General features: G+C 71.3%; 59 protein-coding genes, 1 tRNA gene and 1 pseudogene (2 of these 61 running past the window's edge). 24 read left to right on the top strand and 37 right to left on the bottom strand.

Annotation, left to right across the window (positions count from 1 at the left end; all coding sequences use genetic code 11):
- Positions 1-23 carry the 5' end (the start) of a hypothetical protein gene (locus tag ACZ6TI_RS09785; RefSeq protein ID WP_465344596.1) on the bottom strand. 151 nt of this gene lie to the left of the window's left edge, so the window shows 23 of its 174 coding nt (coding positions 1-23); it begins with the start codon at positions 21-23; its stop codon lies beyond the left edge, outside the window.
- Positions 24-281: 258 nt separating this feature from the next.
- Between ACZ6TI_RS09785 and ACZ6TI_RS09780 the strand changes: the two genes are divergently transcribed.
- On the top strand, positions 282-677 hold the full coding sequence (locus ACZ6TI_RS09780; RefSeq protein ID WP_465344595.1) for a hypothetical protein: 396 nt from the start codon (positions 282-284) through the stop codon (positions 675-677).
- Here ACZ6TI_RS09780 and ACZ6TI_RS09775 read toward each other — a convergent pair.
- From ACZ6TI_RS09775 to ACZ6TI_RS09765, 3 genes are read right to left on the bottom strand one after another with little or no spacing between them, the layout of a single operon-like run.
- Positions 674-1,480: a sulfurtransferase gene (locus tag ACZ6TI_RS09775; RefSeq protein ID WP_465344594.1), complete on the bottom strand. Its 807-nt coding sequence runs from the start codon at positions 1,478-1,480 to the stop codon at positions 674-676. The two genes, ACZ6TI_RS09780 and ACZ6TI_RS09775, sit on opposite strands and share 4 nt — an antisense overlap.
- Positions 1,481-1,492: 12 nt before the next feature.
- A complete protein-coding gene (locus ACZ6TI_RS09770; RefSeq protein WP_465344593.1) occupies positions 1,493-1,789 on the bottom strand; it encodes a hypothetical protein in 297 nt (98 codons plus the stop codon).
- A 30-nt stretch (positions 1,790-1,819) separates the two neighbouring features.
- A complete protein-coding gene (locus ACZ6TI_RS09765) occupies positions 1,820-2,314 on the bottom strand; it encodes a YajQ family cyclic di-GMP-binding protein (protein WP_465344592.1) in 495 nt (164 codons plus the stop codon).
- A gap of 141 nt (positions 2,315-2,455) precedes the next feature.
- On the opposite strand from ACZ6TI_RS09765, the gene ACZ6TI_RS09760 reads away from it, so the two are divergent.
- Positions 2,456-2,539, top strand: a tRNA-Tyr gene (locus tag ACZ6TI_RS09760).
- A gap of 63 nt (positions 2,540-2,602) precedes the next feature.
- Here the strand turns inward: ACZ6TI_RS09760 and ACZ6TI_RS09755 are convergent.
- Positions 2,603-2,731: a hypothetical protein gene (locus tag ACZ6TI_RS09755; protein WP_465344591.1), complete on the bottom strand. Its 129-nt coding sequence runs from the start codon at positions 2,729-2,731 to the stop codon at positions 2,603-2,605.
- On the opposite strand from ACZ6TI_RS09755, the gene ACZ6TI_RS09750 reads away from it, so the two are divergent.
- The 4 genes from ACZ6TI_RS09750 to ACZ6TI_RS09735 all read left to right on the top strand — a co-directional run bounded on the left by ACZ6TI_RS09750 (position 2,730) and on the right by ACZ6TI_RS09735 (position 4,698).
- Positions 2,730-2,861, top strand: a complete 132-nt coding sequence (locus tag ACZ6TI_RS09750) for a hypothetical protein (protein WP_465344590.1) — start codon at positions 2,730-2,732, stop codon at positions 2,859-2,861. The genes ACZ6TI_RS09755 and ACZ6TI_RS09750 overlap by 2 nt on opposite strands.
- Before the next feature lie 35 nt (positions 2,862-2,896).
- Positions 2,897-3,028, top strand: coding sequence for a hypothetical protein (locus ACZ6TI_RS09745; RefSeq protein ID WP_465344589.1), 132 nt, complete (start codon positions 2,897-2,899; stop codon positions 3,026-3,028).
- 71 nt (positions 3,029-3,099) lie between these two features.
- The gene (locus tag ACZ6TI_RS09740; RefSeq protein ID WP_465344588.1) at positions 3,100-3,681 is read left to right on the top strand and encodes a dihydrofolate reductase family protein; all 582 of its coding nucleotides are present in this window, start codon (positions 3,100-3,102) and stop codon (positions 3,679-3,681) included.
- A 78-nt stretch (positions 3,682-3,759) separates the two neighbouring features.
- Positions 3,760-4,698: a glutamate ABC transporter substrate-binding protein gene (locus tag ACZ6TI_RS09735; RefSeq protein ID WP_465344587.1), complete on the top strand. Its 939-nt coding sequence runs from the start codon at positions 3,760-3,762 to the stop codon at positions 4,696-4,698.
- 3 nt (positions 4,699-4,701) lie between these two features.
- Here ACZ6TI_RS09735 and ACZ6TI_RS09730 read toward each other — a convergent pair whose 3' ends face one another.
- Entirely contained in the window at positions 4,702-5,205 is a 504-nt protein-coding gene (locus ACZ6TI_RS09730) for a hypothetical protein (RefSeq protein WP_465344586.1), read from the bottom strand.
- A gap of 289 nt (positions 5,206-5,494) precedes the next feature.
- On the opposite strand from ACZ6TI_RS09730, the gene ACZ6TI_RS09725 reads away from it, so the two are divergent.
- The 3 genes and pseudogenes from ACZ6TI_RS09725 (at position 5,495) to ACZ6TI_RS09715 (ending at position 6,597) form a co-directional block, all read left to right on the top strand.
- Positions 5,495-5,965, top strand: a complete 471-nt coding sequence (locus ACZ6TI_RS09725; RefSeq protein ID WP_465344585.1) for a helix-turn-helix domain-containing protein — start codon at positions 5,495-5,497, stop codon at positions 5,963-5,965.
- Positions 5,966-6,005: 40 nt separating this feature from the next.
- Positions 6,006-6,296 (top strand): annotated as a pseudogene (locus tag ACZ6TI_RS09720) (PIN domain-containing protein); the annotation flags it as partial.
- A gap of 49 nt (positions 6,297-6,345) precedes the next feature.
- Complete coding sequence (locus ACZ6TI_RS09715; RefSeq protein WP_465344584.1) at positions 6,346-6,597, top strand: VapC50 family PIN domain-containing toxin; 252 nt, start codon at positions 6,346-6,348, stop codon at positions 6,595-6,597.
- Between the two features lie 24 nt (positions 6,598-6,621).
- Here the strand turns inward: ACZ6TI_RS09715 and ACZ6TI_RS09710 are convergent, their stop codons facing one another.
- Positions 6,622-7,521, bottom strand: coding sequence for an RNA polymerase subunit sigma-70 (locus tag ACZ6TI_RS09710; RefSeq protein WP_465344583.1), 900 nt, complete (start codon positions 7,519-7,521; stop codon positions 6,622-6,624).
- Positions 7,522-7,562: 41 nt separating this feature from the next.
- On the opposite strand from ACZ6TI_RS09710, the gene ACZ6TI_RS09705 reads away from it, so the two are divergent.
- Positions 7,563-8,186 (top strand): maleylpyruvate isomerase family mycothiol-dependent enzyme, encoded by a 624-nt coding sequence (locus tag ACZ6TI_RS09705; protein WP_465344582.1) that lies wholly within the window; start codon positions 7,563-7,565, stop codon positions 8,184-8,186.
- Here ACZ6TI_RS09705 and ACZ6TI_RS09700 read toward each other — a convergent pair.
- Complete coding sequence (locus tag ACZ6TI_RS09700; protein ID WP_465344581.1) at positions 8,147-9,073, bottom strand: LysR family transcriptional regulator; 927 nt, start codon at positions 9,071-9,073, stop codon at positions 8,147-8,149. The genes ACZ6TI_RS09705 and ACZ6TI_RS09700 overlap by 40 nt on opposite strands.
- Before the next feature lie 83 nt (positions 9,074-9,156).
- Here ACZ6TI_RS09700 and ACZ6TI_RS09695 point away from each other — a divergent pair, with 83 nt between their 5' ends.
- A complete protein-coding gene (locus ACZ6TI_RS09695) occupies positions 9,157-10,401 on the top strand; it encodes an aspartate aminotransferase family protein (RefSeq protein ID WP_465344580.1) in 1,245 nt (414 codons plus the stop codon).
- Between the two features lie 23 nt (positions 10,402-10,424).
- On the top strand, positions 10,425-11,045 hold the full coding sequence (locus tag ACZ6TI_RS09690) for an SRPBCC family protein (RefSeq protein ID WP_465344579.1): 621 nt from the start codon (positions 10,425-10,427) through the stop codon (positions 11,043-11,045).
- Here the strand turns inward: ACZ6TI_RS09690 and ACZ6TI_RS09685 are convergent.
- Genes ACZ6TI_RS09685 through ACZ6TI_RS09670 form a run of 4 tightly spaced genes read right to left on the bottom strand, consistent with a single transcriptional unit; the run spans position 11,029 to position 13,992 of the window.
- On the bottom strand, positions 11,029-11,643 hold the full coding sequence (locus ACZ6TI_RS09685) for an MOSC domain-containing protein (protein ID WP_465344578.1): 615 nt from the start codon (positions 11,641-11,643) through the stop codon (positions 11,029-11,031). The two genes, ACZ6TI_RS09690 and ACZ6TI_RS09685, sit on opposite strands and share 17 nt — an antisense overlap.
- Entirely contained in the window at positions 11,640-12,464 is an 825-nt protein-coding gene (locus tag ACZ6TI_RS09680; protein ID WP_465344577.1) for a GNAT family N-acetyltransferase, read from the bottom strand. Before ACZ6TI_RS09680 ends, ACZ6TI_RS09685 begins: the two co-directional genes overlap by 4 nt.
- Positions 12,465-12,504: 40 nt before the next feature.
- Positions 12,505-13,497: an LLM class flavin-dependent oxidoreductase gene (locus ACZ6TI_RS09675; RefSeq protein WP_465344576.1), complete on the bottom strand. Its 993-nt coding sequence runs from the start codon at positions 13,495-13,497 to the stop codon at positions 12,505-12,507.
- A 24-nt stretch (positions 13,498-13,521) separates the two neighbouring features.
- The gene (locus tag ACZ6TI_RS09670) at positions 13,522-13,992 is read right to left on the bottom strand and encodes a DUF1707 SHOCT-like domain-containing protein (RefSeq protein WP_465344575.1); all 471 of its coding nucleotides are present in this window, start codon (positions 13,990-13,992) and stop codon (positions 13,522-13,524) included.
- Positions 13,993-14,040: 48 nt separating this feature from the next.
- Between ACZ6TI_RS09670 and ACZ6TI_RS09665 the strand changes: the two genes are divergently transcribed.
- Complete coding sequence (locus ACZ6TI_RS09665) at positions 14,041-14,673, top strand: class I SAM-dependent methyltransferase (RefSeq protein ID WP_465344574.1); 633 nt, start codon at positions 14,041-14,043, stop codon at positions 14,671-14,673.
- On the opposite strand, the gene ACZ6TI_RS09660 is transcribed toward ACZ6TI_RS09665, so the two are convergent.
- From ACZ6TI_RS09660 to ACZ6TI_RS09630, 7 genes are all read right to left on the bottom strand, one after another.
- A complete protein-coding gene (locus ACZ6TI_RS09660; protein ID WP_465344573.1) occupies positions 14,670-15,920 on the bottom strand; it encodes an MFS transporter in 1,251 nt (416 codons plus the stop codon). The two genes, ACZ6TI_RS09665 and ACZ6TI_RS09660, sit on opposite strands and share 4 nt — an antisense overlap.
- Before the next feature lie 97 nt (positions 15,921-16,017).
- On the bottom strand, positions 16,018-16,887 hold the full coding sequence (gene htpX / locus ACZ6TI_RS09655; protein WP_465344572.1) for a zinc metalloprotease HtpX: 870 nt from the start codon (positions 16,885-16,887) through the stop codon (positions 16,018-16,020).
- Positions 16,888-16,991: 104 nt separating this feature from the next.
- Positions 16,992-18,071, bottom strand: a complete 1,080-nt coding sequence (locus tag ACZ6TI_RS09650) for a trypsin-like serine peptidase (RefSeq protein ID WP_465344571.1) — start codon at positions 18,069-18,071, stop codon at positions 16,992-16,994.
- Positions 18,068-21,454: an AAA family ATPase gene (locus ACZ6TI_RS09645; RefSeq protein ID WP_465344570.1), complete on the bottom strand. Its 3,387-nt coding sequence runs from the start codon at positions 21,452-21,454 to the stop codon at positions 18,068-18,070. The genes ACZ6TI_RS09650 and ACZ6TI_RS09645 overlap by 4 nt, the downstream gene beginning before the upstream one ends.
- Positions 21,451-22,533: a hypothetical protein gene (locus ACZ6TI_RS09640; RefSeq protein ID WP_465344569.1), complete on the bottom strand. Its 1,083-nt coding sequence runs from the start codon at positions 22,531-22,533 to the stop codon at positions 21,451-21,453. The genes ACZ6TI_RS09645 and ACZ6TI_RS09640 overlap by 4 nt, the downstream gene beginning before the upstream one ends.
- A gap of 2 nt (positions 22,534-22,535) precedes the next feature.
- Entirely contained in the window at positions 22,536-23,735 is a 1,200-nt protein-coding gene (locus ACZ6TI_RS09635) for a trypsin-like peptidase domain-containing protein (RefSeq protein ID WP_465344568.1), read from the bottom strand.
- On the bottom strand, positions 23,732-25,354 hold the full coding sequence (locus ACZ6TI_RS09630) for a S8 family peptidase (protein WP_465344567.1): 1,623 nt from the start codon (positions 25,352-25,354) through the stop codon (positions 23,732-23,734). The genes ACZ6TI_RS09635 and ACZ6TI_RS09630 overlap by 4 nt, the downstream gene beginning before the upstream one ends.
- 224 nt (positions 25,355-25,578) lie before the next feature.
- Between ACZ6TI_RS09630 and ACZ6TI_RS09625 the strand changes: the two genes are divergently transcribed.
- Positions 25,579-26,202, top strand: coding sequence for a hypothetical protein (locus ACZ6TI_RS09625; protein WP_465344566.1), 624 nt, complete (start codon positions 25,579-25,581; stop codon positions 26,200-26,202).
- Positions 26,199-26,669, top strand: coding sequence for a hypothetical protein (locus ACZ6TI_RS09620; RefSeq protein ID WP_465344565.1), 471 nt, complete (start codon positions 26,199-26,201; stop codon positions 26,667-26,669). Before ACZ6TI_RS09625 ends, ACZ6TI_RS09620 begins: the two co-directional genes overlap by 4 nt.
- Before the next feature lie 21 nt (positions 26,670-26,690).
- Here the strand turns inward: ACZ6TI_RS09620 and ACZ6TI_RS09615 are convergent, their stop codons facing one another.
- The 9 genes from ACZ6TI_RS09615 to ACZ6TI_RS09575 form a co-directional block, all read right to left on the bottom strand.
- Positions 26,691-26,798 (bottom strand): VOC family protein, encoded by a 108-nt coding sequence (locus ACZ6TI_RS09615; RefSeq protein ID WP_465344564.1) that lies wholly within the window; start codon positions 26,796-26,798, stop codon positions 26,691-26,693.
- A 33-nt stretch (positions 26,799-26,831) separates the two neighbouring features.
- Complete coding sequence (locus tag ACZ6TI_RS09610) at positions 26,832-27,113, bottom strand: hypothetical protein (protein WP_465344563.1); 282 nt, start codon at positions 27,111-27,113, stop codon at positions 26,832-26,834.
- A gap of 212 nt (positions 27,114-27,325) precedes the next feature.
- Positions 27,326-27,478 carry a hypothetical protein gene (locus ACZ6TI_RS09605; protein ID WP_465344562.1) on the bottom strand — a complete coding sequence of 51 codons (153 nt, stop codon included), beginning with the start codon at positions 27,476-27,478 and terminating at the stop codon, positions 27,326-27,328.
- A complete protein-coding gene (locus tag ACZ6TI_RS09600) occupies positions 27,475-28,860 on the bottom strand; it encodes an NADH-quinone oxidoreductase subunit N (RefSeq protein ID WP_465344561.1) in 1,386 nt (461 codons plus the stop codon). The genes ACZ6TI_RS09605 and ACZ6TI_RS09600 overlap by 4 nt, the downstream gene beginning before the upstream one ends.
- Entirely contained in the window at positions 28,857-30,359 is a 1,503-nt protein-coding gene (locus tag ACZ6TI_RS09595) for a complex I subunit 4 family protein (RefSeq protein WP_465344560.1), read from the bottom strand. The genes ACZ6TI_RS09600 and ACZ6TI_RS09595 overlap by 4 nt, the downstream gene beginning before the upstream one ends.
- Complete coding sequence (locus ACZ6TI_RS09590) at positions 30,356-32,257, bottom strand: NADH-quinone oxidoreductase subunit 5 family protein (RefSeq protein ID WP_465344559.1); 1,902 nt, start codon at positions 32,255-32,257, stop codon at positions 30,356-30,358. The genes ACZ6TI_RS09595 and ACZ6TI_RS09590 overlap by 4 nt, the downstream gene beginning before the upstream one ends.
- Positions 32,254-32,574 (bottom strand): NADH-quinone oxidoreductase subunit NuoK, encoded by a 321-nt coding sequence (nuoK, locus tag ACZ6TI_RS09585; RefSeq protein ID WP_465344558.1) that lies wholly within the window; start codon positions 32,572-32,574, stop codon positions 32,254-32,256. The genes ACZ6TI_RS09590 and nuoK overlap by 4 nt, the downstream gene beginning before the upstream one ends.
- Positions 32,575-33,099 (bottom strand): NADH-quinone oxidoreductase subunit J family protein, encoded by a 525-nt coding sequence (locus ACZ6TI_RS09580; RefSeq protein WP_465344557.1) that lies wholly within the window; start codon positions 33,097-33,099, stop codon positions 32,575-32,577. It lies immediately after the preceding gene.
- On the bottom strand, positions 33,096-33,620 hold the full coding sequence (locus ACZ6TI_RS09575; protein WP_465344556.1) for a NuoI/complex I 23 kDa subunit family protein: 525 nt from the start codon (positions 33,618-33,620) through the stop codon (positions 33,096-33,098). Before ACZ6TI_RS09575 ends, ACZ6TI_RS09580 begins: the two co-directional genes overlap by 4 nt.
- A 90-nt stretch (positions 33,621-33,710) precedes the next feature.
- Here ACZ6TI_RS09575 and ACZ6TI_RS09570 point away from each other — a divergent pair, with 90 nt between their 5' ends.
- Positions 33,711-34,568: a transglutaminase-like domain-containing protein gene (locus ACZ6TI_RS09570; RefSeq protein WP_465344555.1), complete on the top strand. Its 858-nt coding sequence runs from the start codon at positions 33,711-33,713 to the stop codon at positions 34,566-34,568.
- Here the strand turns inward: ACZ6TI_RS09570 and ACZ6TI_RS09565 are convergent.
- Genes ACZ6TI_RS09565 through ACZ6TI_RS09555 form a run of 3 tightly spaced genes read right to left on the bottom strand, consistent with a single transcriptional unit; the run spans position 34,552 to position 38,002 of the window.
- Positions 34,552-35,511, bottom strand: a complete 960-nt coding sequence (locus tag ACZ6TI_RS09565) for a complex I subunit 1/NuoH family protein (RefSeq protein WP_465344554.1) — start codon at positions 35,509-35,511, stop codon at positions 34,552-34,554. The genes ACZ6TI_RS09570 and ACZ6TI_RS09565 overlap by 17 nt on opposite strands.
- Entirely contained in the window at positions 35,511-36,146 is a 636-nt protein-coding gene (locus ACZ6TI_RS09560; RefSeq protein ID WP_465344553.1) for an NADH-quinone oxidoreductase subunit C, read from the bottom strand. Before ACZ6TI_RS09560 ends, ACZ6TI_RS09565 begins: the two co-directional genes overlap by 1 nt.
- 56 nt (positions 36,147-36,202) lie before the next feature.
- A complete protein-coding gene (locus ACZ6TI_RS09555; protein ID WP_465344552.1) occupies positions 36,203-38,002 on the bottom strand; it encodes an FG-GAP-like repeat-containing protein in 1,800 nt (599 codons plus the stop codon).
- 119 nt (positions 38,003-38,121) lie between these two features.
- Between ACZ6TI_RS09555 and ACZ6TI_RS09550 the strand changes: the two genes are divergently transcribed.
- Positions 38,122-38,613 carry an RNA polymerase sigma factor gene (locus tag ACZ6TI_RS09550; RefSeq protein ID WP_465344551.1) on the top strand — a complete coding sequence of 164 codons (492 nt, stop codon included), beginning with the start codon at positions 38,122-38,124 and terminating at the stop codon, positions 38,611-38,613.
- Positions 38,610-39,197, top strand: a complete 588-nt coding sequence (locus ACZ6TI_RS09545; protein WP_465344550.1) for a hypothetical protein — start codon at positions 38,610-38,612, stop codon at positions 39,195-39,197. Before ACZ6TI_RS09550 ends, ACZ6TI_RS09545 begins: the two co-directional genes overlap by 4 nt.
- A 4-nt stretch (positions 39,198-39,201) precedes the next feature.
- Here the strand turns inward: ACZ6TI_RS09545 and ACZ6TI_RS09540 are convergent, their stop codons facing one another.
- From ACZ6TI_RS09540 to ACZ6TI_RS09530, 3 genes are read right to left on the bottom strand one after another with little or no spacing between them, the layout of a single operon-like run.
- Entirely contained in the window at positions 39,202-40,509 is a 1,308-nt protein-coding gene (locus ACZ6TI_RS09540; RefSeq protein ID WP_465344549.1) for a DUF2252 domain-containing protein, read from the bottom strand.
- A gap of 10 nt (positions 40,510-40,519) precedes the next feature.
- Complete coding sequence (locus ACZ6TI_RS09535; RefSeq protein WP_465344548.1) at positions 40,520-41,071, bottom strand: NADH-quinone oxidoreductase subunit B; 552 nt, start codon at positions 41,069-41,071, stop codon at positions 40,520-40,522.
- A gap of 16 nt (positions 41,072-41,087) precedes the next feature.
- On the bottom strand, positions 41,088-42,521 hold the full coding sequence (locus ACZ6TI_RS09530; protein WP_465344547.1) for a pyridoxal phosphate-dependent decarboxylase family protein: 1,434 nt from the start codon (positions 42,519-42,521) through the stop codon (positions 41,088-41,090).
- Between the two features lie 240 nt (positions 42,522-42,761).
- Here ACZ6TI_RS09530 and ACZ6TI_RS09525 point away from each other — a divergent pair, with 240 nt between their 5' ends.
- Both ACZ6TI_RS09525 and ACZ6TI_RS09520 read left to right on the top strand, forming a co-directional pair.
- Positions 42,762-43,847, top strand: a complete 1,086-nt coding sequence (locus ACZ6TI_RS09525) for a sugar phosphate isomerase/epimerase family protein (protein WP_465344546.1) — start codon at positions 42,762-42,764, stop codon at positions 43,845-43,847.
- Between the two features lie 121 nt (positions 43,848-43,968).
- Entirely contained in the window at positions 43,969-47,169 is a 3,201-nt protein-coding gene (locus ACZ6TI_RS09520; protein WP_465344545.1) for a ThuA domain-containing protein, read from the top strand.
- 303 nt (positions 47,170-47,472) lie between these two features.
- On the opposite strand, the gene ACZ6TI_RS09515 is transcribed toward ACZ6TI_RS09520, so the two are convergent.
- A complete protein-coding gene (locus ACZ6TI_RS09515; RefSeq protein WP_465344544.1) occupies positions 47,473-48,822 on the bottom strand; it encodes an MFS transporter in 1,350 nt (449 codons plus the stop codon).
- Positions 48,823-48,871: 49 nt separating this feature from the next.
- On the opposite strand from ACZ6TI_RS09515, the gene ACZ6TI_RS09510 reads away from it, so the two are divergent.
- Both ACZ6TI_RS09510 and ACZ6TI_RS09505 read left to right on the top strand, forming a co-directional pair.
- Entirely contained in the window at positions 48,872-50,290 is a 1,419-nt protein-coding gene (locus ACZ6TI_RS09510) for a gamma-glutamyltransferase (RefSeq protein WP_465344543.1), read from the top strand.
- Positions 50,291-50,349: 59 nt separating this feature from the next.
- Positions 50,350-50,844: a nuclear transport factor 2 family protein gene (locus ACZ6TI_RS09505; protein ID WP_465344542.1), complete on the top strand. Its 495-nt coding sequence runs from the start codon at positions 50,350-50,352 to the stop codon at positions 50,842-50,844.
- Between the two features lie 3 nt (positions 50,845-50,847).
- On the opposite strand, the gene ACZ6TI_RS09500 is transcribed toward ACZ6TI_RS09505, so the two are convergent.
- Positions 50,848-51,447 (bottom strand): mycothiol-dependent nitroreductase Rv2466c family protein, encoded by a 600-nt coding sequence (locus ACZ6TI_RS09500; RefSeq protein ID WP_465344541.1) that lies wholly within the window; start codon positions 51,445-51,447, stop codon positions 50,848-50,850.
- A 48-nt stretch (positions 51,448-51,495) separates the two neighbouring features.
- Positions 51,496-51,807 carry an MGMT family protein gene (locus tag ACZ6TI_RS09495; RefSeq protein WP_465344540.1) on the bottom strand — a complete coding sequence of 104 codons (312 nt, stop codon included), beginning with the start codon at positions 51,805-51,807 and terminating at the stop codon, positions 51,496-51,498.
- Between the two features lie 54 nt (positions 51,808-51,861).
- On the opposite strand from ACZ6TI_RS09495, the gene proB reads away from it, so the two are divergent.
- Positions 51,862-53,019, top strand: a complete 1,158-nt coding sequence (gene proB, locus ACZ6TI_RS09490) for a glutamate 5-kinase (RefSeq protein WP_465344539.1) — start codon at positions 51,862-51,864, stop codon at positions 53,017-53,019.
- A gap of 17 nt (positions 53,020-53,036) precedes the next feature.
- A protein-coding gene (locus ACZ6TI_RS09485; RefSeq protein ID WP_465344538.1) for a glutamate-5-semialdehyde dehydrogenase crosses the window boundary here: on the top strand, positions 53,037-53,500 show its beginning. It continues 778 nt past the right edge of the window; the window shows 464 of its 1,242 coding nt (coding positions 1-464); its start codon is at positions 53,037-53,039; its stop codon lies off the right edge, out of view.

Raw genomic sequence — 53,500 nt, 5'->3', positions numbered from 1 at the left:
CGGCTCAGCTTCCTTGCGGGCATCTATGGCTCCTGTGCAAAAAGGTGCATCCGTTGGGGGGTGTGATGATGGTGCCACACGGGCTGTGCGTCGGGCAGCGTGCATCGGCGGGTCGGGGCCGCACATACCGAAATCCTGGCTGAACGGTTGAGTAGCCCCCGGAACTGCGAGGGGCAAACTTGAGAGCTTTACGCCCGATTCAGCGGCATATGCGAGCCAGTCTCAATACTGCATCGTCAAGAGATCTTGACGTCAGGCTGGCTTGACGAAAGGCAACTTTCATGGACTCCCCCGATGAGCTCGAACGCCGGCACACACTCTCCACGGCCACAACGCGTTACGACGAGCTGAGGATGCGGGAGGCGCTCGCCGCGATGGACGCGGACGGCCGGACCGAGCCGCTCAGCCGCGACGAGTCGCTCGAGCTGCTGGCGCTCAGCGAGGTGGTCATCCGCAAGGCCGGCTATGGACGGCAGGCGATGGTGCGGACCGCACGCGGGGCTGGAGCGTCCTGGACCCAGATCGGCGCGGCGCTGGGCAGCAGCAAGCAGGCCGCCTGGGAAGCGCACAACCGATGGATCGAGGAGCAGGCCCGGCAGCATGCGCGGTCCGGGTTCGAGGGCCTCGACCCGGGCGCGGAAGCGGATGCCCGCGGCCTGGCCGGCCGGCCCGACTAGGCCTTCGCGGCCGGCCGGTCGGTGTTGCTGTAGGCCGACCAGGAACCGGGGAAGAGCCGCCCGGCGCCCAGCCCGGCGTGCTCCATCGCGAGCAGATTGTGACAAGCAGTGACGCCGGAACCACAGTAAGAGATCACGTCGGCGGCATCGGTCACGCCGGCCGCCTCGAACCTGGCGCGCAGCTCAGATGGCGGCAGAAATCTGCCCACCGCGTCGACATTGTCGCGGCACGGGACATTGCGGGCGCCGGGGATGTGGCCGGCCCGCGGGTCGATCGGCTCGGACTCCCCCCGGAAGCGCTCGGCCTGCCGGGCGTCCAGCACCAGGAACGCGCCGCCGTCGGCATCGTCGATCGACGCCAGGCGGTCCGCCGGCCACGGCCGCGCGGTGAAGACCGCCGGTGGGCGCGCAGGCGGTTCGGTCTCCAGCTCTCCCCGGTACGCCGACAGCCCGCCGTCCAGCAGCGCCGCCTCGTGGCCGGTGGCACGGAGCATCCAGACCAGCCGGGCGGCCATCACGCCGCCACCGTCGTCGTACCCGATGACCAGGTCTTGATCTCCGATGCCGAGCGCGGACATGCGGGCAGCGAAAGCGGCCGGATCCGGCAGGGGGTGGCGACCCTCGGTGGGCGGGAGGTCGTGCCGGGCGAGGTCGTCGTCGACGTCCACGAAGATCGCGCCGGGGAGATGACCGCCGGCGTAGGCGTCACGTCCGCGGCGGCCGTCCAGGTAATGGCGCACATCGGCGAAAACGACGTGGTCCGCCGCCTGCGCGGTCGCGAGATCGACGACCGGATCGATCATTGCGGGACCTCTTCACTTGGGAGCTTCATGCTTTCGGGGTCGGTAGCGCGCGACCGCCCAGCCGGCCAGCGCCACCGCCAGCACCGCGGCCACGATGTTGGCGGCGCTGCCCGGGAGCTTCGTGCCGGCCACCAGCAGGATCAGCCCCAGGCCGAAAAGCAGGTGGTAGAGCCCGGCGTCGCGGGTGGTGCGGAAGGCGCGGCCGGTGCTGGCCGGGGCGCGGCCGGTGACCAGCATCTTCGCTCCGAACAGGGCGAGAGCCAGACCGATCGCGCCGCCGATGACCAGTGTCCACGTACCCGTATCCATGTGTTGATTTTGCGGCTTCTGCCGCCCGGCTCACCGGTAGTTGACGAACTGCAGGGCGACGCCGAAATCCTCCTGCTTGAGCAGGGCGATGACGGCCTGCAGGTCATCGCGCTTCTTGCCGGTCACCCGCAGCTGGTCGCCCTGGATCTGCGCCTGCACGCCCTTGGGGCCCTCGTCGCGGATCTTCTTGCTGATCGCCTTGGCCTTGTCGGTCTCGATGCCCTCGTTGACCGTGCAGTCGATCTTGTAGGTCTTGCCCGACTGGCGCGGCTCACCGGCCTCCAGCGACTTGAGCGAGATGTTGCGCTTGATCAGCTTCTCCTTGAAGACGTCGAGGGCGGCACCGGCCCGCTCCTCGGTCTCCGAGGTGATCGTGATGCCGGCCTCTCCGGAGCGGGCCAGGGTGGTGCCGGTGCCCCGGAAGTCGAACCGGGTGCCGAGCTCCTTTTCCGCCTGGTGGAACGCGTTGTCGACCTCCTGCCGGTCGACCTTGCTCACGATGTCGAACGACGGGCTGGCTGCCATGATCAAACTCCGTGTCTCGATGTCCGTTGCGGGCCGGTTACGGCTCCCCGACATGCCGACCGTACCCGGTTGTGGACCGGCCTCGGCAGACGGCTATTCTGTTCTCCGCTGCCACTGAGGGAGACCCCGGTGGCGTGGCGAGGCGGGTTGCCCGAGCGGCCAATGGGAGCGGACTGTAAATCCGTCGCGAAAGCTTCGAAGGTTCGAATCCTTCACCCGCCACCACTCAGCGCAAAGAGGCCCCTCACCTGCCGGTCGGCAGCGAGGGGCCTTCTTTCATGCGCGGCCCTACCAGGGCAGTTCGCCGGACTCGTCGCTCAGGGTGCCGGTCGGGCCGTCGGGGCCGAGCGTGGCCAGGCGGACGACGGTCCGGGCGCTCTCCGCCGGTGGCCTTCCGATGCCATAGGCGGCGGTCATGTCGGTGGCGGTGGCGCCGGGCTGCCTCTCCGTGCGGGGCGGCCTGGCCTGCTCACCGGAAAATGCCGGCATCACCGAGATCCTGGCCGCCGGCCGGGCCGCCACCGAGGCCGCGCTTCGGAGCGGCTGACCCGCGCGGCGCGAGAGGGAGACCTCCCGGCCGGCGTGGACGCCCGGGCGCTGGCGCGCTTCGTGATGGCGCTCAGCGAGGGCCACGCCGTGCACGCTGCGGCCGGCGCACGCCGCGAAGACCTGCAGGCCTCGGTCGACATCGCCCTGCGGGCCGTTTCCACCTGACGTGTCGAATCCCGATGGGGGCGTTCGTAGAGAGAGTAAGAGGCACCCACGACGACACCGAGGAGCACGACATGACCGCGACCTACACCTTCGACGTCTTCTCCAGCCTGGACGGCTTCGGCACGGCCGGCGGGGACTGGACCGGCTACTGGGGCAAGCAAGGCCCCGAGTTGCTCGGGCACCGGCTCGCCCTATATGACGCGGAGCAGCGGATGGTCTTCGGGGCGAACACCTATCGGGCGTTCACCGGAATGCTGGCCGAGAGCACCGAGGAGTCCGAAGTGCGGGACCCCTGGGTCACCAAGATGTGGCACCTGCCGGCCACGGTGGTGTCGACCACCCTGACGGAACCCCTCGACTGGCCCAACGCGACCGTGGCGAACGGTGACGCCGTCGACGTCGTCGCCCGGCTCAAGGAGGAGTCCGACGTGCCGCTGCGATCGCACGGCAGCCTGTCCCTGAACCGGGCGCTGATGGGCGCCGGCCTCGTCGACTTCGTGCAGGTGACACTCTTCCCGGTGATCACCGGGGAGAACGGGCACGACCCGATCTTCCAGGGTGCGGCCGACTTCGACCTCGAGCTCGTCGGGCAACGGACGCTGGACGCGAACATCCAGGAGCTCATTTACCGACCCACGCTGCACGGCAAGTGAACTTCGGCTGAACGGCGGTCCTGGATCTGGCGGAGTGACCCGAAATGGCGGTAGTGGTGCTTCCCTACCGTCCGGGGCATGTTCCGTCGGGTCGTACCGATCCTTGGCCTTCTGCTGGTCGGCGGCTGCACCGCAGCGCCGCCGGCGGCTCCGCCCGCCGCACCGACCATGCCGGTCGCGACGTCCGCCCCGCCGCCGGCGCTCGACGACTGTGACCGCCGCGCCAGCTTCCGTCCGCCGGCCGAGCTGCCGCCGGCCGGGCGGATGCCCGCCGGGTCGGCGATGGCCCGGATCGCCAAGAGGGGGCGGCTGGTCGTCGGGGTCAGCCAGACCACCTACCTGTTCGGGCACCGCGACCCAGCCACCGGCCGGCTGGTCGGCCTGGACATCGACATCGCCCGGGAGATCTCCGCGGCGATCTTCGGACGGCGTGACCGGGTCCAGTTCCGGGCCATCTCGTCCGAGCAACGCATCCCGGTGATCACCACGGACGCGGTCGACATGGTCGTCCGGGCGACGTCGATGACCTGCGCGCGGTGGACCGAGGTGGCCTTCTCGTCGCAGTACTACCAGGCCGAGCAGCGGCTGCTGGTGCGGCTGGACGCCGAGATCCGCGGCATCGAGGACCTGCGAGGGAAGAAGGTGTGCGCGGCCTCGGGAAGCACCGATCTGGCGGTGGTCGAGGCGGCGGCGTCACGGCCGGTGCCGGTCGCGGCGGTGGAGGTGCTCGACTGCCTGGTGAAGTTGCAGCTCGGTCAGGTCGACGCGATCTCGAACGACGACGCGCTGCTGCTCGGCCTGGTGGCACAGGACCCGCACACCAAGATCGTCGGGGGTTCGCTGGACGAGGAGGCGTACGGGATCATGATGCCGCGGGACCGGATCGATCTCGTCCGGTTCGTGAACGGCGTGCTGGCCCGGATGCGGGCCGACGGGAGCCTGGCGCAGCTGTATTGGAAGTGGCTCGGGCCCTATGGCAAGCCACCCCCGGTGCCGGCTGCTCGCTATCGCGACTGAGGGTCAGAGTTTGAGGGTCACGCCGGCGGCCTTGCAGGCGGCGGTCAGCTCGTTGCCGGCCTTCTCGAAGTCCGGGTTCGCGGCGGCCTCGACCGGATCCGCGGCGCTCGCCGCCGAGGCGGCGCCGTCGGCCAGCTTCTTGGCCGCGGTGGCCACCTTGCTCTCGCCCGCGTCGGCGGCCGCCTTGGTCAGGGTGCCACCGAAGTCGGTCAGGGCCTGCTTGACCTCGGCCTCCGACGGGGTGCCCTGGCCGGAGCTCATCGCGGAGATGAACTTCTCCGCCATCGCCGCGCCCGCCTTGTTCGCGGCGTCGCAGACGTCGCGGTCGGCACCCTTGCCGGCCGGCGCCGGAGCGGCGGGCTCGGTGGTCGCGGGCGGCGCCGACGAGGGCGCGGTAGCCGGCGGCGTCGACCCCGCGGTGGTGGCGGCGTCTTCGCCACCACACGCGGAAAGGGTCAGCAGCAAGGCACCGGCAAGAACGGCAGCGGAGATACGGAGGGATTTCACGAGCGCGCACGCTAGCCGATTTCAGTCGTCACCGTCGTCCCGGGTGTCCCGAGACTCCATCTCCTCGTGGGTCACGGCGGTCCCCATCCGCTCGCCTGGCGCCGACAGCGCTTTCACGCCACCCCGCCGTCTCCCGGGACATCGGGGTCGAGCAGGTGGTGATGCTCCGCTGCGCTGCGAACGCGCTGTGCATCTGAAGCAAACGAACGGGCTTGCACTTGCTGCGTTTAGGGGCGATGCTGGGTTGGTCGAAGTCAGCCTGCTTTGGAAGCGGCGAAGGAGTCACCACATGAGTCCCACCGCAGCGATGCCCGCGACCGCGGTCGCCGCGCCGGAGGGCGCCGAGCGGCAGCGGGTGGTCGCAATCGAGGACTTCCTCGGGCGCCACCCGATGGATGGGAGCGCGGGCACCGCGCGGCTGGTCTCCTCCGACGGTGAAGAGATCGAGGTGCCGGCGCAGCTCTTCGACGTGCTGCGGAGGATCGCCGCGAGCCTGGCCCACGGTGACGGCGTGATGATCAGCACGATGACGCGCGAGCTGTCCACCACCGAGGCGGCCCGCACCCTGGGCATGTCTCGGCCGACTCTGGTGCGGCTGCTGGAGACCGGACGGCTTCCGTCACGCAAGGTGGGCACCCATCGGCGGATCCTCAGCGCCGACGTACTCGCGTTCCGCCGCCGGCAGATGGCGGAGCGGCGAAAGGCATACGAAGATCTCATGCTCTCCTCCGACGGCCTCGAACTGACCGAGGAGGACTGACGCGCGCGTTTCTGTCGGAGGTCGTCGCTAGTGTTTCGCCGTGATCCCGGTGGCCCCGCTGGTTTTCGTCGATGCCAACGTCCTGTTCTCGCGCACCCTGCGCGACTGGATTGCACTGCTGGCGCTGCACAGCGATGGCACGGCATACGACCTGCGTTGGAGTGAGGATGTGCTGGCCGAGTGGATGTATCGGCTGCGACGCGCCAACCCGGGTCATACCGACCACGCCATCGGCGGTCGGCGTCGAGAGCTGGAGGCGGCCTTCCCGGACGCCACAGTGGATGGCTATGACCCCGGGTCTGTTCCGGAGTTGGCCGACCCGCACGACCGGCACGTGCTGGCCGCCGCCGTTCACGCACGGGTCGACATGCTGGTGACCGATGACCGCAGAGCGCGGTTCGACGAAGCCCGCCGGCGATCTGCTGGACGTCTGCACGGCCGACGAGTTCTTGATGTGGGTGACGCGCACCCACCCCGGTCTCGTCCGGCCCGTGCTGAGGCGACAACTCGACTACTACAACCGCAACGTCATAGTCACCAAGGGCCGGAGCGCCGCGGAATTGATCGCCTCCCTTCGCAAGGCGGGCGCGCCGACTTTTGCGCAGCACCTGGAGGGCGAAGTCAGTTCGTGAAGGGTGAGAGCTGAGCCGCGGCGTTCAGGGGTGACCGGCGGCACCTGCGCCGGAGGTCTCCTCGCCGGCGAAGAGCGGGAGCAGGGCCGGGGCGTTCAGGAAGGTGGTCAGGCCGGCGATTCGGTGGTCCTGGAGGTCCAGGATGATCAGGGCGAAGGGCTTGTCGTCGCGCAGCTGCCAGAACGCCGGGGAGCCGTTCGCCTCGGCCGGCGTCAAGCGGGCGCCCTTGCAGGCGTCCGTGGCGAAGGCCGCCCCGATGTCGTCCCGGCCGCGCAGCCACCACACGAACGGCGGCATCGTCATCGTCGCGTCCTCGTGCAGCAGCGCCACCAGGCCGGGCACGTCGTGGGCTTCGAAGGCCTTGCAATAGCGCTCCAGCAGCTCCGGATCCGCGGCAGCGGGTGAGGAGGTGGGCGGCGTCTTCAGGGTCGCGCGGGCTCGTTGCAGCGCGCTCGTCACCGACGCCATCGACGTCTCCAGCAGGTCGGCGACCTCGTCGGCGTGCCAGCACAGGACGTCGCGCAGGATGAGCACGGCGCGCTGCTTCGGTGGGAGATGTTGCAGGGCGGCGACGAACGCCAGGCGGATCGACTCGCGCAGGACCACCGAATCCTCCGGCAGGGCGCGCTGGTCGGCGATCGGCTGGATCCAGCGCTCGGGCGGCGCCGGCTCGCCCAGGGCTTCGCCCGGACTTGCCGCGGGGCTCAGATCCACGGCCAGGGCGCGGCGTTGCGCGCCGCGGAGCATGTCCAGGCAGATGTTGGTGGCGATCCGATAGAGCCAGGTACGCAGGGAAGCCCGCCGTTCGTCATAGGAGGATCGCAAAGCCCTGACGAACGTCTCCTGCACCGCGTCCTCAGCCTCGAAGCCCGAACCCAGCATGCGATAGCAGTAGCCGGTCAGCTCCACCCGGAACTCTTCCATCCGCACAGATTAGTTTCGCCCGCCCGGCTCGTAGGTAGTGCATGAGCGACGCAGAGATCAGGGCCGCGGTGGCGGCGGAACGACGTGACCTGGCGGAAGTGCTCGGCGGGTTGCGGCCGGAGCAGTGGGACGCGCCGACGCTGTGTGCGGGCTGGCGGGTGCGCGAGGTGGTCGCGCACACCACCATGCCGTTCCGGACGTCCCTGCCGCGCACGATGGTCGAGCTGCTCAGGGCGCGCGGCGACGTCAACCGGATGGCCGACCGGTGCGCCCGCCGGGACGCCGCGCGGATCGACGCCGCCGGGCTGCTCGCCTCGCTGCGGGACAACGCCGAGCATCCGTGGACTCCGCCGGGCGGCGGGCCGGGCGGGGCACTCTCGCACGACGTCATCCACGGGCTGGACATCACCGTCGGGCTCGGCCTGGACCGGCTGGTGCCCGTCGAGCGGGTGGCGATGGTGTTCGACGGGATGCGGCCGCACAACATCAAGTTCTTCGGCACCGACCTGACCGGCGTGCGGTTGACGGCCACCGACCTGGACTGGCAGCACGGCGACGGGAAGCCGGTGGAGGGCCGGGCCCAGGATCTGCTGCTGGTGATCTGCGGCCGTCGCCTCCCGCTCGGTCACCTCACCGGCCCGGAGGCCGGCCGGTTCAGCCGGTGAAGGCGAGGGTGGCGAAGCTCGTCGAGGACCGCGGTCACCGCGGTCTGGTCGCTCAGGCGGCTGCGGACGCCCGCCACGATGCGGCGCGGGACGGACGGGCGCAGCGTGCGGGTCACCACGTCGAAGCGGTCGTCCACCGCAAGGCCGGGCAGCAGCGCCACCGACAGGCCGGCCTCCACGTGCTGCAACGTGATCAAGTAGTTGTTGAAACGGCACACCACCCGCGGCTCGAAGCCGGCCTCCCGACACAGCCGGGTCGCCAGCCCGGACATGTAGGAGCCGGTCTCGTCGAAGGTCCAGCGCTGATCCGCGCAGGTGGCCAGGTCGATCGTCTCGCCGCCGGCCAGCGGATGCGCCGCGGGCAGCACCAGCTCGATCGCGTCCGCGCCGATCGGCATCAGGTCGACGGCCGGGTCGAGCTCGGCGCCGGCGAAGTCGGTGGTCGTGACGATCACGTCGACATCGCCACGGCGCAGCGCCTGCATGCTCTCGTGCGGCTCGAGTTCAAAGATCACAACCTGCAGATCCGGGTACGCCCGGGAGAGCCGCGAAGCCGCCGGAACAGCGAGCGAATGCACCGCGCTCTGGAACACCGCCAGTGTCACCGTGCCGGCCGGCTCCTCCCCGAGCCCGCGCAGTTCCGCTTCGGCGGCATCCATCGAAGCCAGGATCTCGCGGGCACGCCTGGCCAGGATCACCCCGGCGGCGGTCAGCCGGACCCGCCGCCCGGTGCGCTCGAGAAGCCGGCTGCGGGTCTCCCGTTCCAGGACGCTGAGCTGCTGGGAGACCGCGGACGGGCTGAGGTTGCCGCGGGCCGCGACCGCCCGGACGGTGCCGTGGGCCTCCAGCTCGGCGAGCAGGCGCAGCCGCCACGGGTTCAGGGTCATGACCGGACTGTACGGCTGGGCTTAACAGCTGCGACAGATTTGTGAGATGGACGTGACGCTCCGGGCGTACCAGAGTCGGGGTTGTGAATGGCTTTTGGGAAGACGCGGAACGGCACCTGGTCCGATATTCGGGGGCGGGCGGATTCACCCCGGAGATCATCACGCGGGCGGAGGGCAGCTATCTCTGGACGGAGAGCGGGCGGCGGCTTCTGGACTTCACGTCCGGGCAGATGAGCGGCATCCTCGGGCACAGCCATCCGGAGGTGGTGGCCGCCGTGCAGCGGCAGGTGGCGACGCTGGATCACCTGTTCAGCGGCATGCTCAGCCGGCCGGTGGTGGACCTGGCGCGACGGCTGGCGGGGTCGGTGCCCGCGCCGCTGGAGAAGGTGCTGCTGCTGACCACCGGCGCGGAGTCGAACGAGGCGGCGATCCGGATGGCCAAGCTGGTCACCGGCCGGCACGAGATCGTGTCGTTCGCGCGTTCCTGGCACGGCATGACGCAGGCCGCGGCGAGCGCCACCTACAGCGCCGGGCGCAAGGGCTATGGACCGGCGACGCCGGGCAACTTCGCGATCCCGGTGCCGGTCGGGGAGATCGACTGGCAGCGGCAGCTGAACATGGCGTTCGAGCTGGTCGACGCACAGTCGGTGGGCAGCCTGGCGGCCTGCATCGTGGAGCCGATCCTCAGCTCGGGCGGCGTGATCGACCTGCCACCGGGCTATCTGGGCGCGCTGCGGGACAAGTGCCACGAGCGCGGCATGCTGCTGATCCTGGACGAGGCACAGACCGGTCTGTGCCGCACCGGCCAGTGGTACGCGTTCGAGCGCGACGGCGTGGTCCCGGACATCCTGACCCTCTCCAAGACGCTCGGCGCCGGCCTGCCGCTGGCCGCGGTGCTGACCTCCGCCGAGATCGAGGCGGCGGCGCACGAGCGGGGCTTCCTCTTCTATACGACGCACGTCTCCGACCCGCTGGTCGCGGCGGTCGGCAACACGGTGCTGGACGTGTTGGAACGCGAGAAGCTCGACTTGCGCGCGGCCGAATCGGGCGCCTTCCTGCAGGACGGGCTGCGCGCGCTGGCCGGCAAGCACGATGTGATCGCCGACGTCCGCGGCCGCGGCCTGCTGGTCGGCCTGGAGCTGATCTCCGACGAGATCGGCGCCGCGGTCACCCGCCGCTGCCTGGAGCTGGGCCTGCACATGAACGTGGTCCAGCTGCCCGGCATGGTCAGCGTCTTCCGCATCGCCCCGCCGCTGACCGCCACCCGGGAGGAGCTCTCCGAGGGCCTGGAGATCCTGGACCAGAGTATTAGCTCTAGCGAATATTAGCGTCCGCTTGTAGAGTGTGCCGCGTGAAGGATCTCATCTCAGAACTCGCGGAAACCCATCGTGCGGTGGCTCGGGACTCCTCCGATCTCGGGGAGATCGTGCGGGTCACCATGACGCGCACCTATGCCACCGGGCCGGCCGACCTGTGGGAGGCGCTGACCGATCCCGAGCGGATCGCAAGGTGGTTCATGCCGATCAGCGGGCAGCTCAAGGAGGGCGGCAGCTATCAGCTCGAGGGGAACGCGGGTGGCGACATCCTCGAGTGCTCGCCGCCGGTGCGGCTGCGGACCACGTTCGGCGGGGAGACCAGCATCGTGCGGCTCACGCTGGAGCCGCGCGGCGCGGACCGCACCGAGCTGACGCTCGAGCACACCGTGCCGGTGGCGATGGCGGGCAGCGTGGCGGGGGCACTCTTCGTCGGGCCCGGCTGGGACGGCGCGTTTCTCGGACTGGGCCTCCACGTGGCCGGCGAAGCGGTCGGCGACCCGCGCGAGGCGGCCAACCTGCCGGAGACCATCGCCTTTTCGCGGGCCTCGATCGACCGGTGGACCGACGTGGTGCGGGCCGCGGGCGCCACCGCCGAGCAGACCGAGGGCGGGCGGCAGATGGCGCTGGCGCAGTTCGACCCTACGAACGCTGCGTGATCAGGTCTTCGGCCTCGGTCTGCTCGAACATGTAGGCGTGGAAGGCCTCGGCGATGGTCACTCCGTGGGCGGGCGCGTCGGTCACCACGATCGGGTCGCCCGCCCGCACCACGCCCGGCGTCACCACGCGCAGGTAGGCGCCGGTGCGGTTGGCCTGGGTGAAGCGCTTGACCCAGCGCGGCTCGTCCATGCGGGCCTGGAACGTGGCGCACGGGATGCGGCCGAAGGTCGGCGACAGCACCAGCTCGTCGCCGATGTGCCAGAGCTCGCCGAGCACCGCGCCGTTGACGTCCACACCGCTGGTGGTCAGGTTTTCCCCGAACATGCCGCCGGGCAGCGGGCGCCCGAGCTGCTGCTCCCACCAGTCGTAGTCCTCCCGGGCATAGGCATAGACCGCCTGGTCGTCGCCGCCGTGGTGGGCCACGTCGAAGATCTGGTCGCCGACCAGGCCGCTGTGCAGGCCGGTGGTCTTGGGGCCGGGCGCGCGCACCTCGACCGGATGATCGACCGGCCGCTTGACGATGCCGGTGATGCCGACGTGTTTCGCCGTGCTGCGGGTCGGCACCGCGATGTTGACAGTCAGGACCACACCACTCATGACACGAACTCCAGCACACTTCGGTCTTCGACGGGGCGGTAGCCCAGCCGCTGGTAGAGCGCATTGCTGGTGGCGTTGGCCCGATCGGTGAACAGCACCACGTCGTCGGCGCCGGCCCGCAACGCCGCCCGGGTCACCGCGACCGTGGCCGCTCCCCCGAAACCGCGCCCGCGCTCGGCCGGCGGGGTGTAGACCGCGATCACCCGCACCATGCCCGCCTCGGGGCGGGTCATCCCGGCCAGCGAGACCGGCCGGCCATCGACCTCCCAGAGCGTCAGCCCGCCATAGGACAGCTTGTCGTCGACCATCTCGGAGGAGTCGCGCCGCTCGCCGATCTCGACGTGGAACGCGTCCAGCCAGTCGATCAGGAGATCGCGGTCGGCCGCGCCCGCCACCCGCGCCGCACCCGGCGGCGGCGTCGGCGGGGTCAGCTCGGCGAGGCGGTAGAGCCGGGTCTGCATGCCGGGCCGGGTGGGCCGGCCCCAGGCGGCGGCGAACTCCTCGGCGTCCGCGACCAATCCGTTGACCGCGGGCAACGCGTGGCCCGCCAGTCGCTCGGCCAGCGCCGGCACGGCGCCCTCGGGCAGCGCGGTGAGCAGCAACGGATGCGGCGGCGTGCGCAGGAAGGCGCCGCGAACCTTGCCGTCGGCGGCCGCCCACCAGCCGAAGATCGGGTCCTCCGGGCCGAAGTGGTGCACGCCCCGGATCCGCAGGGTCTCCGCGAGCGTCAGCGGAATGGTGTTCTCCACCGGGCTGGACCGGAGGAACTCACCCGCCTGATCGATGAAGTCGCGAACGTCACCGGAGATGTGCCAGCTCATGCCGTCAGCCTCGTCGCCGCCGGCCCGAAAAGCACGTGATTTACCAGGCCTTCATCAACCGGGTCAGGGAGTCCTGCCGGGTGGCCGGGTCGAAGACCGTGCCGGCCAGCATCAGCTCGTCGGCGCCGGTGCGCTCGACCAGCTCGTCGAGCCCGGCCACCACCTCCTCGGCGGTGCCCGCGTATTGCGTGCCGGGCAGCTGATCGAGCACCGCACGGTCCACTTCGGACAATTCACGGGTGGCGGCGGCCTCGGGCGACACGATCGGGCCGAGCCGGCCGGTGCGCAGGCTGAGCGCCATGACGCGGCTCGGGCCGGCCTGGAACTGCGCCTCCTCGGTGGTCTCCGCGACGATCACCGAGGCGCTGACCATGGCGTGCGGCTCGGCCAGCCGCGGCGACGGCCGGAAACCCTCGCGATAGAGCCGCAGGGCGGTGTCCACATCGGAGGTCATCGCGAAGTGATATGCGTAACAGAACGGCAGGCCTAGCGCCGCGGCCACCTGCGCGCCATAGGTGCTCGACCCCAACATCCAAACCTCGGGGTACGACGTGGGCGCCGGCGTGGCCCGCAGGCGCAGGTCCTCGCCCTCGCCGCCGAGCAGCGCCAGCACGGTCTGCAGGTGCTCGGGGAACTGCTCGACCGTCAGGTAGGGCGAGACGCCGCGCAGGGCCGCCGCGGTGGCCTGGTCGGTGCCCGGTGCGCGGCCGATGCCCAGGTCGACCCGGCCCGGGAAGAGCGCCTCCAGCAGCGCGAACTGCTCGGACACCACGAACGGCATGTGGTTGGGCAGCATCACGCCGCCCGAGCCGACCCGGATGCGCCGGGTCTGCGCGGCGACGGCGGCGATCAGGGTGGGCGGCGAGGTGGACGCCACCGCGGGCATGTTGTGGTGCTCGGCGACCCAGAAGCGGGCGTACCCCAGATCGTCTGCGGTCTTGGCGATCTCGACCGTGCCGTGCAGGGCGTCGGTGCTGGTGTGCCCCTCGCGAACGGTGGCCAGATCAAGGACGGACAGTGGCACGCGTGGCATCGTTCGAACGTACACCCGCCCTGGTCAGCGCCGCCGGTTGCGCCTTGCGGCCTGGACGCCGACGGTGGTCGCGGCGAGCGCGGCGCCGGGCAGCGCCAGCCAGATCGGCCAGAAATAGAGATCACCGTCAGCGGTCGCCGCGACGATCATCCAGGTCACGATGTTGATCGCCAGCACCGAGCCGTAGATGGTCCAGAGCACGATCAGCGCCATCGGCAGCTTGCGGGCCTCGCGGCGGGCGTCGGCCAGGCGGCGGGCCTCGAGGTCGGCGGCGCTCATGCCGGGCATCGGGATGTCGAAGACCAGCGGCTGCAGATCCGCATAGGTCGCCGCCGAATAGGCCAGTTTCACCCGGTCGTCGTACTCGTGCAGGGACAGCCGGCCCTCGTCGAGGGCGGATTTGAGCCGCTCGGCGATGACGTGCCGGTCGGCGTCCGACGCGCGCATCCGCGCCGGATCCTTCTGGCCCCCGGACTTGGCGACTTCCTTGGCCATCGGACACTCCCCTTTGCACGCCCCGCATTGCGGGATCAGGCTATACCGATGACGCCCCGTTACGAGGACCTGCTGCCCGACCTGCGCGCTGCCTACGACGGCGCCGCCGCGGAGCGCGACGGCATGGAGAAGGACCAGTTCAAGCTCGACGAGCGGGACGCGTTTCTGGGCCGGCTGCGGGTCGCCGGCGCGCGGTCGCTGCTGGAGATCGGCGCCGGCACCGGGCAGGACAGCGTGTTCTTCCAGGACGAGGGCCTGGCGGTGACCGCGGTCGACCTGTCCGCCGAGATGGTCGCGCGGTGCCGGGCCAAGGGGGTCGACGCGCATGTGCGGGACGTGATGCGGCTGGGCTTCGAGGCGGAGTCGTTCGACGCGGTGTGGACGCTGAACTGCCTGCTGCACGTGCCGAATGACGATCTGCCCGAGGTCCTGCTGCGGATCCGGGAGGTGTTGCGGCCGGGCGGGCTGATGTTCGTCGGCGTCTATGGCGGGGAGTCGGACGAGTTCATCCACGAACGCGACCACCACGAGCCGAAACGCTTCTTCTCGTCGCGCGGCGACCGGCAGCTCGTCGACTTCGCCGCCGCGGCCTTCGAGGTGCTCGACTTCCACGCCGTCGAGGCGGGCAGCATCCGTTTCCAGGCGCTGACCCTCGTCAAGCCCTTCAGGCCCTGGCCCTAGCCGGCCAGGGCCTCGCGGAGGCGGATGCCCGCCTGCTCGTCGGCCCGGGCGATCGGGCCGCGCGGCCAGCCCGCGACTACCGCGCCCAGGCCCAGCACGGCGCCGGCCGTCACGAACGCCCACGGCAACCCGCCCGGCCGGTCGACGATCCAGCCGGCCACCGCGCCGCCGAGCGCGCTGCCGCCGACCGACACGGTGACCACCCAGGTGAACGCCTCGTTGAGCTGCGCGGTCGGCGCGATGCGGCCGACCAGGCCGTTCTCCACGGTGAGCGCGGGCGCGATGGTGGTGCCGGCGAAGATCAGGCACACGCCCAGCGCGAGCGGCGTGGGCACCAGCGACAGCAGCGCGAAGGTCACGCCGACCAGCGCCAGCAGCCCGGCGAACTGCCGCGGCAGGGCCATCGCCGGTCGCCGGGTGCCGAACCAGACCCCGCCGATCGCGCTGCCCAGCCCCCAGATGCCGAGCAGCACACCGGCCATGCTGTCGCCGCCGCCGTGCTGTTCGGCATAGGCCGGCACGATCACGCCGGCCGCACCGAACGCGATGCCCAGCGCGAGCACGCAGGCCATCAGCGCGGGGAAGCCGGCGACGCGCAGCGGCCCGAGCCCCCGCGCGGCCTCGCCGGACTCGCGATGCGGCCGGCGCATCACCGGCAGCCGCGAGACCCAGAGCGTGCCGACCAGCGTGGTGACGGCGGCCGCGATCAACGCGGACTCCGGACCGCCGGTGATCACGATCAGGGCCGCCACCAGCATCGGCCCGATCACGAACACGAGCTCGAACAACGACGTCTCGGCGGCCAGCGCGGCCTGCCGCAACGCGTGCTGCTCGCCGCGGAAGTCGGTCATGTCGGTCCAGGCGCGGCGGATGGCGGCGGTGGACGGCGGGAAGGTGCCGCCGGCGAACGCGGACGCGGCGATGATCCAGGGCAGCGCGGCCTCGCCGCCGCGGCAGGCGATCAGCAGAGCGGCCAGCGCCACCGGGTGCAGGATCGCGGTGAGCAACAGCACCGGCCCCGACCCGATGCGGTCGGCGATGCGCCCGGCGAACGGGCTCAACACGGCGCCGGCCAGGGCGAAGACGCCACCGGCGAGACCGGCCGCGGCATAACGCCCGGTGGCCTCCTGCACCAGCAGGAGCAGGGCGAGCGGGGTCATGCCGATGCCCAGCCGGGCGACGATCCCGACGATCAGCAGGACGCGGGCTCCCGGCATTCGCCAGACGTCCACATACTGGCGCAGCACCGGAATCCCCTCCCCTGGTAACGACCCGACAACGCCCCTGACCGTAACGGCCAGGGGCGTCGTAACACATCAGAAATATGGGGTGGTGTAGCCGGAATCACCTTGTCCCGGTGATCGCCGCCAGCTGGTGCAGGCGCTGGATGCGCTCGGCCATCGGCGGGTGCGTCGAGAAGAGCGAGGCGATGCCGCCGCCGCGCAGCGGGTTGGCGATCATCAGGTGCGCCGCGCTGGTCAGCTGCCCCTGCGCGGGCAACGGCAGCTGCTGCGCGCCGTAGTGGATCTTCTGCAACGCGCTGGCCAGGGCCAGCGGGTCGCCGGTCAGGGTGGCGCCGGACGCGTCCGCCTGGAACTCGCGGTTCCGGCTGATCGCGAGCTGGATGATGCTCGCGGCCAGCGGGCCGAGGATCAGCATGAGCAGCAGCGACGCCGGGTTCGGGCCGTCCTCGTCGTCACCGCCGCCGAGCGGCAGGAAGATCGCCAGCTGGGCGATCATCGTCACGATGCCGGCCAGCGCCGCCGCCACGCTCGAGATCAGGATGTCCCGGTTGTAGACGTGCGACAGCTCGTGCCCGATCACGCCGCGCAGCTCGCGGTGGTCGAGGATCCGGGTGATCCCGACGGTCACCGCGACCGCGGCGTTGCGCGGATTGCGGCCGGTCGCGAACGCGTTCGGCTGCATCGAGGGCGAGACGTAGAGGCGCGGCATCGGCTGGCCGGCGTCGGTCGCCAGCTCCCGCACGATCTGATAAAGCGCCGGGAACTCGGCCTCGCTGACCGGCTGCGCGCGCATCGCCCGCAGCGCCAGCTTGTCGGAGAAGAAATAGCTGCCGGCGTTGATCGCCAGCGAGAGGAAGACGGCGAAGACCAGGCCGCCGCTGCCGCCGAGCCAGTAGCCCAGGCCCAGGATCATCGCGGTGAGCAGACCCAGCAGAGCGGCCGTCTTGAGGCCGTTGTGATGGCTGTGCACATGAACTCCTTCGGATGTGGGCCGGTGGGCCCGCACCTCTAGAGAACATCGCTCACCAGTGAATTCATCCGGAAGTAGTTGTGAGTTGGCTGTACGTAGTCGATCTATCCGATGGCGATGCCGGCCGCGGCGATGCCGGCCACGACCCGGGGGATCCGGATGCCCTCGTTCTTGCGGATCGGGGGTTTGCCGGCCACGGTCTGCGGGTGCCCGCCGCGGTGGTGCAGGGCGATGAGCGCGCCGGCCGCGTCCACCACCGGAGAACCGGACGAGCCCACCGCCGTGTCCGTCAGGTAGTGCACCACCCGGTCGTCCACGTGCGAAACCTGATTGCGGACGAAGCCGATCCGTTTGCGGGCGCCGTACGGGTGCTGGATCACGTAGGCCGCGCTGTTCAGCTCCGGCGTGGTGGCGGCGGACAGGGACAGCACCGGCCAGTCGTCCTTCAGCGGGTCGAGGGTGCGCAGCAGCAGCCAGTCGTCCGCGAGGTCGCCGGCCACCAGCGCGGCGTCGCAGCGCACCGGGGTGCCGGCCAGCAGGGCGCCCCGCTCGTCCTCGTCGAAGCCGAACTCGGCGTTGACGGTGGTCGCGACGGCGCCGTCGTCGCGCCGGTGCAGCACGTGCCAGTTGGTCAGCAACAGGTCCGGCGCGACCCGGAACGCGGTGCCGAACTGCTCGCCGGAACCGCCGAAGCCGACGGTCAGCTTGCACACTCCGGGCGCGAGGGCGACCAGACGCCGCAACGTGCCGATCAGGCCGGGCAGGCGGCCCGCGGCCAGGGTCAGGTCGTCGCCGAACAGCATCGCCTCGGGTTCGCTGACCGTGTCGTCGTCCCGCAGGAAGGTGGCGGTGCCGTCGGCGGATCGTGGCTCGGCGGAGACGGTGATCCGGCGGTCGGCGAGGAGGTCTTCGAGGAAGGCTCGGGCCGGGTGGTCGCTCGCCAGCATGGCCAGCGCTTCCTGCACGAGTTGACGCAGGCGGCGGGCAGTGGAGGCCTGCTGCAGGATGTCCTTCCAGAGGAACAGGACGGGCTGCTGGTGCACGATCAGGTTGGTGTTGATGTGCGCGCGGGCGGCCACCAGCAGGGCGCCCTGGACGGTGGGCTGGAGGTCGACGAGAGTGTCGTGGAGTTGCTGGGCGGCGTCCTCGTGGAACGGGTAGGACGGCGCGTCGAAGATGCTCATGGGCGTTCGTCCTTGAGGGTTTCCGGGATGCCCAGCTCGATGCGGGTCAACAGGTGCAGCGGCTCGGGCGGCGTCAGGTAGTGGAAGAGGTCGGTGAGCACGTCGCGCCCCTTCTTCGTGCGACGACCCAGCCGGCGCTCCTCGCGAGCCATGGTCGACGTCTGCCGGACCGTCGGCGGCAGATAGGAGGCCAGCCCGGCCATCTGGGTCATGTCCTTGAGCGTGCGTCCACTGGGGAGGCTCAACGGCTGCCCGTGGAAGACGCAGAGGGCGCGCGCGGCGCTCAGCACCAGCGAACCCTCGCCCGCCCGGGTCGCCGTGTCGAGGTCCGCGAGGAACGAGTCCCGGACCGCGAGCGACCAGCGCCAGGTCGCGCGGACCGCCAGGTCGAAGCCGAGTTCGATGTCCGGCGACGAGCCGCCGGCCAGCACGTCCTCGGGCCGCAGCCCCACCTCCCGCGCGGTCCAGGCCGGGCGGGTCTGCGCGCCGATGGTCAGCCGCGGATCGTCGGTGCGGGTCCGATAGAGCCGCTCGTCCAGCAGCCGCGTCAGGAAGTCGGCGCGCTCCGCGGTGACGGGCACCGTGTGGCGCAACGATTCCAGGCTGTGGCCGACCTCGCCCTCGAGCGCGACGGAGAGCGACGGCAGCAGCACGTCGCCCGGCAACAACACCCGGCGCAGGGCGTCGCCGAGCCCGCCGTACCGGGCGGCGATCAACGCCTCGGTCAGCAGTTCCTCGTCGTCCAGGTCGACGGTCAGCCGGATCCGCGCCGCCCGCACCGCCAGGGCCGCGTCCGGCGGGTCCCCCTTCTGCTGCCACCCGGACGGGCTGTCCAGAGGGGACAGCAGCTCCTCGGCGGTGCGCGGGTCGCCGTCCTGCGCGGCGAGCCAGGCCGCCAGCACGCGCCCGGACCGGCGCCGCGGCCGGCCGATGATCGCGCGGGCGCCGACCACGTCCCCGTGCAGCTGCCAGCGCAGCCACGCGTCGTACTCGAGCAGCGGGCTGTCCGGTGACCGCTCGATCCGGGACGCCAGCAGGGCCGCGGCCGCCGGCAGGTTGTCGCGTTTCACGAGATGGCGCACCTCGGCGTACATCTCGGGCTCCCAGACCTCGGCCACCACCGCGGTGTCGCCGGTGCGATCGCGCAACCACGCACGGGCCCGCGGGTGTTGCTCCGGAATCTCCTCCTCCGCCTGCAGCAGCAGGCTTGCGCAGCTGTTCTCCCAGGCCGCCTCCGCGCCGGTGACGTCGCCGAGTCGCAGCAGGTGATAGACGTGCTCGGCGGCTTCGACCGGAGTCGGGGCGCCGTGCGAGGAATACCAGGCGACCGCGCGGGTGTCGATCTCGCGGACCCGATCGGGGTCCTCCCGCTCCAGCAGGCGCAGCGTCGCCGTGCGCACCTCCGGGCGCATCCGCAGCGAGACCTCCGCGACCGGCATCGCGTCCGGGGCCTTTCCCTCGGCCACCGTCAGCTCGCGCGCCAGCTGTTCCAGCACGGTCTCCGGGCTGCGCCGGGCCGGCATGCGATCGCCGAGCACCTCGGCCAGCATCGGCGCGGTCAGCCGCCGCAACACCAGCGCGTCGTGCGCCAGCGGCCGCAGCGAAAGGTCCACCACGCGGTCGAGAATGCGCTGGTAGAGGTAGCCCTCGACGAGTTGGTGCGGAATGTCCGCGACGTCGCCGCCGGCGTCGATCAGGCGGGCCGCGAGCTTGAGGATGAGCGGCACGCCGTCCGCGGTCGCCAGCACGGCGGTGAGGGTCGCCGGGTCGGTCACGCCCTGGTCGCGCAGCCAGGCCTCGGCCGCCGGCGGTGCCAGGCCGGGCAGCGTGAGCCGCTCGGCCAGGTGCCCGCCGAGGGCCAATCCGGGTACGTCCGCCCGCCCGCTCACCACCACATGCAACGCCGGGCGGGCGCCGAGCAGCTGGGTCAGCACCGTCCAGATCTCCTCGTGGCGCGGCGCGTGCTGGGCGATCTCGAAGCCGTCCAGCACCAGCAGCGGCGTCCGATCGCGCAGCGCCTCCAGCAGCGCGGCCAGCCCCTGCGCGGTCGGCGGCACCGGACCGGCCGCCGCGTCGAGTTGCACGGTGAGCTGTTCGGCGAGCGCGCTCAGCACCGAGTCCGCGTCGTCCGGCGCCAGGTCGGCCCGGTCGAAGTCGAGCCAGAGCAGCACCGTGCGGGGCGGCAGGCCGCGGGCGAACTCGGCGATGAGCGCCGACTTGCCGACCCCGCCGACACCGGTGATCAGCAGCGGGCCCGAGCCGGGATCGGCGTGCCAGCGGCGCATCCGGGTCAATTCGGACGCCCGCCCCCAGAGCCGCGGGCCGATCATCGCGTGCAACCGGCTGCGGACGCGGCGGCCGGCCAGCTCGCGGTGCACGTCGGCCGGGCTGGGCAGGTCCGGCACCGCGCCGGCGAACCAGCCGACCGCCTGCAGCCAGAACGGCAGCTCCTCCTCGTCGACCGCGGCCAGGTCGAACGGCGGCCCGGCCACGATCCGGTCGATGGCGCGCTGCCCGGGGTGGCGATCCACGCCGTTCGGCACCGATGCGGCCGGCGGCAGCGGCGCGGCCGCTTTGATCAGGTTGCGGCGCTCGTCGGGCAGCATCGACCAGGTCGTCGCGTCGGGGTCGCTGACCAGCGGGCGCAGCGTTTCGCGTTCCCGCCCGGAGCAGCCTCTCGGGTCGAAGTTCCAGCGCAGGGCGAAGCGCAGCAGCGACTCCCCGGCCAGCGGATCGGACGGCTGCGACTCGACCGGGCCGAGCTCCGCGAGCCGGTGCGGCACCGCGATCTCCGGCCAGAACGGGGTGCCGTGCAACTCGTCCAGCAGGGTGGCGATCGGGACCGCCTCGTTGTAGCCGTCCGGGTTGCTTCGCACGTGCATGCCGACGAGCTTCATGGTGTCGGCGCTGACCACCGGGGCGCCGCCGGAGCCGACGTCGGTGCCCGCGTCGTGCCGCAGCAGCGGGGACTCGCCGGCCTCGAGCACCTGGCCGAGGCTGAGCTCGGCGCGGTGCTGACCGCGGGGGTGGTGCAGCACGAGCAGTTGCCGGCCGGGCGTCGGGGCACTGAGGTCAAGCGCGAGCGGGTCCACCGGCAGGTCGCCGGCCAGCCGCAGCAGTGCCGGGCGCAGCGTTTGATCGGACGCCGGCGTGTAGACCACCTCGGCGGGTGCGGTGGCGGCGCCGTCGGCCGCCCCGCAGGCGATGCGCTGTGGCTCGGTGCCGGTGCTCAGGGCGTACCCGGGAATGACCACCAGGCCGGGCGCGATCACCCAGCCGGTGCAGAAGCTCGCGCCGAGGTCGACCCAGACCAGCGATCGCTCCAGCGATTGCAGCCCGGCGATGAAATCGCCGAGCGGATAGGTTCCGGCCCGCAGGATCATGGGGTTCCTCCGGCCAGCGTGCGGAGCCGGGACATCAGGGCCTGTTGGATCGACCGCAGCCGTTCCTCCGCGGGCACGTCCGCGGCGGCCGCGATCACCTGCTCGGCCCAGCTCTTCACGGTCTCGGCCGGCGCGTCCTCGTTGCGATCGGACAGCCGCTCGCGCAACACCTTGACGACCGCGTCGGTGTCGACCTTGTCGCGGTCCGGCCGGTCCTCGCGCCACAGATCGGTGTCCCAGCGGGTCGGCACCTTCCCGTCCGGATAGTGGATCAGCATCAGCCGGAACCACCTGTTCATCGCCGGGTCCACCAGCTGCATCGCGAACGTGTCGAAGAACGCGCGGATCGGCGCGTCCATCAGGGGCGTGACGCCGTCCTCGCCCGGCCCCAGGTCGTCCACCGCGATCCACAGCGCCTTCTCCCGGCGGATCGCGGCCGCGCCCAGCGCGTTCGAGGCCTTGCGGTACCAGGCGTCCGGGGTGGAGTCCACCTTGGGAATCAGGTCCTTGGCGTCGAGCAGGCCGAAGAGCTTGTCCAGCACCTCCTCCACGGTGCCGACCGTGCCCTGCACCAGATAGGTCACCTCGGCACCCTGATCGCGGGCGACCTGCTCGAACAGGTGCCGGCTCCACGACTTTCCCGATCGCGGGCCGCCGCGGACCAGCAGCACCTTGGCCGACTCGAACTCGTCGGGACGGTCGGTCAGCAGGGTGATCTCGCGGCGCAGATCCTCGCGGTCGACGACCACCCGGCCGCCGTGGATGTGCCGCTCGACGGCCGGGCGCACCGCGAGCAGCGCCTTCGCCGCCTCCTGCACCGCCGGCAGCGAGTCCTGCGTCGTCAACTGCTCGAGGAACTTCGTCAGCGCACCGGCCCGGGCCACCATGTCGACGCCCTGCCGCCAGATCTCCAGAATGGTCAGGTTGTTCAGGTTCAGCGGGACCACGACGGCCATGGCGTTGCGGATCAGCAGGTCGATCTGCCCGGTCTGGCCGACGTCGCGGACCAGCACGTCGAAAAGGACCTTCGCCTCGTTGCGGTGGAAGGGGAAGGGGCACGGGCCGGCGAACGGAAACACGGTCAGCCCCGCACCGGAACGCCGATGGCACGCAACTGGTCGGCGGACGGCGCGACGGCGTGCGCCACGTTGTAGTCGGCGGTGGCGCCGGCGAAGTGCAGGCCGAACCCGCCCGGACCGTCGTCCAGCCAGCTCAGCACCGGCGAGCCGGAGTTGCCGCCGAGCGTGGTGGCGTCGTGGCCGAAGACCCACCGGCGCGGGTCCGAGTCGAACGTGCCGAGTGGACGGTGGGTGACGCCCGGAGCCAGCCGCTTCACGCCGTAGCGGTTGCCGAACAGGGTGGTGTTCACCCAGTTCCAGTCGACGCCCTCGTGCAGGCCGCCGGGATAGGCCGGCGGGGCCGGGAAGCCGATCACACAGAACGAGCCGAGGTTGCCGTCCGGCCCGGTGGGATCGGCGATCACCGGGATGGGCTTGATCGGCTGCGGGTCGCTCTCGGCGGTGCGCTCGATCCGGAGTACGGCGGCGTCCAGGCGCTCGTACCGGGAGCCGCCGCCGATCCCGGACCCGGTCGCCTCGACCACCCGATAACGGTTGGTGCGCGAGCGGCCGGACTCGCCGGCGAAGTCGATGAACACCGAGTCGAGGATCTTGAAGCCGTGCTCGGTCGGCTCGATCCGGTGCGGCAGCCGCTTCCAGATGCCGTCGATCACGTGCTGGTTGGTGAGCACCAGCCCGGCGTCCGCGTCCACCAGCCAGCCGGTGCCGAAGAAGCTGCGTGACGTCGCGCCGGTCGGTTCGATGCGCCCGATCGCGCTGATCGGGTCGCGCAACCGGTCCTGCGTGGTGCCCAGCGGGCCGGCCCAGTCACCGGCCAGCGGATGGTTCGCGTCCACCACGCCGTCGCGGATCAGCAGCGTGGGCCGGCTCCCGTCGGTGCGCACCACCGCCTCCAGCGCCAGCATGTCGTCCGCGCCGAGCGGCGCCCGCGGATCCTCGTCCAGCCGCCGCACCACCCGGTTGGTCGTGGTCAGCAGCAGGTCCAGGGCGCGCCGATAGTCACGCGGGTCGCCGATCTCGTCCGGCGGCCGTTCGTCCAGCCCGCCGGCCAGTGCCTGCTCGACCCGGGCGGTCACGTCGCCGGCGCCGGGCGTTGCCGTCGCGGCCTCCTCGTCGCTCACCGACTCCGGCGCCACGCCGCGTCGCTCGGCCAGCGATCGGGCCGCGACCAGCACCCGCAGTCGTTCCGCACGATCCGTCATGACTCCCCCACCTCCGGACCGAGGTCCTGGTCCAGGCCGAGCGCGTCGCGCAGGGCCGGGTTACGCACCGCGTTCGCCAGCGGCAGGCTGACCGTCGGCGCCTCCGGCTTCTCCGGCCGCGGCTCGACCACCGGCGTCCGGTTCATCAGCAGGGAGGTGGCCAGTTCCGCGCCGTAGCGCCGCCAGTCGATCGCGTCGTCGCTCGCGGCCCGCGCCCCGGCCACCTCGGCGACCAGCGAGGCCACCGAGACCGCGGCGGATTCCTGCGGGTCGGCGGGCGGCGGCACGGATTCGACGTCGCGACCCAGGTCGAGGTCGGCGGCCAGCAGCGCGGCCGCGTCCACGATGCCCGGACCCAGCTCCTGCGGAAACCAGGTGGCCGGCCGGCGCGAGGTGGCCTGCAGCAGCCGGCGGAACATCACCTGCACCGTCTCGCCCCGGGCCCGGGCCGCGCCGATCAGGTTGGCCCGGCCGTGGTGAGCCAGCCAGAGCGCGGCCACCCCGGCGGTCAGCGCCACCGCGAAGCTGGTGCCCTGCCCCTGCCCGGCGCCGCTGGGCACGCCCGCGCGCAGCACGTTCTGCGCGGGCGCCGCGATGTCCACCGCCGAGCCGCGGCACGAGCCCTTCCACATGCCGTCGCCGGAGTTGCTGCCGCCGACCGCCACGCACTCGTCGTAGCGAGCCGGCCAGACCACGGTACGCACGCAGTTCCCGGCCGCCGCCAGCACGATCACGTCCGCCGCCACGGCCCGGCGCAACGCCCGGTGCAGCGCGAACGACGGCACCCCGCCGAGGCTCATGGTGATCACGTGGGCGCCGTGCTGGACCGCCCAGTCGATGGCCTCGGCCACCGAGCCCTGGGTGATCCGGATGACGCTCTCGATGGCCCGGATCGGCATGTGCTGTGCCCGCGGGGCCGATCCGACGACGGTCGGCAGCTCCGGCGAGATCAGCACGCTCGCCGTGCCGGTGCCGTGCCCCTCGTTGCCGCCGGCCCTCGGGTCGGTCGGGTCGGCTCTGCCGGTGAGCGTGTTGAAGCCGCCGGCCCGGATCACGCCGGCCAGCTCGGCGTGCTCGGTCACGCCGGTGTCCGGCTGCGCCACGATGACGCCGGCGCCGTGGCTGGGCCGTCCGTGCGCCACCGAGAACTGCCACGCCTGCGGGACGCGCATCTTGTCGAGCGCCCACCGCGGGTCGCCGTCGAGGTTGGGCTCGTGCGCCGCCCAGCAGCCGGGCGGGAAGTCCGAGCCGCTCTCCTCGACCGGCCCGTCCGCCGGTTCGTCCCGCTCCCAGAAGAACGGGGTGGGCAGGTCGGGCTCGACGGTGGGCAGCGCGAGCTCGTCGGCGAGCAGATAGCCCGCGGCGAAGGCGTCGGCCGGCTCGACGTGCTCCAGCGTGCGTCCGGGCAGCGTGACCACCAGCACGTCCGGATCGAGGACGGACAGCGGGGTGACCTCCGGTTCGAGGCCGGCGAGCGCCACGATGACCTCTGCCGCGACCACGACGGGGTCCTGTCCGGGGGCGGTCTCCAGCAGATAGCGGGCCGGCAGCTCGCCGGCGAGACGCGGTCTGGTCGCGGCGAGGACAGCCGCTGAGCCGGCCGGAGTCGTGGGATCCATGGTCGTTCCCTTCGCTGGGTGACCGGGAGTATCCACCTGACTGCGCAGCGAGTGGCGTCGGCTTTCTTACCGACGCCGCGGAAATGACGGATCGAGGGACCGCGCTGCCGGATCTACGTCATTGCCCCGCCCGAAGGGGTGAGTGAAGCTGAACGAGGAGGGCGGGAGGCGGTGCTATGGGAAACCCCGGCGGGTGGGAGTGGAGAAAGCAGTCCGCCCAGGCCGTGGCGCATGGCCTGATCAAGGCTTATTCGCCGGACGAGGCCGAGCTGCTCGCCCGCCATGTTTCCGCCGGCCTCGCTGACGACATCGATTTCCGCGGCAGCCGCCGCGACATCTGGACTCGCCTGCTCGACGCTGCCGCTCGCGCCGATGTGGATATCGCACTCCTTGAAAGCGTGCTCGGGGACGACGGCAAGGCGGCGTGCCACCAGGCGATCCTGGACTGGATGGAGGAGGAGGCAGTGCCGCCGCGGCGGCACCTGCGGGCCGTGCCGGATCCGACGGCCGCGTCCGACGCCGAATTCCCGCCCGAGCTGGTCGCGGCGGTCCAGCGCCTGAACCACGAGGTTGCGTGTCTCGGCCCCGACCCAACGCCGGTCGAGCTGGCCATCGCCCGGCCGCTCATCCGCGAACCACTCGACGACCTCGGCTGGCAGTTGGAGGTGTGGCGGCGGGACATCCCGGCCGCCGAGCTCGGCTATGACGAACGGGTGGCGACGATGCGGCTGAACCGGCGCATGGCCGAAGCACAGGCCCGCGCGGCGGAAGCACTCGCGGACGCCACGGCGGGCCGGCTGGCCGACGCCGCCGAGCAACTGGCCGCGTTGGTCCGGCGGCCCCGGTGACCGAGCTCTACAAGGCGGTCGTGGCGGCCGAGTCCGCACTGAGCGGAAGCCGGAGTGTGGTCAACGCGCTCGGCGGCGCGAGCCCGGCAGAGATCGCTGCCGACGTCAGCACGGCCGCCCCACCCCTGCAGGCCACGCTGCGCAAACTCGCTACCGAGGTGGACGCACGGCTCAACCGGGGACCCTCGCGCGATCTCGTCCCGGCACTGCAGCTCACTCGGACGGCCGTGGACGACGCCATCAGCGTCACCGTCGACCTGGTCTGGACGATGGGCACGATGACCAAGGGCGGAATCAGCCTGGCCGAGCAGCGCAAGGCGATCAAGTCGGTCGTGCCCGCCGCGCTGAAGTCCTACCGCGGGGTGCGGGCCGCCCTCACCAAGCTCAAACCACTGGTCGCGCCGCCGCGTGCAGCGCGCCGCCACCGCGGCGAGATCCGGGCCGACCTGCGCCGGGAAACCGGCTGAGAGGAGCCCGGGCAATGGTCGTCAGTGCAGGCAGAACTCGTTGCCCTCCGGGTCGCGCATGACGTGGGTGAGGGTCCCCGGTCGCTCTGGGTGTCGATCAACTGGGCGCCGACTGCGACCCCTCGCCATCGAGGTCAGGGCCACTCTGGGCTACAAATGGGGTTACTCAGGACCTTTGCTTTCGCTGCCGACGGCCTCGGTCACGCAGTCTCGGCGTCGCAGCCTGCGTAGTATCCATCGACGCCACATGAGGCGGCGGAATCCGAAGCGGTAGAGGACCGCGCGTTCCATGCGGGAGATGATCCGATTGATGCCACGGGGGCCGAAGTCGCCGAGGTTCATCCCGGCGCTCGTCTCGATGGGTGCTTCCTGCCAGGCCGCGCCGCAGGCCGGTCCGACCAGTGTGCTGATTTCGCGAAGACAGCCGTCGAAGACTTCGCTCATAGCCCGGTTTTCTGCGGCGATCCAGGCGTGGGATTCTGCGAGTTGTTCTTGCAGGGTATGTCCGCGGTCGGCTAGGGCGGTGAGGGTGGCGGGGTCGTCGCTGGCACTGCGGCGGATGCGGTATGGGTATTCGGCCCAGGCGACGAGGCTTCGCCCGCAGCCGGTGACCCGAAGCCGCCCTGATGGGCCGGCGCCGGGAGACCGGCTGCGGGCTACCGACGCAGCGCGGAACCCAGGGTGACCGCGCCGAAGAGCAGGGCGGCGAAGCCGGCCAGCAGGGTGTCCTGGTCGGCGAGGAAGTCCAGCATGGCCAGCGTCATGCCCAGCGCGAAGAACGTGCCACCGAGGATCAGCCGGAACGTCACGTCAGCGCCGTGAAGAGCAGTTGTGGCGCGAAGCCCAGGGTGACCGCCACCGCGGAGGCGACGATCAGCGTGGTGGCGGTGGGCCACGGCACCGGGAGCTTGGGCAGGCGCAGGTCGGCCACCGCGATTCCGGGGGCGTCCGCATAGAGGATCGCCGCGGTGCGGACGTAATAGGCCAGGGCGATCACCGCGTTCAGGGCCACCACGCCGGCCAGCCAGGTCCAGCCGGTGTCGATCAGGGTGTCCACAATGGTGATCTTGGCGAAGAGGCCGGCCAGGCCCGGTGGCAGGCCCGCCAGGCCGGCCAGGGCCAACACCAGGGCGGCCGCCGGCCATGGGGAACGCTTGGCCACGCCGCGATAGGACGAGATCTCGCCGCCGTCGGCGTCCGGTGGGAGCAGGGCCACGATCACCGCGAACGCGACGAACTCCAGGGCCACGAAGAACGCCGCATATGCCAGCGCGGCCGGCACGCCCGCGGCGCCGGCCGCCAGGGGAGCCAGGATGTAGCCCGCCTGCGCCACCGACGACCAGGCCAGCAGCCGGATCATCCGGGTCTGCCGCAGCGCCACCAGGTTGCCGACGGTCATGGTCAGCACGGACAGCGTGGCGAGCAGCGCGCCGGTGTCCAGGCGGGTGACCACCGCCGCCAGGGCGACCACGCCGCCGAGCTTCGACGCGGTCGACAGGTATGCCGCGATCGGGATCGGGGCGCCGTCATAGGTCGCGGGCGCCCAGGCGTGCAGCGGGACCGCGGCCACCTTGAAGGCGAAGCCGACGACGATCAGGGACGCGCCCACGCCGGCCAGCGGGGTGTCGCCGGACCCCAGGGCGGCCAGGTGCAGCGCGCCGGTGGCCGCGAACAGCAGCGCCGCGCCGAGCAGCGCGATCGCCGTCGAGATGACACTGACCAGGAAGAACGTCACCGCCGACGCGGCCGCCGTCGCGGTGCGCTTGAGTCCGACCAGGACATACAGCGGGAGGGTCAGGGTCTCCAGGCCGACGATCAGGGTGAGCAGGTCGCCGGCGTACCCGATCACCACGCCGCCGGTCATCGAGCACATCAGCAGGAAGCAGTATTCGCCCGGCGGCGCCGACGTGCGGGTGGACACGGCCAGCACGCCGAGGGTGAGCGCGGCGAAGACGACCGCCACCACGACCGCGGACGGCGCCGGGATCCACGAGCAGTCGGCGCCGACGCAGAACGTGGGCGACGACGAGCCGAACAGCGCGCACACCAGGGTGATCACGGCGCCGGCCGCGGCGGTACCGAAAATCGCGAAGCGCCGACCCACCGTGAGGTCGGCGATCAGGACGAGCACCGCGGCGCCGGCGGCCGCATAGAGCGGCAGCAGGCTGGCGTGATCGACGGCCTGGGTCATCGCAGGGCCTCCGTGAGCGCGCCGATCGGATCCGGTGTCTGGGTCAGCACCAGCGCCGGGACCAGGCCGATCACCAGGGCCAGCAGGATCAGCGGCGACCAGGCGATCCACTCGACCCGGGCGACCCGCGGCTCGGCGATCTCCAGCGCGGCCGGGCCGTGGGTGACGACGCGGAGCAGACGCAGGAAGTAGGCCGCGGTGAGCGCGCCACCGATCGCGGCCAGCACGGCCAGGGTGATCCACAGTGGCCCGCCACGTTCGACGGCGGCGACCACCGCGAACGCCTCACCCCAGAATCCCGCGAGGCCGGGCAGTCCCAGCGAGGCGATCGCCGCGAAGCCGAGCAGACCGGCCAGGCGCGGTGCGGTCTCGCGCAGGCCGCCGAGTTCGCTGAGCAGGCCGGTGTGCGCTCGGTCCTTGATCGCGCCGGCCAGGAAGAACAGCAGGCCGGTGATGACGCCGTGCGCGATGTTGCCGATCAGCGCGGCCTGCACGCCGGTGATCGTCAGCGTGGCGATGCCGAGCAGCACGAAGCCCATGTGGCCGACGCTGGAATAGGCGATCAGCCGCTTCAGCTCGGTCTGCCGCAGACAGATCAGCGAACCCGCGATGATCGCCGCCACCGCCAGCACGGCCAGCACCGGCGCGGCCCACGCGGCGCCCAGCGGCGCCACCCCGACACCGACCCGGATCAGGCCGTAGGTGCCCATCTTCAGCAGCACCCCGGCGAGCATCACGCTGCCGACCGTCGGCGCCTCGGTGTGCGCGTCGGGCAGCCAGGTGTGCAGCGGCCAGAGTGGCGCCTTCACCGCGAACGCCACCGCGAACAGGGTGAACGCCAGGTATTGCGTGTTGCGGGACAGGCCGAGGCCGCCGGCCAGGGCGAACAGGTCCGCGGTGCCGGCCGCCACCACGACGGTGAACACGCCGAGCAGCAGCAGCACCGAGCCGAAGAGCGTGTAGAGCACGAACTTGCGCGCCGCCCGCCGCCGGTCGGGTCCACCCCAGCCGGCGATGATCGCGTACATCGGCAGCAGCACGACCTCGAAGAACACGAAGAACAGGACCAGGTCGAGCGCGAGGAAGGTGCCGAGGATGCCGGCTTCCAAGATCAAGAGCAGAGCGATCAGGGTACGCCCGGAGCCCTTGACCAGCGTGTAGATGCAGCACAGCAGCGTGAGCAGCGCGGTGAGCACGATCAGCGGATAGGAGATGCCGTCCACGCCGAGGTGGAAGCGGATGTCCAGAGCCGGCACCCAGGGCAGGTCCACCTGGCCCCAGGGCACCACCGGCACCGGCGGCGGCGGACCGGCGTCCACCGGCATGTAGTAGAAGAATCGCGGCTCCCGGTCGGCGATGATGCCCACCACCACGGCCAGCACGAGCGTGGCTGCGGCAAGCACGGCGCCGCCGATCCGGCTCAACCGGCCGGGCACCACCGCGACCAGCGCCGCACCCAGCGCGGGCACCGCGATCAGGGCGATCAGCAGGGCACTCACGAGGCGCCTCCGACGATCGCGGCGAGCAGGCCGAGCAGCAGCGCGCCGGTGAAGACGGCGACGGCGGCCCGCGGCAGGGCGGTCTTGTGAGCGGCGGCCAGCAGTGTGCCGACGCCGGTCGCGGCGGTGCCGGTGCCCTCCACGGTCGCGTCCACCACCCGCTCGTCGATCGTCTTGAACGCTCCGGCCAGCGCCCGGATCGGCCGCACCACCAGAACGTTCTGTGCCGCGTCGAGGTGGAAGCCGTCGGCCAGCAACGGCTGCGCCCGGCCCAGCGCGGCCACCGGGTCGACGCCCGGCACCGCCTGCCACAGCCACCAGGCCGCACCGATGCCGGTGACCAGCAGCACCAGCGGCAGCACCACGGCGACGTCCAGGTGCGGGTTCTCGAGCTCCAGCGCCTCACGGAAGCCCGGGGCGAACGCGGCCAGGCCGGCCAGCGCCGCCGGGACGGTCAGCACCAGCACCGGCCAGCGCATCAGCCGCGGCGGGTCGTGCGGGGTGCCGGGGCGGTCGTATCGGGCGTCGTCGAAGCCGACCTCCCAGTCCGGACCGTCCGGGCCGTATTCGCGGGACGGGCCGAAGAACGCGCGCAGCAGCAGGCGGGTCGAGTACCAGGCGGTGATCAGCACGCCGAGCAGCGCGGCCACCCAGACGATCCACCCGGTCCAGACCGGCGCCGCCTCCCCGCCCTCGGTGGCGTGCGCGGCCGCGACCAGCACGTTCTCCTTCGACCAGAAACCGGCCAGCGGCGGCACCCCGGCCAGCGCGCCGAGCCCGATCACAAAGGACCAGAAGGTCACCGGCATGGTCCGGCGCAGGCCGCCCATCCGGGACAGATAGTTGGTGCCGACCGCGTGGATCACCGCGCCCGCCGCGAGGAACAGCAGCGCCTTGAACGCGGCGTGGGTGAGCAGGTGGAACAGTGCCGCGGCGGGCGAGCCGACGGCCAGCGCCCCGGTCATGTAGCCGATCTGGGACACCGTCGACCAGGCCAGCACGCGCTTGAGGTCGTCCTGAGCCATCGCGGAGAGCGCGCCGAGCAGCAGCGTGATCGCGGCCATCACACCGAGCGTGGCCAGCGCCACCGGCGACTGCTCGAAGAGCGGATAGAGCCGGAACACCACATAGACCCCGGCGGCGACCATGGTGGCGGCGTGGATCAGCGCGGAGATCGGGGTCGGGCCGGCCATCGCGTCCGGCAGCCAGGTGTGCAGCGGGAACTGCGCGCTCTTGCCGGCCACCCCGGCCAGGATGAGCAGCAGCGCGGCGGTCAGCGTGCCGGCGCTGTGGTCGTGGTCGAGCACCTCGTCGATCCGGAAACTGCCCGCGCTCACCCCGAGCACCGCGATGCCGAGCAGGAAGCCGACGTCGCCGACCCGGGTGACCAGGAACGCCTTGACCGCGGCGGCGGGCGCCTCGGGCAGCCGCCGGTCGTGGCCGATCAGCAGGTAGGAGCAGATGCCCATCACCTCCCACCCGACCAGCAGCAGGATCAGGTCGCCGGAGGTCACCACGAGCAGCATCGCGCCGGTGAAGAGCGAGACCTGGGCGGCGTAGGGCGCGTACCGGTCGTCGTCGTGCAGATAGGCGACCGAGTAGATCTGCACGGCGAGCGCGACGACGGTGACCGCGAGGCAGACGTAGAAGGCGGCCGGTCCGGCGGAGAAGCCCAGCGTCACGTCCAGGTCGCCGAAGCTCACCCAGTCGAGGTGCGCCTCGGAGACATCGTCCGAGATGATCAACCAGAACACCGTGATGGCCAGCGCCAGTGCCGCGCCGGCGATCCCGAGAGCCGCCGCGCCCCTTCTCCCGCCAGGACGCAGCAAAAGGCCGATCAACCCCAAGACGATGGGTACGCCGGGCAGCGCCGTCCCGAAGATCGCCGTGATGATCACCGGGCGACCTGCCCGGTCTCGTCCAGTTCGATCTCGTCCACCGCGACCGCCCGCCGCAACCGATAGAACTGCAGCACGATGGCCAGCCCGACACCCACCTCGGCGGCGGCCAGCACGATCACGAAGAGCGCGAACACCGCCCCGCCGTGCTCTTTCTCCGGCAGCGTGACGTCGGCGGTCACGAAGATCACATTGACCGCGTTGAGCATCAGCTCGACGGCCATCAGCACCAGGATCGCGTTGCGCCGGCGCAGCACGCCATAGACGCCGAGGCCGAAGAGCAGGGCGGCGATCACGTAGGGGATGACGGCGTGCATCTACGCCCTCCCCTTGATGTCGCGGTGGCTTTCCTTGATGTCCGGGCGGGACAGCACGATCGCCCCGATCAGCGCGGACAGCAGCAGGATCGAGATCACCTCGAAGGGCAGCACCCAGGCGCCGAAGATCTGCGCGCCCATCCGCTCGGCGGTGGCCGCCTCGGGCAGCGGGAAGATCGCCCAGCGGAACGCGTCCACCAGCAGCGCGGCCAGGCCCAGCCCGACCCCACCGCCGACCAGCAGGGCCGGCCAGACCGGTCGGTCCAGGTCGTCCGAGGCGCCGATCGGCGCGCGGGTCAGCATCACCGCGAAGAGCAGCAGCACGACCACCGCGCCCACATAGACCAGCACCTGCACCCAGGCCACCAGCTCGGCGCCGAGCACCAGATAGAGCCCGGCGATCGCACCCAGGCTGATCACCAGGTAGAGCCCGGCGCGCACGATGTGCCGCGAGGTGACGACGAGCGCGCCGGAGCCGACCGCCACGACGCCCAGCGCGAGCAGAAGAGCGTCGGCGACCGTCACTTCGCGGCCTTCTTGGCCGCGTTCGCCTCTTCCTTCGAGGGCTCACCGAGCACGTCGTGGGCGGGCGGCGGCGGGACGGTCGGCATCCAGGCGGCCAGCCGGCTCTTGTCGTGCAGCAGGTCGAGGACGTCGGTCTCGGCGTACTCGAACTCGGGCGTCCAGTGCAGCGCGTCGAACGGGCAGACCTCGATGCAGATGCCGCAGTACATGCACAGCGAGAAGTCGATGTCGAAGCGGCCCAGCACGTTGCGCTGGCGCGGCCGGGCGGCGCCCGGGACGACGACCTCTTCCTTGTGCGAGTCGATGTAGATGCACCAGTCCGGACACTCGCGGGCGCACAGCATGCAGACCGTGCAGTTCTCCTCGAGCAGCGCGATCACGCCGCGCGAACGCGGCGGAAGCTCCGGCTCGACGTCCGGATATTGCTGCGTGGTGCTGCGCGACACCATCGTGCGCAGGGTGACGGCAAGCCCGTTGATCAGGCCCGCACCCGGCGTGCTCCGCTCCCCGTCCTCACTCACAAGAGCACATCCTGCCCCTTCGGCCGATCTCAGGCGAGCACACCCCCCGAGGTTGACCCTGACACCGTGTCAGGCTGTTGAGTGGAGCGCATGACGAACTACTCCAAGCCCGGGGTGATGACCGATCCGGGCAAGCACAAGGCACTGTTCGACGGGATGCCGGGGGACGCGGCCGGGATCGCCCGGGTGGTGCAGGGGCTGATGGTCCACGAGTTCTGGGCGGACGCCTATGGGCTCTCGCTCAGCGACGAAGACAAGGCCACGGTGCATCTGCGCCGCGTCGAGGACATGCTCGACGCGATCGTGCGCAAGGACGACCGGCCGTTGGACGTGGCCCGGGAGCCGGCCGGCCGGATCGCCACCAACTGTCGCGGGTTCACGGTGCTCGCGGTGGCTCTGCTGCGGCACGCGGGGGTGCCGGCGCGGGCGCGGTGCGGGTTCGGCACCTACTTCGATCCGGGAAAGTACGGGGACCACTGGGTCGTGGAGTTCGACGACGGCGGGCGCTGGCGGATGCTCGACGCGCAGATCGACGGTCTGCAGCGGGACGCCCTGAAGATCGATTTCGACCTGACCGACATGCCGCCGGGCGCGTTCGTGATCGCCGGCGACGGGTGGCAGCGCTACCGAGGCGGCGAGGACCCGGACCTCTACGGTCTGACCGGGGTCGATCAGGGCTGGTGGTGGATCGCCGGCAACGTGATGCGGGACGCGGCCGCCCTGGACGACGTCGAGCTGCTCCCCTGGGACGTCTGGGGCGCCATGCCGGAGCCCACGGACGAGGCCGAGCCGGCACACCCGCTCTTCGACCGGCTCTCCGCCCTGACGCTGGCCCCGGACACCGCCGAGGTGCGGACGATGATGCACGAGGACGAGCGGGTGCGGGTGCCGGACAAGGTCTTCAACTTCCTGCGCAAGCGGCTCGAGCCGATCAGGTCAGCACCTTGACCACCGCGGTCAGCACCAGCTGACCCAGCGCGACCGGCACGAGGACCAACCAGCAGAGCCGTTGCAGCTGGTCCTCGCGCAGGCGCGGGTTGCTCATCCGCACCCACATGATCACGAAGGTCACCGCGAACGTCTTGGCCAGCGTCCACAGCCAGCCGAGGTGCTCGGCGAACGGGCCGTGCCAGCCGCCGAGGAACAGGATCGCGGTGAGCGCGGCGATCACCACGATGCCCACGTACTCCGCCAGCAGGAAGAATGCGAAGCGCATGCCGGTGTACTCGGTCATGTAGCCGAAGACCAGCTCGGACTCGGCGATCGGCATGTCGAACGGTGGGCGGCGGATCTCGGCGAGGCCGGAGATGAAGAAGACCACCGCGGCCGGCGCCTGCCAGATCAGCCACCACGGCGACCACGCCGCCACGATGCCGGGCAGGCTGAGCGTGCCCGCCGCCATCGCGACGCTGGCCGCGGCGAGCACCAGCGGCAGCTCGTACCCCAGCAGTTGCGCCGCGCCGCGCAGGCCGCCGAGCAGGCTGTACTTGTTCGCCGACGCCCACGCCGACATCAGCACCGCGACCACGCCGACGCCGAGCACGGCGAGCACGAAGAACAGGCCGATGTCCAAGGCCTGGACGACCAGGCCGCCGGGTCCGAGCGGCAGGGCCAGGAAGACCAGCAGGTAGGGGAACAGCGCCACGATCGGGGCCAGCCGGAACACGTGCCGGTCCGCGGCGCGCGGCGTGATGTCCTCCTTCTGCAGGAACTTCACGCCATCGGCCACCAGCTGAGCCCAGCCGTGGAAGCCGCCCGCATACATCGGACCCAGGCGGGCCTGCATGTGCGCCATCACCTTGTGCTCGGCCTGGCCCACCACCAGCGGCAGGATCAGGAATGCGGCCAGCACGGCGGCCACCCGGATGAGCAGGTCGAGCCAGAGCGGCATCAGGACTCCTCGTCCTGCGGGGCGGCGGGCTTGGTGGCCTTCGGACCCCACTCGCTCGGATCGGGCACGCCGGGCGGGCGCATCGGGGCGCGCTTGGCCGGCCCGCCGCCCTCGCTCTCGCCCGGCTCCTTGGCGCCCGGCCACGGCTTGGCCACCCGGGAGGCGAGCACGAACTCCTTGCGCAGCGGGTTGCCCTCGAAGCCCGGCGGCAGCAGCAGCGGGCGCAGGTCGGGGTGCCGGGCAAAGCCGATGCCGAACATCTCGTGCGTCTCGCGCTCGTGCCAGGCCGCACCCGGATAGAGGTCGGTCAGCGTCTCCACCACCGGCTCCTCGCGGGGCACCCGGGCCCGCAGCAGCACCCCGTGCCGGCGCCGGCTGGACCACAGGTGGCAGATCACCGAGAAGCCCTCGTCGAGCTCGTCGACGGCGGACAGCCAGTCGAAGAAGTCGCAGCCCAGCACACCCGGGTCGAGCGCCGCGCCGGCGGCCGCCCACCAGCGGGCGACCGGCACGTCGACCACCGCACGCTCGTGGCCGGGTCCGCCGCCGGAGACCCCGGCGGTCACGTCGCCGGCCTCCGGCGCTTCGGCGATCAGCAGGGCGACCAGCCGCTCGCCGACCTCTTCAGGCGTCATGCAGGCATCCTAGATCCGGGCCCGCGGAGGTCACCCCCCGCAGGCCCGGATCTAGGTCAGAAGATCCGGAAGTAGCTGCCCGTGGTCCAACCCGTGCCCACCTGCCGGACCGGGTCGGGGAACAGCGTGTTCTGCCCTGAGGTGTCGCCGGTCGAGCGCCGCAGCAGCAACCGGCCGTCCGAGTGGTTGGCCACGATGTCGGTCCGGCCGTCGCCGTCCTGGTCGCCGACCAGGAACCGCGGGTACGCCGCGGTCGTGTAGCCCGGGTTGAAGGTCAGCCCGCCGCCGACGAACGGCCCGGTGGGGTTGTGCGTGTTGGGGAACGTGCGCATCATGCCGGTGCTGTAGACGGCCGTGATGTCGCCGAACTCGTCGCCGTCGAAGTCACCGGTGAGGATGCGCGGGACGTTCGTGGTGGTCCAGCCGCTGCCGACCTGGATCGGCGGGGTGTTCCACAACGTGCCCGCCCCGCTCAGGTCGCCGGACGAGCGGTAGAGCATGAGCCGGCCGTCGGTGTGCTGGGCGATCAGGTCGCTGTCCAGGTCGCCGTCGATGTCCATCGTGAACAGCCGCGGGTAGTTGGCCGCGGTCAGCCCGATGGTGAGGTGCGGCGAGCCGGCGCCGACGAACAACTGACTGTCGCCGATCACGCCGCTGGACGGCCAGGCCCGGATGCCGCCGTCGGTGTAGACCGCCGCGATGTCGGTGCGCCCGTCGCCGTTGAAGTCACCGGTGAGGATGCGCGGCACCCGCTGCGTGGTCCAGCCCGCGCCGACGATGAACACCGGCTGCGGGAACAGCGAGCCCTCGAACGACATGTTGCCGGTCGACGCCCACATGAGCAGGTCGCCGTCGTCCCTCTGCCGGGCGATGTCGGTCTTGTTGTCGCCGTTGAAGTCGCCGAGCACGATGCGCGGCACACCGGCCGACGTCCAGCCACGGCCCTGGACGAACCACGCCGGGTACGCCGGGACCGCCCCGGTGGTGTCGCCCGAGCCCGCCCAGGCACGCAGGTCGCCGGCCGGGTTGTTGCCGAACAGATCGGCGATGCAGTCGCCGGTGAAGTCCGGCCACGCCCCGCCGAGGCCGGACCCGGTCACCACGCCGCCGGGCGCGTTGCAGCGCGGCTTGCTGATCCCGGCGATCCAGCCGGCCAGATCGTCGACGCGGGCCTCGACCGACTCGGCGCCGGTGCCCTCGGCGTCGAGGCAGCCCAGCTGACCCGAGGACTGGTGCAGGCCGACGAGCGTGACGGCATCGCCGGTGACGCGCAGGGCGGGACCGCCCGCGTCGCCCTGGCAGACGGCCGCCGTCTCGCCGTCACCCGGCGCGGCGGTCAGCGTCGCGGCGTCCACCGCACCGACCGTGACGGTCGCGCCGTGCAGGCGGTCGGGCACCCAGGTGTCGCCGGTGCGGCCGAAGCCGAGCAGCCGCAGCTCGTCGCCGCCGACCGGCGCGGTGGTCGCCACCGGCACCGGCGGCACGTCCCGGACCGGCTGCGCGAGCCGGGCCAGCACCACATCGCGATCGGGATGCGGCGCCAGCCGGGTGACTCTCAGCACGTGCCCGGCCGTGGTGCCCCGGTCGGTGCGCCCGACGGTGACCGTGGTCGGCTCGGCCGGAGCGCCCGCGGGCACATCCGCACCGAAGCACTGCTTCAGCGTGATGATCCACTGTGCCGCGACCAATGCGCCGGAGCAGCCGGCCCGCTCGCCGATCTGCACCTGCGCGGCGAACCGATAGGTCTGATTGGCCCCCTCGTCGGAGCCGATCACCGCGTGCGCGGCGGTCGTGCCCGCGAGCAGCGCAGCCGTCACCGTGGCCACCCCGAGGGCGGCCTTCTTTCCCCGTGTCACTACTGAATCCTCCGCTGTCGCAGCGCCCCCGAATGAGTGCAGGCATCATAGGTCGTCGATGACCCGCGTCGCTGCCCCGGAGGGCGCAACCTGTGCACGACCCAGCGCGTGTAGTCCACGTGACACCAACCTTCGATGAGCTTTACGCCGCGCACTACGCCGACCTGACGGTGCAGCTCTATGCGTATTTCGGGGATCGTCAGGAAGCGCAGGACGTGGTGCAGGAAGCGTTCGTCCGAGCGCTGGCCCGTTGGCGGTCGGTGTCCACCTACGACGATCCGGTGGCTTGGGTGCGCCGGGTGGCGTGGAACCTGGCGGTCAGCCGCTGGCGCCGCACCAAGACGGCATTGAGTTTCGCCGGGCGACATCGCCCGGCCGACGCACGCCTGGAGGGTCCCGACCCGGATCGGGTCGCGCTGGTGACCGCGCTCGGCGCGCTGCCCGACCACCACCGGCGTGCCCTGGTCCTGCACTACCTGGCCGATCTGCCGCTGGCCGAGATCGCGGAACGAGAACGGGTGCCGGAAGGCACCGTGAAGTCCTGGCTGCACCGGGGGCGCGCCGCGCTCGCCGTCCAGCTCCGGACGTCCGAAGAGGAGGCTCACCGATGACCGATCAACTCGAAGACCTGTTCACCGACCTGCGCACCGACACCCTGCACCTGCTCCGGCCGCCGGGAGCGGACGCCGCCCGGCGGACCCTGCGGCGGCGCCGCACCACGCGATCGGTGGCCGCCGCGGCGGCCCTGACCCTGGCGGGTGCCGGGATCTTCCTCGCCGTGCCTGGCCACGGCACCCCCACGAGCGACACGCCTGGGGACCGGGAGGCGGCGGCCGCCGCGGTGGTTCCGCCCAGGCCCGGCGACCTCTACGCAGATCAGGGCGTGGCCGGCGACGAGACGATGAGGCTGGACCGTCTGGTCGGTGGAATCACGCTGACCACGGCCTGCGCCGGGCGCGGCCGGGTCGCGATCAGCCTGCAAGAGGTCGTTCCGTCCTGGACCCTGCCCGGCAGTTCGCCGCCGAAGGTCGGGTTCAAAGCCGGCGGCACTGTGGTCGACTGCGGTGACGTCCCCACCGCGCAGACCAGCCGGTTCCCCGGATTCGGGAATTCGGGGCCGGTGACGATCACGGTGCGTGCCAACGCCGAAGCGGCCGGCTGGTCCGGCTACGCGTGGCGGCTGGAACCGTCCTGAGCGATCACTCCAGGCCGGGGAGGCGGCCGTTGCGGAAGACGTCGACGAAGTCCTGGTGGTCCTCGCGGGCCTGGTCGCCGTACTTGTGGGCGAAGTCGATCAGGTGCGGCACGAAGGTGGCCTCGTCCTTGTCGACGGCCGCGACGATCGCCTCCTCGGTGGAGAAGTCGACCAGGTCGTGGCTGGACTCGTCGTCGGCGACCGAGTGCATGCGGGCCACCGCGCGGCCCAGGTCGGAGACCACGCCGGTGAGCTCCTCGGGCTCGTTGACGTCGGACCAGTCGAGGTCGGCGGCATAGGGCGAGACCTCGGCGACGAGCTGGCCGATGCCGTTCAGCTCGGTGTAGCCCACCCACGGGTCGGCGTGCGCCTGCAGGGCGAGCTGCGACTCGGCGGTGCGGTGCCCCTGGTGCTTGAAGTACCCCTTGACCCGCTCGTCGTCGATCCACCGCGCGACGGCCGGCACCTGGGCCTGCTTCATGTAGATGATCACGTCGTTCTCGAGCGCCTCGGTGTGCCCCTCGAGCAGCAGGTTGTAGGACGGTAGCCCGGCCGAGCCGATGCCCACGCCCTTGCGCAGCTTGATGTCCTTGATGTTGGTGGACATCGGCCGGGTGGCGGCGGCGGGCCGGGTGGTCAGGTAGCGGTCGAACGCCTCGCGCACGGTCGCCTCGACGTCCGGCTCGACCTCGTAGACGCCGTCGCCGAGGGAGAACCGCCGCTCGTACGCGTCGATGGTGGTCTGTCCGGCGAGCAGATCGACCCGGGTGTTGAGCCGGGCCTCCTGCAGCACCTCACGCAGCACGCCGTCGGCGTTCTGCAGGGTGATCGAGCCGATCGCGTCGTCACCGCCGGCCGCGATCGCCCGGAGCTCGGTCAGATAGGACTCGGCGAACCGCCGGACGAGGTCGGTGATCCAGTCGTCGGAGAGTGCCTTCGCGTATCCGATCAGCGCGACGCTGGCGGCGAACCGCTTGAGGTCCCAGGAGAACGGCCCGACATAGGCCTCGTCGAAGTCGTTGACGTTGAAGACCAGCTGCCCGGTGCCGTTCATGTAGGTGCCGAAGTTCTCCGCGTGCAGGTCGCCGTGGATCCACACCCGGCTGGTGTGCTCGTCCAGGAAGCGGTCGTCGCGATAGGCGCCGGTCTGGTCGGCATAGAACAGCGACGCGCTGCCACGATAGAAGGCGAACGGCGACGCCGCCATCTTTCGGAACTTGCGCCGGAAAGCGGCCGGGTCCTGTGCCATCAGGTCGCCGAACTCCCTGCTCAGCACCTCGATGATGAAGTCCGCGCGCGACTGCTCAGTCATGAAACGGAGATTAACCCCCGCTAGCCACCGGCGGGACGACCTTTGGGGCAGTCAAGGAGGCCGCATCGCGCAGCAGCGGGTCGGGGCGCGCGACGCCACCGATTCCGGACTGCTCGGCGGCGATCTTCTCCTGCAGCGTCAGGATGCCGTGCAGCAGCGCCTCCGGCCGCGGCGGGCAGCCGGGCACATAGACGTCCACCGGGATCAGCTGGTCGACACCCTTGGTCACCGAGTACGAGTCCCAATAGGGCCCGCCACAGTTCGAGCACGACCCGAACGAGATCACGTACTTCGGCTCGGGCATCTGGTCATAGAGCCGCTTGATGGCCGGCGCCATCTTGTCGGTGACCGTGCCGGAGACCACCATCAGGTCGGCCTGCCGCGGACCGTGCGCGAACGGGATCACGCCCAGCCGGATGAAGTCGTGCCGGCCCATGCTGGCCGCGATGAACTCGATGGCGCAGCAGGCCAGGCCGAAATTGAAGACCCACAGTGAATAGCGGCGCCCCCAATTCAGCACGAATCGGATCGGCTCCCCCAGCACTCCCGGCAGTCCGGCCACGCCGCCAACCTACCCGCTACCAGGTCGGCCGTTGCAGCAGGCTGAGGAAGCCGGTGAGCAGCGCCTCGCGCAGGGCGGGCGGCGCCGCGTCCAGCAGCGTGTTGACCGCCGCCATCGGCCCGACCGCGCCGTCGGCCAGCCCCAGCCCGCCGGCCAGCCCTTCGATCAGCTCCGGCGTGACCATCTCCGGCGTCAGCGAGGCGGCCGCGCCGAGCAGTTCCGGCGGCAACTCGATCGGCCCACGCTCGCGGGTGGCGAGGACCGCCGCGGCGAGATCGGCCGCGAAGTCCGTCGCGGTCGCGCTCACCGCGGCGGTCACGGTGAGATGGATGGTCGGCGGCAGATTCCGGTACGCGAGCTGCGGCTGCGTGTGCCAGCCACGGGCGGCGAGCTCATCGGCCAGCACGAACAGGTCGACGCCGTCCGAGGTCAGGCACACCACCGTGGTCTCCGGCCGGGCGAAGAGCCGCACGCCGTCGGCCGCCTCCACCGCCGCGGCCAGCGTTCGCACCGCATCCCGGGTCTGCGCCGCCAATGCGGCATAACCGGCCGCGCCGAGGTGCCGCAGCACGGCCAGCGCCGCCGCGATCGGCCCGCCGGACCGGGTGGACGAGACGCCCGGATTGATCATGGTGTAGCCCGGCCAGTCCGCGTACGCGAAATATTGCGGCAGGCGCAGCTTCTGGTCCCGGTGCAGCAGGACGGAGACGCCCTTCGGGACATAGGCGTACTTGTGCAGGTCGACCGAGATGCTGGTGACGCCGGGCAGGGACAGGTCGAACGGTGGCACGTCGGCGCCGAGTTTCCGCAGGTCGGGCAGCACCCAGCCGCCGAAGCAGGCGTCCACGTGACAGCGCACGCCGCGCTCGGCGGCGATCGCGGCGACCTCGGCCACCGGATCAACCACGCCGTGCGCGTAGGAGGGCGCGGACACCGCCACCAGCACGGTGTCATCGCGGATCGCCGCCGCCGTCGCCACCGGGTCGGCCCGCAGGTCGGCGCCGACCGGCACGGTGTCGAGCTCGACCCGCAGGTAGTGCGCGGCCTTGGCGAACGCCGCGTGCGCGGTGGACGGGACGACCAGCCGGGGCCGGTCGAGATCCGGTCGCGCGTCCCGAGCCGCCTTGACCGCGAGCAGCAGCGACTCGGTGCCGCCGCTGGTCACCGTGCCGACCGTCTCCGGCCCGCCGCCGAGTCGCCGGGCAGCGGCCGCGACCAGCGCGTTCTCCATCGCCAGCAGGGACGGGAAGGCGGTCGGGTCGAGGCCGTTGACGTGCGCGGAGAGTGCGTAGGCCGCATTGGCCAGCTCGTCGAGCCCGGGCACCGCCGGGTCGTACACGTAGGCGAACAGCCGGCCGCCGTGCGTCGGCAGGTCAGCGGCCCGCAGCTCGCGGAGCTCGGCGAGGACCTGGTCGGCCGGGACCCCGGTGTCGGGCAGCGCGTCGATCATGCCCGACGCTATCGCGGACCGGGGTCGCCGCACCCGTAAGACACTTTTGTCGGGGAATTGCAAAGTTCAACGTTGAGAATCAGAACTTCCCCATCGATGCATCTTTCTTTTCACTCTGGGGCGCGTTACCGTCACGCCAGACGTAACACATGTGACACACCACGTTCTCAGGTCCACATCGGACCGTTAACCGATTGAACTTCCAGCGGCCGACGGCCGCTCTTGAAAGGTGGGCAAGAAATGGACGAGGTGCAGCACCAACCCCGACTCAGCCGCCGAAACTTACTCGCCGCCTCGGCCGGCGCGGCCGCCGTGATCGGAGCCGCCGGCCTGCCCGTCCTGCAGACCGGAAAGCCGGCCATCGGCGACGCCAAGCTGCACGCCGAGCCGCTCATCCCGGAGCAGAACCGGGGCATCATCCTCTACAGCGTGCGCGACCGGATCGGCGCGGCGCCGGACACTACCGGCGTGCCGTACGGGTTCGAGCGGGTCCTCGCCCGGATCGCCGAGCTGGGTTACAAGGAGGTCGAGTTCGCGGGTTACAACCAGAACACGGCCATCCTCGGCCGGCAGATCACGCCGGAGGAGATCCGCAAGATCCTGGACGACAACGGCCTGGTCGCCAACGGCACGCACACCTCGATCAACGCCGCGACCTTCCAGCAGCAGCTGGACATCGCCGAGACGCTCGGGATGAAGAACATCGGCACCGGCTCGGACCCGACCGGCAGCCCCTATCAGTCCGACTGGGACGCCGCCGCCGACCTGTGGAACGAGCTCGGCCGGCAGGCCCGGGAACGCGGCATGCGGCTCTACACCCACAACCACGACGCGGCATATGCGTTCCTGCTGGACGCCGGCCCGCTGGACGCCAACGGCCGGCCGACCGCATCCAGCGGCATCCGCAAGCTCGAGTACTTCATGGCCAAGACGGACCCCAAGCACGTCTTCTTCGAGCTGGACATCTACTGGGCCTACGTGGCGCAGTACAAGCACCGCACGTACACCACGTCGGCCGGGAAGACCCGTACCGACATCTTTGATCCGATCTTGACCGTGGCCAACCGCACCAAGCGGTTCCCGCTGTTCCATGCCAAGGACGGCGACAAGGACACCAGCCAGACCAACGGCTATGTGATGACGCCGCTCGGCGAGGGCGACATCAACTTCCAGCAGTTCTTCCAGACCATCGGCGAGCCCGGCTTCCACCACGCCAACTGGGAGATGGACACCGCTCCCGGCGGCGCGGCGAACCCCGGCCAGTCGCTGGCGTATGCGGACCTCAGCTACGACAACATGTCCGCGCTGACGATCTACAAGAACTGACACCCGGATGCCGGGTGGCCTCGGCGGGCCGCCCGGCATCCGCGTGCGTGTTACGGAACAACCTTGGCGGATATGGCACCGCGCCAGGGCGAGAGGCGACTCCCGACCCCGGAGGTTTTCCATGGCATTTTCCGTACGCCGATGGTTCGCGCTGGTCGCGGGCCTCGCCGTCACCACTCCCCTGGCGCTGGCCGCACCGGCCTCGGCGCACCCCGGTCATGACGAGTATCAGGTGTTGGTCTTCACCGAGACGGCCGGCGCCCGGCGCGACTCGATCGACAAGGGCGTCAACGCGATCCGCGCGCTCGGCGACGCCAACCACTTCAGCATCGACGTCACCCAGAACTCGACCGCGTTCACCGCCGAGAACCTGGCGAACTATCAGGCGGTCGTCTTCCTGAACACCACCGGCGACGTGCTCACCGCACCGCAGGAGCAGGCGTTCCAGGACTACGTGACGGCGGGCGGCGGATATGTCGGCGTGCACGCGGCGGCCGAGACCGAGCCGGAGTGGACTTATTACCGCGGGCTGGTCGGCACCGGCGTCGCGGGCGTGGCGTCCACCGGCACCGCGGCGGTCGACGTGGCGGATCAGGCGCACCCGGCCACCGAGCCGCTCGCCCGGCAGCTCAGCTTCACCGAGGAGTGGTACAACTACTCGACCAACGTGCGCGGCACCTCACACGTGCTGGCCACGGCCAAGCCGGCCGGCAGCGCGATGGGCTTCGACCACCCGATCTCCTGGTGCAAGGACTATCAGGGCGGCCGCTCGTTCTACACCGGCCTCGGGCACTCCTCGGAGACGTACGCGAACGGCGCCTTCCGCAAGCACCTGCTCGGCGGCATCCAGTGGGCGGCCGGCGCGGTCGAGGGCGACTGCGGCGCGACGGTGACCACCAGCTACGAGAAGGTCATCCTCAACGACGAGCCCGGCGAGCCGATGACGCTCGCGGTGCTGCCGGACGGCCGGGTGCTGCACAACACCCGCGCGGGCCAGATCCGGCTCTACGACCCGGCGACGTCGGCCAGCCCGGTGATCAACACCGTCGAGGTCTACCAGCACGACGAGGACGGCCTGCAGTCGGTCACGCTCGACCCGGACTTCGCGACCAACAGGTGGGTCTACCTCTACTACGCGCCGCGGCTCAGCACGCCGACCACCGACGCGCCGGCGACCAGCCCCGATCCGACCGCCTGGGACGTCTACAAGGGCTACAACCAGCTCTCCCGGGTCAAGTTCGTGGAGACGCCGACGCCGCACCTCGACATGTCCACCGAGCAGAAGATCCTGCAGGTGAACACCGACCGGGGCATCTGCTGCCACGTGGCCGGCGAGGTCAAGTTCGACGGCCGCGGCCTGCTCTACCTGGTCACCGGCGACGACACGAACGCCGGCGGCTCGGACGGCTTCACGCCGATCAACGAGTCGCCGACGCAGGGTCCGGGCTATGACGCGCAGCGGTCCGCGGGCAACACCAACGACCTGCGCGGCAAGGTGCTGCGGATCAAGGTCAAGGCGGACGGTACGTACACCGTCCCGGCCGGCAACCTCTTCCCCGAGGCGCAGGACAGTGCGAACCAGACCCGGCCGGAGATCTTCCTGATGGGTCTGCGCAACCCGTTCCGCTTCGACGTGGACGCGCGCGGCTTCGTCTACGTCGGCGACTACTCGCCGGACTCGCGGGCGCCGAACCCGGCCCGCGGACCGGACGGCACCGGGCGCTGGCTGGCCACCAACAAGGCCGGCAACTTCGGCTGGCCGTACTGCTATTCGCCGACGCTGCCCTATGTGGACTTCAACTTCGTGACCCGCACCTCGGGGGCGCCGTTCAACTGCGCGGCGCCGGTGAACGACTCGCCGCGCAACACGGGCAAGCGGGTGCTGCCGCCGGTTCAGCAGCCGCAGTTCTGGTACACCTTCGAGGCACGCACCACCTGCGCGGAGAGCTACCTGGTCACGCCGCCCGGCGCGTGTGACTTCAAGTGGCCGGTGATCGGCACCGGCGGCGTCGGCCCGATGGGCGGCCCGCTCTACTCCTACGACGACGCGCTCGCCTCGGACACCAAGTTCCCGGAGTACTACGACGACGCGGTGGTGTTCGGCGAGTTCACCCGCGACAAGATCTTCATGATGCGGACCAACGGGTCCGGCGGCCTGCTCGGGGTGGAACAGTTCCTGCCCGGGTTCGTCTTCGACAACCCGATGGACATGGAGTTCGGCCCGGACGGCAGCCTCTACCTGCTCGAATACGGCGACGGCTTCTTCCAGGCCAATCCGGACGCGGCCCTCTCGGTGATCCGCTATGTCAAGGGCACGCGATCGCCGGTGGCCCGGATGTCCGCCACCCCGGACAACGGCACCGCGCCGCTGACCGTGCAGTTCTCCAGCGCCGGCACGTTCCACCCGGATCCCGGGGTGGCGCTGTCACTGGCGTGGGACTTCACCAGTGACGGCACGACCGACTCGACGGCGGCGGATCCCGTTTTCACGTACCTGGAAAATGGGGTTTATGTTGCCAAGCTGACCGTGACCGATTCGAACGGCAAGGTCGCCGTGCTCACCCACACGATCACGGTCGGCAACACCGCGCCGACGGTCACCGTCACCTCGCCGATCGACGGCACCTTCTTCAACTGGGGTGACACCGTGCCCTGGACGGTCAGCGTGACCGATCCGGAGGACGGGCCGATCGACTGCTCGCGGGTGACCGTGTCGTTCGTGCTCGGCCACGACAGCCACGGCCACGGCATGAGCGACGCGACCGGATGCTCGGGATCGTTCGTCTCCCCCGCGGACGGCGCCGACCACGCCGGCGGCTACCTCTACGGCGCGATCAGCGCCACCTACACCGACCTGGGCGCGGGCGGACAGCCGGCACTGACCACCGTGGACCAGTCGGTGTTGCAGACCTGGCGCCAGCAGGCCGAGTTCGCACAGATCAAGAACAACGTGACGGTCGCCAACACCGGTGACACCGGCGGCGGGCAGCACCTGACCGGGATCGACCCGGGCGACTCGATCGCCTTCGACCCGATCAACCTGGGCGGCGTGGGCTCGGTCAGCCTGCGGCACTCGGGCGGCTCGGCGGCCACCGCGGGCACACCGCGGGCCACCGTCCAGATCCGGCTCGACTCGCCGACCGGGCCGGTGGTGGGCAGCGGCACACTGAACGCCACGACCGGCAACGCGGTGTTCACCAACCAGAGCGTGCCGGTGTCCGCGCCGGCCGGCAGCCACCGGCTGTTCCTGGTGTTCGGCCCGGTCACCGGTGGGCCGGCCACCGGGCTGGTCAACCTCAACTGGGTGGAGTTCGCACCGTAGTTCCGCCGGCCGGGTCCGTCGTCGATGGCGGGCCCGGCCTCCTGGATCCTCGCCCGCCGGGTCGACCGGGCCCGGGGCCATGCCGCTGACGCCGAACTTGCCGGTGCCGCCCCGGTGGTGCCATCTCGGCGGCCCGGCGGGCGGGTCAGCCCCCTGCTTCCCCGCCAGGAAGCAGGGGGCACTTTGCTCTGCTTCCTCTCGGGCAGCGCTTCCTCTCAGGGCGCAGAGCGCTCTGCTTCCTCTCGGCCAGCGCTTCCTCTCAGGGCGCAGAGCGCTCTGCTTCCTCTCGGCCAGCGCTTCCTCTCAGGGCGCAGAGCGCTCTGCTTCCTCTGAGGGAGCGGACGCTTCGTCGGGGTAGCGGCGCAGCGTTACCACCGCCCCGGCGACCAACACCGCCGGCAGCACCGTGAAGCCGAGCAGCACGCCAAACCGGGCCGTGTCGCTCTGCACCGCGGCCTCGCCGGTCGCCGACGACACATAGCCGAAGAGCTGCAGCACCACCGCGAACAGGCCCGGGCCGAGAGCCAGGCCGAGCGTCTCCCCCGCGGTCCACACACCGGTGAACACCCCGGCCTGGCGGCGGCCGGTGCGGGCGGTGTCGTGGGCGATCCGGTCCGGCAGCATGGCCATCGCGAAGACCTGCTGGCCCGCATAGCCGCCGCCGATCACGGCCACGATCAGATAGACCGCGACCGGCGGCAGGATCGGGGCGAGCAGCAGCGCGCAGGCGCCGGCCGCGAAGAGCAGGCTGGCCAGGACCAGGCTGCGGCGCTTGCCGAGGCGGGCGCCGGCCCTGATCCAGAGCGGCATGACGAGCAGGGCCGGGCCGACGAACGCGGCGAACAGGAAGGTGGCGCCGGACTCCTGGGCCAGCACGTGGTCGGCGAAATACTGCACGCCGGCCAGCATCGTGGCGATGCCCGCGGACTGGATCACCCAGCAGAGCAGCAGGGCGCGGAACGGGCCGTTCGCGGCGGCCACTCGCAGCTGGGCGCGGAGGCTGGGCTCGGATTGCTCGGGGGCCTGGACTTGTGCTGTGCGCGTACCGAAAAAGGTTGCCAGCGCGCCCACCACGATGAGTGCGCCGACGAACGCGCCGGACCACCGGTGGCCGGTCAGGCCGCCGCCGGTCTGCTCGACCACCAGCGGGGCCAGCGCGCCGGATATCAGGATGGCCAGCGCCAGCACCGCGACCCGCCAGGTCATCAGCCGGGTCCGCTCGGCATAGCCGTCGGTGAGCTCGGCGGGCATCGCGACATAGGGCACCTGGAACAGCGCGAACGCGGTGGCCGCGGCGAGGAACGCGAACGCCACGTAGGCGCCGGCCGCCGGACCCTGCGCGAACGGCCCGGCGAAGATCGCCGCGAACAGCACGCCCAGCGTCACCCCGGCGCCGAGCAGGAACGGCCGGCGGTCGCCGCGCCGGTCCGACAGGCGCCCGGCGAGCGGGTTGATCAGCACGTCCCAGGCCTTGGGCAGCAGCACCAGCAGACCCGCGATCCCGGCGGCCACCCCGAGCGTGTCGGTCAGATAGGGCAGCAGCAACAGGCCGGGCACGGTGGCGAAAGCGCCGGTGACCAGCGAGCCCAGCGCGTAGCCGAGCAGGAGCCGGCGGGGCAGCCGTACATCTTGGGAGGGACCGACTGCCGTCATGGACGGGGATGTTAACCATCGCGGGCGCGCTGCGCCTACGCTTCGACCGATGAACGAGCTGAGTCCGGTTTCGGCCGGTGTGGCCGCCGCGCATCCGGTGACGGCCGAGGTGGGACTTCAGACCCTCCAGGCCGGGGGTACGGCCGCCGACGCCGCCGTGGCAGCGGTGCTGACCTGCTGCGTGGCCGAGACGATCTACACCGGGCTCGGCGGCGGCGGGTTCGCCACCTACTTCGACGCGTCCACCGGCGAGGTCACCTGCCTGGACTTCTTCGTCTCGGTGCCGGGGACGGACGGCGACCGGACGGCCGGGCCGATGGTCGCGGTCGACGTGTACTTCGGCGGGATGCCGCAGGTCTATGACATCGGGGGCGCGAGCGTCGCGGTGCCCGGGGTGCCGGCCGGGGTCGGCGAGGTGCACCGGCGGTGGGGGCGGTTGCCGTGGGCCGAGGTGGTGGCGCCGGCGATCGCGCTGGCGCGCACCGGGGTGGTGTTGCCCGCGCCGCAGGCCCGGACCCTGGTGTCCTGCGCGCCGGCGCTGGCGTTCGGCGAGGGTGCGCCGATCTACACACCGAACGGGAAGCTGCTCGAGGGCGGGGATCTGCTCCTCCATCCCGGGCTGGTGACGGCCATGGAAGGGCTGGCGTCCGAGGGCCCGGCGGCGTTCTACACGGGGGCCTTCGCCCGCACGATGGTGGATGCGGTGCGCGCCGCCGGAGGTTCGCTCGGGCCTCGTGACCTGGCGTCCTATCGGGTGCAGGACACCACCGTGGATCACGCGACGCTGGCCGGTTATCGGGTGCGGGCCCGTCACGACCTGAGCCGGACCGTAGACACGATCGCCGCACTGCCTTCCGATCTGTCGGATTTGTCGGGCCGGGCGCGGGCGGTCGCCCTGGCCACGGCGCTGCGCGACCAGGGGCGGCAGAAGATCGGCGACACCACGAACGTCTCGGTGGTGGACGGATCCGGGAACGCGTGTGTGATCACCACGACGCTCGGGCTGGGTGCCGCGGTCTGGCTGCCCGGGCTGGGCGTGAACATGAACTCGATGCTCGGCGAGGGCGAGCTGATCACCGACGACCTGGCGCCGGGGCGGCGGATGTCATCGAACATGTGCCCGCTGGTGGTGATCGACCAGCAGGGGCGGCTGGTGGTCGCGGCCGGGTCGGCAGGGGCGTCGCGAATCCGGACGGCGCTGATCGACACGCTGCTCGGGCTGCTGGTGGACGGCATGGACATGGCTTCGGCGATCGCGCGGCCGCGATTCCACGTGGTGGACAACACGGTGCACGCCGAGCCCGGGGTGCCGGCGGCGGACCTGGCGGCGCTGGCCGACGCCGGGTGGACGATCAATCAGTGGCCGGAGATGAACCACTACTTCGGCGGGGTGACCGGGGTCGGCGCGGGCGGGGCGGCCGGCGATCCGCGGCGCGGCGGGGCCGGCCTTTTGTTCGAGACATCTTGACGGCTGTCGGAAACTGCATACAGTTTGTGGAATGTGATCCACAACACTGGAGGCTGGGCATGGCCGGGTTGCACGTATCGACAGCGGACGAGAAGGCCCTGGATGTGGCGCTGGCGGCGTTCCACGGGCTGCAGCGAGGGGCCGGCACCGGGCAGTGGGACGACTTCGTCGACCTGCTCGCCGAGGACGTGCGGATCATGATCCCGGTGCCGTCGACCGAGGAGAACGCGCCCGAGGGGTTGCTGGTCGGCAAGGACATCGCGCGGCAGATGTTCGCGACGCATCACGAGGCTCAGGTCAGTGGGGTGACGCTGGAGGCCAAGCGGGTGGCGGCGAACGGGTCGCTGGTGGTGCTGGAGGCCCGGGTCGAGGGTGGGCTGGGCGGGGAGCAGGCGGCCAACCACTTCGTGTTCGTCTTCGAGGTGCGCGGAGAAGAGATCGCGGCGATGTACGAGTACGCGTCGTGGACCGCGAAGAGCGCTTCCAGCGGGTGGGGTGACCTGACGTTCGCCCGCGAGGCGTTCCCGGAGACGATCGTCCCCTACGAGGCCTAGCTTTCAGTCGAAGTTGAGGTCGCCCGTGCGGGTTCGCTTCAGTTCGAAGAAGCCCGGGAAGCTCGCCAGCGCCACGGCCCCGTCGAAGACCTGCACGGCGTCCTCGCCCCGCGGGATCCGGTTGAGCACCGGTCCGAAGAACGCCACCCCGTCGATGTGAATCGTCGGCGTCCCCACGTCATCGCCGACCGGATCCATCCCCTCGTGATGACTCTTGCGCAGCGCCTCGTCCCAGTCGGCGTCGCCGGCGGCTTCAGCCAGCGCCGCCGGCAGGCCGGCCTCGGCGAGCGCCTCCCGCACCACCACGTCGAAGTCCTTCATCCCCTGCTGGTGGATCCGGGTGCCCAAGGCCGTGTAAAGGCCGCGAAGCACCTCCGGCCCGTGCTGCTCCGCCGCCGCGGTCACCACCCGCACCGGCCCAAGAGACCGATCCACCAGGTCGCGGTACCACTCGGGCAGCTCGCGGTTCTCGTTCAGGACGAAAAGGCTCATCACCCGGAAGCGCAGATCGAGATCGCGGTGCTTTTCGACCTCGAGGATCCAGCGCGAGCTGATCCAGGCGAACGGGCAGGCGGGATCGAAGTAGAAGTCGACCTTGGTCATCGCTCCACGATATGGAGTGCGCGGCCCGGGTGCGATGCCAATACCGGCTTACTCGGATGGGCCAATCCAGGCGGCTTTGCGCATGTCGACGTGGTCGCCGCGCAGCGGGACGCCCTCCGCGAGCAGGCGTTGCCGGGCCTCCTGCTCGTGGCCCGGCGGCATCCGGCCGGCGCTGTTCACCACGCGGTGCCACGGGACCGCGCCGCCGTGCTTCGCCATGATGTTGCCGACCTGGCGGGCCGAGTTGCGGCCGGAGGCGTCGGCCAGAACGTCGGCGATCGCGCCGTAGGACATCACCCGGCCCTCCGGGATGCGCTCGACGAGCGACAGCACCTCTTCCACGTACTCCTGGGGTGTCACTGGGCCTCTCAAGCGGCTCCGCCGCACTGCACCGAAGATGTCGAACGCCACGATATGGGATCGCGCCGGGGAAAGCGTGAGACGGGCGAGCATGATGGGCGGGTGCGTGAAGCGGTGACCGGTGCGCGCCGGGTGGTGGTCAAGGTGGGGTCGTCCTCGCTGACCACGGCATCCGGCGGGATCGACGAGCAGCGCGTCGACGCCCTCGTCGATGTGCTCGGCAGCCTGGCCGGCAGCGGTCGCGAGGTGGTGCTGGTCTCCAGCGGCGCGATCGCCGCCGGGCTGAGCCCGCTCAAACTTCCCCGGCGTCCGCGTGACCTGGCCACGCAGCAGGCTGCGGCCAGCGTCGGCCAAGGGCTTCTGATCGGACGGTACGCGGCGGGGTTCGCGCGCCACGGCCGCACTGTCGGGCAGGTGCTGCTGACCGTCGACGACGTCACCCGGCGGGCGCATTACCGGAACGCGTACCGGACCCTGCGCAAGCTGCTCGACCTCGGCGCCCTGCCGATCGTGAACGAGAACGACACGGTGGCGACCGAGGAGATCCGGTTCGGCGACAACGACCGGCTGGCCGCGCTGGTCGCCGCGCTCGTGCAGGCCGACCTGCTGGTGCTGCTGTCGGACGTGGACGCGCTCTACACCGGCAAGCCCTCCGACCCGGCGTCCCGGCGGGTCCCGCTGGTCCGCGACGAGTCCGACCTGGCCGGGGTCTCGATCGGCCGATCCGGCTCGAAGATCGGCACCGGCGGGATGGTCACCAAGATCGAGGCGGCCCGGATCGCCACCGGCTTCGGCATCCCGGTGGTGCTGACCGCGGCGCCGCTCGCCGGGTCAGCGCTGGCCGGGGAGGACGTGGGCACGTTCTTCGAGGCTGTCGCGCACCGGCCCGCGGCCCGGCTGTTCTGGCTCGCGCACGCCACCGCGCCGCGCGGCCGCCTGCACCTCGACGCGGGCGCGGTGGTCGCCGTGGTGGCCCGCCGCAAGTCGCTGCTGCCCGCCGGGATCACCGCGGTCGACGGATCGTTCGCGGCCGGCGACCCCGTAGATTTGGTGGACGCCGGGTCGGGCGCGCCGGTGGCCCGGGGGCTGGTGAACTACGACGCGGTCGAGTTGCCCGCGCTGCTCGGCCGGTCCACCCCGGAACTGGCCGCCGCGCTGGGGCCCGGTTATGAACGTGAGGTCGTGCACCGCGATGACCTCGTACTCCTCTGAATGTGAAAGGTTTGGTCATGAGCAGCGTGCAGCAGCAGGCCACGGATGCCCGGATCGCCGCGATCGATCTCGCCGCGGCCACCCGGGCGGAGAAGGACGCGTCCCTGCTCCTGATGGCCGAGCGGCTCGAGCTGCGGGCGGACGAGATCGTCGAGGCCAACGCCGTGGACGTGCGCAACGCGCGGGAGGGCGGGCAGCCCGAGTCGATGATCGACCGGCTCAGCCTGACCACCGCGCGGGTCGGCGCGATGGCCGACGGGCTGCGCCAGCTCGCCGCGCTGCCCGACCCGGTGGGCGACGTGGTGCGTGGCTCGACGCTGGCGAACGGCCTCGAGCTGCGCCAGGTGCGGGTGCCGTTCGGCGTGGTCGGCATCATCTATGAGGGCCGGCCGAACGTGACCGCGGACGCCGCCGGCATCTGCCTGAAGTCCGGCAACGCGGCGCTGCTGCGCGGCTCCGGCTCGGCGATGAGCTCGAACGC

It is taken from the genome of Actinoplanes sp. NPDC051388, from assembly GCF_055586225.1.
Note: the sequence above shows the minus strand (reverse complement) of the source record. Positions and strands in the feature narration are given on the sequence as shown.

What these genes read in the sequence shown, in the direction of transcription:
- ACZ6TI_RS09780 (WP_465344595.1), top strand. Translation starts at nt 282, where the DNA reads ATGGACTCCCCCGATGAGCTCGAACGCCGGCACACACTCTCCACGGCC.
- ACZ6TI_RS09775 (WP_465344594.1), bottom strand. Translation starts at nt 1,480, where the DNA reads ATGATCGATCCGGTCGTCGATCTCGCGACCGCGCAGGCGGCGGACCAC.
- ACZ6TI_RS09770 (WP_465344593.1), bottom strand. Translation starts at nt 1,789, where the DNA reads ATGGATACGGGTACGTGGACACTGGTCATCGGCGGCGCGATCGGTCTG.
- ACZ6TI_RS09765 (WP_465344592.1), bottom strand. Translation starts at nt 2,314, where the DNA reads ATGGCAGCCAGCCCGTCGTTCGACATCGTGAGCAAGGTCGACCGGCAG.
- ACZ6TI_RS09750 (WP_465344590.1), top strand. Translation starts at nt 2,730, where the DNA reads ATGTCGGTGGCGGTGGCGCCGGGCTGCCTCTCCGTGCGGGGCGGCCTG.
- ACZ6TI_RS09755 (WP_465344591.1), bottom strand. Translation starts at nt 2,731, where the DNA reads ATGACCGCCGCCTATGGCATCGGAAGGCCACCGGCGGAGAGCGCCCGG.
- ACZ6TI_RS09740 (WP_465344588.1), top strand. Translation starts at nt 3,100, where the DNA reads ATGACCGCGACCTACACCTTCGACGTCTTCTCCAGCCTGGACGGCTTC.
- ACZ6TI_RS09735 (WP_465344587.1), top strand. Translation starts at nt 3,760, where the DNA reads ATGTTCCGTCGGGTCGTACCGATCCTTGGCCTTCTGCTGGTCGGCGGC.
- ACZ6TI_RS09725 (WP_465344585.1), top strand. Translation starts at nt 5,495, where the DNA reads ATGAGTCCCACCGCAGCGATGCCCGCGACCGCGGTCGCCGCGCCGGAG.
- ACZ6TI_RS09715 (WP_465344584.1), top strand. Translation starts at nt 6,346, where the DNA reads ATGACCGCAGAGCGCGGTTCGACGAAGCCCGCCGGCGATCTGCTGGAC.
- ACZ6TI_RS09710 (WP_465344583.1), bottom strand. Translation starts at nt 7,521, where the DNA reads ATGGAAGAGTTCCGGGTGGAGCTGACCGGCTACTGCTATCGCATGCTG.
- ACZ6TI_RS09705 (WP_465344582.1), top strand. Translation starts at nt 7,563, where the DNA reads ATGAGCGACGCAGAGATCAGGGCCGCGGTGGCGGCGGAACGACGTGAC.
- ACZ6TI_RS09700 (WP_465344581.1), bottom strand. Translation starts at nt 9,073, where the DNA reads ATGACCCTGAACCCGTGGCGGCTGCGCCTGCTCGCCGAGCTGGAGGCC.
- ACZ6TI_RS09685 (WP_465344578.1), bottom strand. Translation starts at nt 11,643, where the DNA reads ATGAGTGGTGTGGTCCTGACTGTCAACATCGCGGTGCCGACCCGCAGC.
- ACZ6TI_RS09680 (WP_465344577.1), bottom strand. Translation starts at nt 12,464, where the DNA reads ATGAGCTGGCACATCTCCGGTGACGTTCGCGACTTCATCGATCAGGCG.
- ACZ6TI_RS09675 (WP_465344576.1), bottom strand. Translation starts at nt 13,497, where the DNA reads ATGCCACGCGTGCCACTGTCCGTCCTTGATCTGGCCACCGTTCGCGAG.
- ACZ6TI_RS09670 (WP_465344575.1), bottom strand. Translation starts at nt 13,992, where the DNA reads ATGGCCAAGGAAGTCGCCAAGTCCGGGGGCCAGAAGGATCCGGCGCGG.
- ACZ6TI_RS09665 (WP_465344574.1), top strand. Translation starts at nt 14,041, where the DNA reads ATGACGCCCCGTTACGAGGACCTGCTGCCCGACCTGCGCGCTGCCTAC.
- ACZ6TI_RS09650 (WP_465344571.1), bottom strand. Translation starts at nt 18,071, where the DNA reads ATGAGCATCTTCGACGCGCCGTCCTACCCGTTCCACGAGGACGCCGCC.
- ACZ6TI_RS09645 (WP_465344570.1), bottom strand. Translation starts at nt 21,454, where the DNA reads ATGATCCTGCGGGCCGGAACCTATCCGCTCGGCGATTTCATCGCCGGG.
- ACZ6TI_RS09635 (WP_465344568.1), bottom strand. Translation starts at nt 23,735, where the DNA reads ATGACGGATCGTGCGGAACGACTGCGGGTGCTGGTCGCGGCCCGATCG.
- ACZ6TI_RS09630 (WP_465344567.1), bottom strand. Translation starts at nt 25,354, where the DNA reads ATGGATCCCACGACTCCGGCCGGCTCAGCGGCTGTCCTCGCCGCGACC.
- ACZ6TI_RS09615 (WP_465344564.1), bottom strand. Translation starts at nt 26,798, where the DNA reads ATGGCGAGGGGTCGCAGTCGGCGCCCAGTTGATCGACACCCAGAGCGA.
- ACZ6TI_RS09610 (WP_465344563.1), bottom strand. Translation starts at nt 27,113, where the DNA reads ATGAGCGAAGTCTTCGACGGCTGTCTTCGCGAAATCAGCACACTGGTC.
- ACZ6TI_RS09600 (WP_465344561.1), bottom strand. Translation starts at nt 28,860, where the DNA reads ATGACCCAGGCCGTCGATCACGCCAGCCTGCTGCCGCTCTATGCGGCC.
- nuoK (WP_465344558.1), bottom strand. Translation starts at nt 32,574, where the DNA reads ATGCACGCCGTCATCCCCTACGTGATCGCCGCCCTGCTCTTCGGCCTC.
- ACZ6TI_RS09570 (WP_465344555.1), top strand. Translation starts at nt 33,711, where the DNA reads ATGACGAACTACTCCAAGCCCGGGGTGATGACCGATCCGGGCAAGCAC.
- ACZ6TI_RS09565 (WP_465344554.1), bottom strand. Translation starts at nt 35,511, where the DNA reads ATGCCGCTCTGGCTCGACCTGCTCATCCGGGTGGCCGCCGTGCTGGCC.
- ACZ6TI_RS09560 (WP_465344553.1), bottom strand. Translation starts at nt 36,146, where the DNA reads ATGACGCCTGAAGAGGTCGGCGAGCGGCTGGTCGCCCTGCTGATCGCC.
- ACZ6TI_RS09545 (WP_465344550.1), top strand. Translation starts at nt 38,610, where the DNA reads ATGACCGATCAACTCGAAGACCTGTTCACCGACCTGCGCACCGACACC.
- ACZ6TI_RS09540 (WP_465344549.1), bottom strand. Translation starts at nt 40,509, where the DNA reads ATGACTGAGCAGTCGCGCGCGGACTTCATCATCGAGGTGCTGAGCAGG.
- ACZ6TI_RS09530 (WP_465344547.1), bottom strand. Translation starts at nt 42,521, where the DNA reads ATGATCGACGCGCTGCCCGACACCGGGGTCCCGGCCGACCAGGTCCTC.
- ACZ6TI_RS09525 (WP_465344546.1), top strand. Translation starts at nt 42,762, where the DNA reads ATGGACGAGGTGCAGCACCAACCCCGACTCAGCCGCCGAAACTTACTC.
- ACZ6TI_RS09520 (WP_465344545.1), top strand. Translation starts at nt 43,969, where the DNA reads ATGGCATTTTCCGTACGCCGATGGTTCGCGCTGGTCGCGGGCCTCGCC.
- ACZ6TI_RS09515 (WP_465344544.1), bottom strand. Translation starts at nt 48,822, where the DNA reads ATGACGGCAGTCGGTCCCTCCCAAGATGTACGGCTGCCCCGCCGGCTC.
- ACZ6TI_RS09510 (WP_465344543.1), top strand. Translation starts at nt 48,872, where the DNA reads ATGAACGAGCTGAGTCCGGTTTCGGCCGGTGTGGCCGCCGCGCATCCG.
- ACZ6TI_RS09505 (WP_465344542.1), top strand. Translation starts at nt 50,350, where the DNA reads ATGGCCGGGTTGCACGTATCGACAGCGGACGAGAAGGCCCTGGATGTG.
- ACZ6TI_RS09500 (WP_465344541.1), bottom strand. Translation starts at nt 51,447, where the DNA reads ATGACCAAGGTCGACTTCTACTTCGATCCCGCCTGCCCGTTCGCCTGG.
- proB (WP_465344539.1), top strand. Translation starts at nt 51,862, where the DNA reads ATGGGATCGCGCCGGGGAAAGCGTGAGACGGGCGAGCATGATGGGCGG.